This window comes from Amycolatopsis sp. NPDC102389 (assembly GCF_044765885.1).
Classification (GTDB): Bacteria; Actinomycetota; Actinomycetes; order Mycobacteriales; family Pseudonocardiaceae; genus Amycolatopsis.
In genome coordinates, this window is the sequence record NZ_JBIWKX010000002.1 from 73671 (window position 1) to 131341 (window position 57671).

At 69.6% G+C, this 57671-nt stretch carries 40 protein-coding genes and 1 pseudogene (1 of these 41 only partly in view); 28 read left to right on the forward strand and 13 right to left on the reverse strand.

The genetic code is table 11. The features are described 5' to 3' along the window. Positions 1 to 116 precede the first annotated feature (116 nt). The 3 genes from ACIRGA_RS02255 to ACIRGA_RS02265 form a co-directional block, all read right to left on the reverse strand. Positions 117 to 554 carry a PPOX class F420-dependent oxidoreductase gene (locus tag ACIRGA_RS02255; RefSeq protein WP_400935809.1) on the reverse strand — a complete coding sequence of 146 codons (438 nt, stop codon included), beginning with the start codon at positions 552 to 554 and terminating at the stop codon, positions 117 to 119. Further along, positions 554 to 1519, reverse strand: coding sequence for an RNA polymerase subunit sigma-70 (locus ACIRGA_RS02260; protein WP_400935811.1), 966 nt, complete (start codon positions 1517 to 1519; stop codon positions 554 to 556). The genes ACIRGA_RS02255 and ACIRGA_RS02260 overlap by 1 nt, the downstream gene beginning before the upstream one ends. A gap of 100 nt (positions 1520 to 1619) precedes the next feature. Beyond that, positions 1620 to 2567: a methionyl-tRNA formyltransferase gene (locus ACIRGA_RS02265; RefSeq protein ID WP_400935814.1), complete on the reverse strand. Its 948-nt coding sequence runs from the start codon at positions 2565 to 2567 to the stop codon at positions 1620 to 1622. 137 nt (positions 2568 to 2704) lie between these two features. On the opposite strand from ACIRGA_RS02265, the gene ACIRGA_RS02270 reads away from it, so the two are divergent. The 4 genes from ACIRGA_RS02270 to ACIRGA_RS02285 all read left to right on the forward strand — a co-directional run bounded on the left by ACIRGA_RS02270 (position 2705) and on the right by ACIRGA_RS02285 (position 27665). Further along, a complete protein-coding gene (locus ACIRGA_RS02270; RefSeq protein WP_400935816.1) occupies positions 2705 to 4048 on the forward strand; it encodes a lysine N(6)-hydroxylase/L-ornithine N(5)-oxygenase family protein in 1344 nt (447 codons plus the stop codon). A gap of 31 nt (positions 4049 to 4079) precedes the next feature. Next, a complete protein-coding gene (locus ACIRGA_RS02275) occupies positions 4080 to 26315 on the forward strand; it encodes a non-ribosomal peptide synthase/polyketide synthase (protein WP_400935818.1) in 22236 nt (7411 codons plus the stop codon). Further along, complete coding sequence (locus tag ACIRGA_RS02280) at positions 26312 to 26521, forward strand: MbtH family protein (RefSeq protein ID WP_400935820.1); 210 nt, start codon at positions 26312 to 26314, stop codon at positions 26519 to 26521. Before ACIRGA_RS02275 ends, ACIRGA_RS02280 begins: the two co-directional genes overlap by 4 nt. A gap of 118 nt (positions 26522 to 26639) precedes the next feature. Further along, positions 26640 to 27665, forward strand: coding sequence for a metallophosphoesterase family protein (locus ACIRGA_RS02285; RefSeq protein ID WP_400935822.1), 1026 nt, complete (start codon positions 26640 to 26642; stop codon positions 27663 to 27665). Between the two features lie 385 nt (positions 27666 to 28050). Here ACIRGA_RS02285 and ACIRGA_RS02290 read toward each other — a convergent pair whose 3' ends face one another. Then, positions 28051 to 29322, reverse strand: a complete 1272-nt coding sequence (locus tag ACIRGA_RS02290; RefSeq protein WP_400935824.1) for an Nramp family divalent metal transporter — start codon at positions 29320 to 29322, stop codon at positions 28051 to 28053. A 136-nt stretch (positions 29323 to 29458) separates the two neighbouring features. Between ACIRGA_RS02290 and hemB the strand changes: the two genes are divergently transcribed. The 4 genes from hemB to ACIRGA_RS02310 are packed head-to-tail and all read left to right on the forward strand — an operon-like array spanning position 29459 to position 31793. Beyond that, the gene (gene hemB, locus ACIRGA_RS02295; RefSeq protein ID WP_400935826.1) at positions 29459 to 30430 is read left to right on the forward strand and encodes a porphobilinogen synthase; all 972 of its coding nucleotides are present in this window, start codon (positions 29459 to 29461) and stop codon (positions 30428 to 30430) included. A 10-nt stretch (positions 30431 to 30440) separates the two neighbouring features. Further along, positions 30441 to 30992: a hypothetical protein gene (locus ACIRGA_RS02300; protein ID WP_038520117.1), complete on the forward strand. Its 552-nt coding sequence runs from the start codon at positions 30441 to 30443 to the stop codon at positions 30990 to 30992. Continuing rightward, complete coding sequence (locus tag ACIRGA_RS02305; protein WP_400935828.1) at positions 30989 to 31441, forward strand: hypothetical protein; 453 nt, start codon at positions 30989 to 30991, stop codon at positions 31439 to 31441. The genes ACIRGA_RS02300 and ACIRGA_RS02305 overlap by 4 nt, the downstream gene beginning before the upstream one ends. Further along, positions 31419 to 31793, forward strand: a complete 375-nt coding sequence (locus ACIRGA_RS02310) for a hypothetical protein (RefSeq protein ID WP_400935830.1) — start codon at positions 31419 to 31421, stop codon at positions 31791 to 31793. The genes ACIRGA_RS02305 and ACIRGA_RS02310 overlap by 23 nt, the downstream gene beginning before the upstream one ends. On the opposite strand, the gene ACIRGA_RS02315 is transcribed toward ACIRGA_RS02310, so the two are convergent. Beyond that, positions 31790 to 32281, reverse strand: a complete 492-nt coding sequence (locus ACIRGA_RS02315; protein ID WP_400935831.1) for a TspO/MBR family protein — start codon at positions 32279 to 32281, stop codon at positions 31790 to 31792. The genes ACIRGA_RS02310 and ACIRGA_RS02315 overlap by 4 nt on opposite strands. 123 nt (positions 32282 to 32404) lie before the next feature. Here ACIRGA_RS02315 and hemL point away from each other — a divergent pair, with 123 nt between their 5' ends. From hemL to ACIRGA_RS02350, 7 genes are all read left to right on the forward strand, one after another. Continuing rightward, positions 32405 to 33709, forward strand: a complete 1305-nt coding sequence (gene hemL / locus ACIRGA_RS02320; protein WP_400935833.1) for a glutamate-1-semialdehyde 2,1-aminomutase — start codon at positions 32405 to 32407, stop codon at positions 33707 to 33709. After that, the gene (locus ACIRGA_RS02325; protein ID WP_400935835.1) at positions 33706 to 34338 is read left to right on the forward strand and encodes a histidine phosphatase family protein; all 633 of its coding nucleotides are present in this window, start codon (positions 33706 to 33708) and stop codon (positions 34336 to 34338) included. The genes hemL and ACIRGA_RS02325 overlap by 4 nt, the downstream gene beginning before the upstream one ends. Continuing rightward, positions 34335 to 34916, forward strand: a complete 582-nt coding sequence (locus tag ACIRGA_RS02330; protein ID WP_400935837.1) for a TlpA family protein disulfide reductase — start codon at positions 34335 to 34337, stop codon at positions 34914 to 34916. The genes ACIRGA_RS02325 and ACIRGA_RS02330 overlap by 4 nt, the downstream gene beginning before the upstream one ends. 162 nt (positions 34917 to 35078) lie before the next feature. Then, positions 35079 to 35852 (forward strand): cytochrome c biogenesis CcdA family protein, encoded by a 774-nt coding sequence (locus ACIRGA_RS02335; RefSeq protein ID WP_400935839.1) that lies wholly within the window; start codon positions 35079 to 35081, stop codon positions 35850 to 35852. Continuing rightward, entirely contained in the window at positions 35849 to 37429 is a 1581-nt protein-coding gene (locus tag ACIRGA_RS02340) for a cytochrome c biogenesis protein ResB (RefSeq protein ID WP_400935840.1), read from the forward strand. Before ACIRGA_RS02335 ends, ACIRGA_RS02340 begins: the two co-directional genes overlap by 4 nt. Before the next feature lie 5 nt (positions 37430 to 37434). Further along, on the forward strand, positions 37435 to 38415 hold the full coding sequence (gene ccsB, locus ACIRGA_RS02345; RefSeq protein ID WP_400935842.1) for a c-type cytochrome biogenesis protein CcsB: 981 nt from the start codon (positions 37435 to 37437) through the stop codon (positions 38413 to 38415). 79 nt (positions 38416 to 38494) lie between these two features. Beyond that, positions 38495 to 39832 carry a MinD/ParA family protein gene (locus ACIRGA_RS02350; RefSeq protein ID WP_400935844.1) on the forward strand — a complete coding sequence of 446 codons (1338 nt, stop codon included), beginning with the start codon at positions 38495 to 38497 and terminating at the stop codon, positions 39830 to 39832. A 6-nt stretch (positions 39833 to 39838) separates the two neighbouring features. On the opposite strand, the gene ACIRGA_RS02355 is transcribed toward ACIRGA_RS02350, so the two are convergent. Then, a complete protein-coding gene (locus ACIRGA_RS02355) occupies positions 39839 to 40021 on the reverse strand; it encodes a hypothetical protein (protein WP_005151794.1) in 183 nt (60 codons plus the stop codon). 150 nt (positions 40022 to 40171) lie between these two features. Further along, positions 40172 to 40384, reverse strand: coding sequence for a BldC family transcriptional regulator (locus ACIRGA_RS02360; protein ID WP_005151795.1), 213 nt, complete (start codon positions 40382 to 40384; stop codon positions 40172 to 40174). Between the two features lie 248 nt (positions 40385 to 40632). Between ACIRGA_RS02360 and ACIRGA_RS02365 the strand changes: the two genes are divergently transcribed. The 3 genes from ACIRGA_RS02365 to ACIRGA_RS02375 are packed head-to-tail and all read left to right on the forward strand — an operon-like array spanning position 40633 to position 42475. Beyond that, a complete protein-coding gene (locus ACIRGA_RS02365) occupies positions 40633 to 41106 on the forward strand; it encodes an Lrp/AsnC family transcriptional regulator (RefSeq protein ID WP_400935846.1) in 474 nt (157 codons plus the stop codon). An 11-nt stretch (positions 41107 to 41117) separates the two neighbouring features. Further along, positions 41118 to 41396, forward strand: coding sequence for a DUF4229 domain-containing protein (locus ACIRGA_RS02370; protein WP_378371770.1), 279 nt, complete (start codon positions 41118 to 41120; stop codon positions 41394 to 41396). After that, positions 41393 to 42475, forward strand: coding sequence for a PLP-dependent cysteine synthase family protein (locus tag ACIRGA_RS02375; protein WP_400935848.1), 1083 nt, complete (start codon positions 41393 to 41395; stop codon positions 42473 to 42475). The genes ACIRGA_RS02370 and ACIRGA_RS02375 overlap by 4 nt, the downstream gene beginning before the upstream one ends. A 323-nt stretch (positions 42476 to 42798) precedes the next feature. On the opposite strand, the gene ACIRGA_RS02380 is transcribed toward ACIRGA_RS02375, so the two are convergent. The 5 genes from ACIRGA_RS02380 to ACIRGA_RS02400 all read right to left on the reverse strand — a co-directional run bounded on the left by ACIRGA_RS02380 (position 42799) and on the right by ACIRGA_RS02400 (position 46529). After that, positions 42799 to 43668, reverse strand: a complete 870-nt coding sequence (locus ACIRGA_RS02380; protein WP_400935850.1) for a 1,4-dihydroxy-2-naphthoate polyprenyltransferase — start codon at positions 43666 to 43668, stop codon at positions 42799 to 42801. Between the two features lie 85 nt (positions 43669 to 43753). Further along, positions 43754 to 43912, reverse strand: coding sequence for a hypothetical protein (locus ACIRGA_RS02385; protein ID WP_400935852.1), 159 nt, complete (start codon positions 43910 to 43912; stop codon positions 43754 to 43756). 62 nt (positions 43913 to 43974) lie between these two features. Then, a complete protein-coding gene (gene menE, locus ACIRGA_RS02390; RefSeq protein ID WP_400935854.1) occupies positions 43975 to 45099 on the reverse strand; it encodes an o-succinylbenzoate--CoA ligase in 1125 nt (374 codons plus the stop codon). A 32-nt stretch (positions 45100 to 45131) separates the two neighbouring features. Further along, the gene (locus ACIRGA_RS02395) at positions 45132 to 45509 is read right to left on the reverse strand and encodes a hypothetical protein (protein WP_400935856.1); all 378 of its coding nucleotides are present in this window, start codon (positions 45507 to 45509) and stop codon (positions 45132 to 45134) included. A 96-nt stretch (positions 45510 to 45605) separates the two neighbouring features. Further along, a complete protein-coding gene (locus tag ACIRGA_RS02400) occupies positions 45606 to 46529 on the reverse strand; it encodes a 1,4-dihydroxy-2-naphthoyl-CoA synthase (protein WP_400935857.1) in 924 nt (307 codons plus the stop codon). Between the two features lie 57 nt (positions 46530 to 46586). On the opposite strand from ACIRGA_RS02400, the gene menD reads away from it, so the two are divergent. The 3 genes from menD (at position 46587) to ACIRGA_RS02415 (ending at position 50358) form a co-directional block, all read left to right on the forward strand. Then, positions 46587 to 48263 carry a 2-succinyl-5-enolpyruvyl-6-hydroxy-3-cyclohexene-1-carboxylic-acid synthase gene (menD, locus tag ACIRGA_RS02405; RefSeq protein ID WP_400935859.1) on the forward strand — a complete coding sequence of 559 codons (1677 nt, stop codon included), beginning with the start codon at positions 46587 to 46589 and terminating at the stop codon, positions 48261 to 48263. Between the two features lie 108 nt (positions 48264 to 48371). Next, complete coding sequence (locus ACIRGA_RS02410; protein WP_400935861.1) at positions 48372 to 49892, forward strand: M1 family metallopeptidase; 1521 nt, start codon at positions 48372 to 48374, stop codon at positions 49890 to 49892. A 22-nt stretch (positions 49893 to 49914) separates the two neighbouring features. Further along, positions 49915 to 50358 carry a DUF3592 domain-containing protein gene (locus tag ACIRGA_RS02415; RefSeq protein WP_400935862.1) on the forward strand — a complete coding sequence of 148 codons (444 nt, stop codon included), beginning with the start codon at positions 49915 to 49917 and terminating at the stop codon, positions 50356 to 50358. 179 nt (positions 50359 to 50537) lie between these two features. Here ACIRGA_RS02415 and ACIRGA_RS02420 read toward each other — a convergent pair whose 3' ends face one another. Next, positions 50538 to 51368, reverse strand: coding sequence for an inositol monophosphatase (locus ACIRGA_RS02420; RefSeq protein ID WP_043847870.1), 831 nt, complete (start codon positions 51366 to 51368; stop codon positions 50538 to 50540). 111 nt (positions 51369 to 51479) lie between these two features. On the opposite strand from ACIRGA_RS02420, the gene ACIRGA_RS02425 reads away from it, so the two are divergent. The 7 genes and pseudogenes from ACIRGA_RS02425 to ACIRGA_RS02455 all read left to right on the forward strand — a co-directional run. Beyond that, entirely contained in the window at positions 51480 to 52598 is a 1119-nt protein-coding gene (locus ACIRGA_RS02425; protein WP_400935864.1) for a glycosyltransferase family 4 protein, read from the forward strand. Between the two features lie 2 nt (positions 52599 to 52600). Next, a pseudogene (locus ACIRGA_RS02430) lies at positions 52601 to 53703 on the forward strand (glycosyltransferase family 4 protein). Positions 53704 to 53772: 69 nt separating this feature from the next. Further along, entirely contained in the window at positions 53773 to 54543 is a 771-nt protein-coding gene (locus ACIRGA_RS02435; RefSeq protein ID WP_400935866.1) for a BTAD domain-containing putative transcriptional regulator, read from the forward strand. A 68-nt stretch (positions 54544 to 54611) separates the two neighbouring features. After that, complete coding sequence (locus tag ACIRGA_RS02440) at positions 54612 to 55310, forward strand: demethylmenaquinone methyltransferase (protein WP_400935868.1); 699 nt, start codon at positions 54612 to 54614, stop codon at positions 55308 to 55310. Between the two features lie 2 nt (positions 55311 to 55312). Further along, positions 55313 to 56599, forward strand: coding sequence for a geranylgeranyl reductase family protein (locus ACIRGA_RS02445; protein WP_063272805.1), 1287 nt, complete (start codon positions 55313 to 55315; stop codon positions 56597 to 56599). A 505-nt stretch (positions 56600 to 57104) separates the two neighbouring features. Then, a complete protein-coding gene (locus ACIRGA_RS02450; protein WP_400936187.1) occupies positions 57105 to 57512 on the forward strand; it encodes an NADH-quinone oxidoreductase subunit A in 408 nt (135 codons plus the stop codon). A gap of 6 nt (positions 57513 to 57518) precedes the next feature. Further along, on the forward strand, positions 57519 to 57671 hold the beginning of the coding sequence (locus ACIRGA_RS02455; RefSeq protein ID WP_005151847.1) for an NADH-quinone oxidoreductase subunit B family protein. The gene runs 396 nt beyond the window's last position; only the first 153 of its 549 coding nucleotides appear in the window; its start codon is at positions 57519 to 57521; its stop codon lies beyond the right edge, outside the window.

Below are 57671 nucleotides of genomic sequence, written 5' to 3' on the forward strand. Positions count from 1 at the left end.
TGGGTGCTGTGTGGGGCGGGGGGCGTGCGGGGGGGGGGGGGGGGGGGGGGGGCGGGGGGGTTTGGGGGTCCCCCCCCCACCCCCCCCCCCCCCCCCCCACCCCACGACCCCAGCGGTCAGCCGCCGACCTTCGCGATCGCCACGAAATGCTCCGGCCGCACCCGAACGATCACCTTCCCGGGCGAAGTCGCGTACGCCATCCAGCCGTCGATGGTCTCCTGCCCGGCTTCACCGAGGTACCGCTGGGCGATCAGCGACGAACCCGTGCGGACCCCGTCCGGATCCGAAACGATCTCCGCGACGCCCTCGACACTCACGAACGAGTAAGGCGGAACAGGATCGTCGGCGACCACCGAAACGCGCGGATTCTCCTTGAGCGCCCTGGCTTTGACGGTGTCCGCACCGAGGTTGACCAGGATGTCGTCCCCGTCGAGGGCGAACCAGACCGGGACCGCGTGCGGCCTGCCGTCCGGGCGGACCGTCGCGAAGACGGCGGTGCGGGTGCCTTCGGCGAGGAAGGCGCGGCGCTGGTCGTCGGTCATCTTCTCGGGCATTACTTTCCCTCCAGAGTGGCGTCCAGGCCGAAGGCCGGGAACAGGTGACTGTCGAACGTGGTGAACTCCGCGGCCTTGCCCTCGACGACACGGACGAGATCGAGTTTGAAGGCGCGGAAGACGGTGTCGCCGGGGCGCCGCAGGTACGAGGCGAAGGCGGGCATCCGGTTCGCGTCGACCGCGACGGCACGCCATTCGCCCATCTCCTCGGCGATCCGGCCGTGCCTGGCGAGGTGGTCGAGACCGATGTAGCAGTTCGGCTCCGGCGGCATGGTCACGCGGACGTCGTCGCGGACCAGACTGCTCAACGTGCTGAAATCCCCGCTGTCGTGGGCGTCGATGAGCTTCCGGACCAGCGCCCGTTCCTCTTCGGACGGCGCCGAAGCCGACCATTCGCCGCGCTGCTGCGGAAGGCGTTCGCGCAAGGTCGCGCGGCCTCGTTGCAGCGCGCTGTTCGCGGCCGGGACCGAGAGGTCGAGCAGGTCGGCGGTTTCGGCGGCCTGCCAGCCGAGCACGTCGCGCAGGATCAGCACCGCGCGCTGCTGCGGCGGCAGCATCTGCAGGACCGCGAGGAAGGCGAGCTCGATGGTCTCCCTGGCGACGGCGAGCGCGTCCGGTCCGGCTTCGGACGGCGCGATCTCGTCCAGCAGCCGGTCCGGATATGGCTGGATCCAAGGGACTTCGGCGAACGAACGCAGCGCCGGCACCCGCCGTTCGTTCTTGCGGATCGCGTCGAGGCAGGCGTTGGTGGCGATCCGGTACAGCCACGCGCGGAAGTTCCCGCCGTCGAAAGTGTCCAGCCCGCGCCACGCGTTGAGCAGTGCGTCCTGGACGACGTCTTCCGCCTCGTCGAACGAGCCGAGCATCCGGTAGCAGTGGACGTGCAGTTCCCGCCGGTGCTGTCCCGTGAGCGCGGCGAAGGCGGTTTCGTCCCCCGCCTTCGCCGCGGCGATCGTGTCGGTCATGGCGCCTCCCATCGAGTGTTCTTACCCGATGTAACGGCGCCTTTCGGCGGAACTCATCGGTCCCGCGATGACTTTTTTCGGGGAACCCGGAAATCGCAGGTCAGGGCCGGGTGGCGAGGTAGCCGCCCATGGTGCGGAAGTACTCGGTCGCGGCCAGTTCGGTGCCGTCCTCGGTCCGGACGCGCTCGATGACGAGACCGTGCGACCGGCCGCGGCGCGCTTCGGGGCCGGCGACGATCACGACCCCTTCGCCCTCCCGGATGAAGATCCGGCCGGGCGTGCCGCCGTACCGGCCCACCGACACCGAGGAGCGGATCACGCGCAGCTGCTTGCCGCGGTGGTAGGTGAAGGCGTTGGGATACGGGTCGGACTGCGCGCGCACCAGCCGCTCGATCTCGTCGGCGGGCCAGGACCAGTCGATGAGGCTGTCTTCGAGGGCGCGCTTGTGGAAGAAGCTGGCCTTCGACCTGTCCTGCTTGACCGGGGTGAAGTTCCCCTTGGCGATCAGCTCGATGGCGTCGGTGGTGATCGGCGCGATGAGGTCGACCGTCCGGTGGAACAGATCGGTCGTCGTGTCCTTCGGCCCGACCGGCACGGAACGCTGCAGCACGATGTCGCCCGCGTCGAGGTCGGCGTCCATCATGTGCGCGGTGAGGCCCACTTCCTTCTCGCCGTTGATGAGCGCCCAGATCAGCGGCGAGAAGCCGGCGTAGGCGGGCAGCAGCGAGTCGTGCACGTTCAGCGTGCCGTACCGCGGCATCTCGAAGATCTCCGGCGGCAGCCAGGTGCGCCAGTTGTTGGCGACGATCAGGTCTAGGTCCGCTTCCTTCAGCTCCGCCAGGAGTTCCGCGTCGTCAGGACGCTGCCGCAGCAGCGCGCGGATCCCGTTCTCCTCGGCGAGGTCCGCGACGGAGTCGGACCAGATCTTCTCGTAGGCGTGGTCACTCTTCGGGTGGGTGACGACGAGGGCGACCTCGTGCCCCGCGTCGATCAACGCCCGCAGGGTGCGGTGTCCCCAGGTCTGGTATCCGAACATGGCGACCCGCATGGGACCGGCCTCCTCCTGGTCGAGGGATGAACATCACCACTGAAAGTACTAGTTGAGCCTCACCTAACTTAGGTTAGGGTTCCCTGGTCTTTGTTATGAAGTACCGAGATGCGGCTGAGCCGCGCTAGGGGTTCGAGATGGCACGAGCAGTGGTCGGTGAACGGGTTCCGGTCTACGACGTGGTCGGGGTCGGGTTCGGTCCCTCGAACCTCGCGCTCGCCATCGCCGTCACCGAGCACAACGCCGCGCCGGGAGCCGAGACCGTCACGGCCCACTTCCTCGAGCGCCAGGTCCGGTTCGGCTGGCACCGGGGGATGCTGATCGACAACGCGACCATGCAGGTCTCCTTCCTCAAGGACCTGGCGACGATGCGGAACCCGACGAGCTCGTTCAGCTTCCTGTCGTATCTGCACAGCAAGGACCGGCTGGTCGATTTCATCAACCACAAGAACCTGTTCCCGTTGCGGATCGAGTTCCACGACTACTTCGAATGGGCGGCGGAGAAGGTCGACGACCTGGTTTCCTACGGGACCGAAGTCCTTTCGGTGACACCGGTCTTCGACGGCGACGAGATCGTGTTCTTCGACGTCCACGCCCGTACCGACGGGGAACTGGTGAACCTGCGCGCCCGCAATCTGGTGCTGGGCACCGGGCTGCGGCCGAATCTTCCCGACGGTGTGACGCCGGGCACACGCATCTGGCACAACAGTGAACTCCTGCACCGGCTCGAGGGCATGGCCGCCGAGGAGCCGCGCCGGTTCGTCGTCGTCGGAGCGGGCCAGAGCGCGGCGGAGGTCAGCGCGCTGCTGCACGACCGCTTCCCCCGGGCCGAGGTGTGCGCGGTGTTCGCGCGGTACGGCTACAGCCCCGCCGACGACAGCGCGTTCGCCAACCGGATCTTCGACCCCGAGGCGGTCGGGCGGTTCTACGAGGCGCCGGAAGCGGTCAAGGACCGCCTGATGCGCTACCACGGCGCGACCAACTACTCGGCCGTGGACATCGAACTCATCGACGAGCTGTACCGGCGCGTCTACCGCGAGAAGGTGCAGGGGATCGAGCGGCTGAAGCTGATCAACGTCTCCCGTCCCACCGAGGTCACCGACACCGGCTCCGAAGTGCGGGTCACCGTCGAGGCGCTGGAGACCGGCGAGCGGACCAGGCTCGACGCCGATTTCGTCGTGTACGCCACCGGGTACAGCCCGGCGGACCCGACACCGTTGCTGGGCGAGCTCGCCGCCACCTGCACGCGCGACGACGAGGGCAGGCTCCGCGTCGAACGCGACTACCGGATCGTCACCGAGCCGCCGCTCGACGGCGGGATCTACCTGCAGGGCGGCACCGAGCACACACACGGCATCACGTCTTCGCTGCTGTCCAACACCGCCGTCCGGGTCGGCGAGATCCTCCAGTCCATTGTGGACCGGCGCGGCGCCGACGCGTCCCGGCCCGAGTACGCCGTGAGCGGGTCCGGGCCTGCTTGAGGCCAGGACGATCCCCGGCACTTTCTCAACGGTGGAGGCGAACCCGATGAACCGCGGCTTTCCCCTGACCCCGGCACAGCAGGGGATCTGGCTCGCTCAGCAGCTCGACCCGGCGGATCCGGTCTACACGATCGGCTGGGTCGTCGAGCTTCGCGGCGACGTCGACGTCGCCCGGCTGGGCGAGGCCGTGCGGCGGGCGGTCGGGGAAGCGGAATGCCTGCATGTCACGGTCGAGCTGGACGGCGACACACCGGTTCAGCGTCCGGTCGCGCCCGGTGAGGTCGCCGTTCTCGACTTCACCGGTGAGCCGGATCCGGAGCGGGCCGCCGACGAGTGGGCGCGGGCCGAACTCGCTGTCGTGACCGACCCGGCCCGGGGGCCGCTCACCGCGCATACGGTGCTCGTCTTGGCCGAGGATCGGGTCCGCTGGTTCCAGCGGTACCACCATCTGGTGATGGACGCGTACGGGCAGGCCGTCCTGACCCGCCGCGCGGCGGATCTCTATTCGGGTACCGCGGAGGAGGTCTCCTGGCCGCTCTCGGGATTGGCCGAGTCCGGCTACGACGGGGAGGCCGACCGCGGCTACTGGCTCGGAGAGCTCGCGGGCAGGCCGAATCCGGTGCGGCTGCTCGGCCGCGCGTCGGCGGGCCGGGTCCGGCTCCGGCGGCATTCGTGGGAACTGCCCGCGGCGGAGGCGGGCCGGTTGCGGAAGTTCGCGCTGGACGCGGGGACTCGGCTGTCCCGGGTCGTCATCGCGGCCGTGGCGGCGTACGCCCATCGCGTGACGGGTGCCGAAGACCTCGTCCTCGGCCTGCCGGTCACCGCGCGCACCACCCGAGCCCTGCGTGAGCGGCCCGGCATGGTCTCCAACGTCCTGCCGTTGCGGCTGACAGTGCGGCCCGAGATGACGCCGGCGCGGCTCGTCGCCCAGGTCGCGGAGAAGGTGTCCGCGCTGCTGGAACACAGCCGGTACCGCGGGGAGGACCTCGCCCGTGAACTCGGCGCGAGCGGCGGGGTGCACGAACTCGTCGGGCTGAGCGTGAACTACATGGCAGTGGACGGCGAACTCGCGTTCGGCGACGCGAACGCGACGGTGCACAACCTCGAACTCGGGCCGATCAGCGACGTCGCCATCGCCGTGTACGACGCCGGCGAGGGCCGGGGCCTCCGGTTCGACTTCGACGCCGACGAGGCCGTGTCGTCCGACGACGAACTCGCCGACCATCGCCGCCGGTTCGCCGCCGTACTGGACGCCCTGCTGGAAGGTCCGGACCTGCCGCTGGCCGCCATCGACCTCCTCTCCTCCGAAGAACGGGACCGGGTCCTGGCCCTCGGGACCGCGGTCGCGGAGTCGCCGGAGGTGTCCTGGCCCGAGGCGTTCGCCCGGATCGTGGCGCGGAAACCGGACGCCGAGGCCGTCGTCTGCGAAGACGTCCGGATGACCTACGCCGAGGTCGACGCCGCCGCCAACCGGCTCGCGCGCCTGCTGCGGCGACGCGGGGTCGGTGACGAGGACGTCGTCGGCGTGGCGATGCCGCGTTCGGCCGATCTCGTTGTCGCCCTGCTCGGCGTCATGAAGGCCGGGGCCGCGTATCTCCCGCTCGACCTGGATCACCCCGAGGACCGCCTCGCGTACATGCTCGCCCACGCGGACGCGAAGATCGTGGTGTCCACTGTGGAGGAATCCGCGCAGCTGCCGTCCGGTGTGGACGCCGAGCGGATCCTTCTCGACGATCCCGGAATCGTCGCGGAGCTCACGGCGCTCGAAGCGTCCACTGTGGACGTGAGCGGGATCGCGCTGAGCCAGGCCGCGTATGTCATCTACACCTCGGGTTCGACGGGGAAGCCGAAAGGCGTGGTCCTGTCCCATGACGGGATCGGCAGCCTGATCAGCACGGCGACCGAACGGATCGGCATCGGTGAGGACAGCCGGGTGGTGCAGTTCGCCTCCACCGGGTTCGACGTGACGGTCTGGGATCTGGTCATGTCGCTGTGCGTCGGCGGGACGCTGATCGTGGTCCCGTCGCACCGCCGGGTCGCGGGCGTCGAGCTGACCGGCTACATCGCCGACAACGCGGCGACCCATATGATCCTGCCGCCGTCGCTGGTCGCGGCGCTGCCGTCGGACTGCGAACTGCCGAAGGGCGCGGTGCTGATCGTCGGCACCGAGACCGTCCCGCCGGAGCTGATCGCGCGCTGGGCGGAAGACCTGAAGGTCGTCGCCGCGTACGGGCTGACCGAGGCGACGGTGAACTCGACGCTGTGGGCGGCCGAGCCCGGCTGGAGCGGGCCGATCCCGATCGGCGTTCCCGATCCGAACACCCGCTGCTACGTCCTCGACACCGCGCTGCGGCCCGTCCCGGTCGGCGTCGAAGGGGAGTTGTACATCGGCGGACGCGGTCTCGCCCGCGGTTACGCCGGACGTCCGGGGCTGTCGGCGGAACGCTTCGTCGCCGACCCGTTCGCCGGTGGCGGCGCGAGGATGTACCGCACCGGCGACCGGGTCCGCTGGCGCGCGGACGGCAACCTCGACTTCCTCGGCCGTACCGATCATCAGGTCAAGATCCGCGGGTTCCGAATCGAACCAGGGGAGATCGAGTCCGCCCTCGCCGTATACGCCGGGGTCGAGCGGATCGCGGTCGTGCCGCGCGAGGTCAAGCCGGGGGACCGGCGCCTGGTGGCGTACGTCGTCCCTCGGGCGGGATCGCCGACACTGCTCAAGGATCTGCGCGCCCATGCGGAATCGGCGCTGCCGCACTACATGGTGCCGTCGGCGTTCGTGGAACTCGACCGGCTGCCGATCATGCCGAACGGCAAACTCGACCGTACTTCGCTGCCCCTGCCCGATTTCGGCGCCGCCGCCACCGGCCGCGCGCCGGGCACCGAGCGGGAGCGGATCCTGTGCGACGTCGCCGCACGAGTCCTCGGCCTGGCCTCGATCGGCGCCGACGACGATTTCTTCTCCCTCGGCGGCGACAGCATCCTGTCGATCCGGCTGGTGCTGGGCGCCGCGGAACACGGTCTCGCCATCACCCCGCGCCAGGTGTTCCAGCACCGGACTCCCGAAGCACTGGCCGTCTGCGCGGAGGCCGTGACCGCCGAGTCCGCTGTGTCCACTGTGGATGAGCGGCCGCTGCTGGAGCTGACCGACGCCGAACTTGCCCCGCTCGCCGAGTACGCCGACGTCCTGCCAGTGACGCCGTTGCAGGAAGGGTTCTTCTTCCACGCGGAGTTCGAAGGCGGCTCGGCCGCCGACATCTACACGGTCCAGGAGGTGCTGGACCTCGAAGGCGATGTCGACGCCGAGGTGCTGCGCCGGTCGGCGCAGGCGTTGCTGGACCGGTATTCGGCGCTGCGGTCCGGTTTCCGGCAGCTCGACGGCGGCCAGGTCGTCCAGACGGTGACCCGGCACGCCGAGCTGCCTTGGCGCGAGGTGGCCGCCGAAGACGCCGAGGCGGCCTTCGAGGCTGACCGCGCGCGCCGGTTCGACTTCGCCCGGCCACCGCTGCTGCGGGCGACCTTCACCCGGCTCGGCGAGGATCGCGCCAAGCTGGCGCTCACGTTCCATCACATCATCGCCGACGGCTGGTCGGTCGTGGTGCTGCTCCGGGAACTGCTGGCGGGACCCGCGGGCGATCCGCTCCCTGAACCCGGTACGCGCACGGACCATCTGCGGCGGCTCGCGTCGCGCGATCATGAGGTCTCGCGCGAAGCCTGGCGGACAGCGTTGTCCGGAGTGGACGAACCCACCCGGTTGATCGAGGAACGAGCCGGGGTGGCGAGGCGGCCGTCGCGGCTGCACCTGAGCCTCGGCGAGCGGGCGACGACGGCGTTGTCCGCCATGGCACGCGAGCATGGGCTCACCCTCGGCACCGTCCTGCACGGCGCTTGGGGGCTCCTGCTCGGCGGGCTCACCGGCCGAGACGACGTACTGTTCGGCAGCACGGTCTCCGGCCGTGACACCGGCGCCGCCGGCCTCGAATCGGCGGTCGGCCTCTACATCAACACGGTGCCGGTGCGGCTGCGCTGGTCCGCGTCCGAAACCGTAGCCGCCGTACTGCGGCGCCTTCAGGACGAGCAGGCGGCCTTGCTCGACCACCAGCATCTCGGCCTCGGCGAAGTGCAGCGCCTCGCGGGTGCCGGGCAGGAAGAACTGTTCGACACCCTTGTCGTCGTCGAGAACTTCCCGCGTGACGACGAACGCGCGTCCGGGACCGTCCGGCTCGCCGGCGTGGAGGTCACCGACGCGGTGCACTTCCCGGTCGCGGTGATCGCGACCCCGGGTGAAGACCTGGAGTTCAGCCTCAAATTCGACGCCGCCCGGATCGACGCGGCCGCGGCCGGGCAGCTCGCGGAGCGGTTCGCCCGGCTGCTGGAGACGCTGACCGCGCACCCCGCCCTGCCGATCGCCGCTCTCGACCTGCTGTCGCCCGCCGAACGTGGCCGCCTGGCCGAACTCAACGCGACCTCGCACCCCGTGCCGGAGCGCACGCTGGCCGAGGCCTTCGCCGAGCAGGTCGCCCGGACTCCGTCCGCGACGGCGGTGATGTTCAAGGACATCGAACTGTCCTATATGGACCTTGACGCTCGCGCGGAGAACCTGGCTCGCAGGCTGCGTTCCCTGGGCGCGGGTCCCGAAGAGGTCGTCGCCGTCGCCGTGCCGCGGTCGGCCGAGCTGATGGTGGCCCTGCTCGGTGTCCTCAAAGCCGGGGCCGCCTACCTGCCGATCGACCTCGACTATCCGGCCGACCGGCTCGAATACATGCTCGCCGATTCCGGGGCGCGTCTCGTGCTCGCCGAACCCGGGACGGCCGCGCGGATCCCGGTCGTCGCCGGGCTGACTCAGGTTCCTGTGAGCGGCGAGACCGTCGAAGACGTCGAGGGGGCGGCCGTCGGGCCGGACAACACCGCCTACCTGATCTATACCTCCGGATCGACGGGGCGGCCGAAGGGCGTGGCCGTCACGCATCGCGCGATCGTCAACCGGCTCGCGTGGATGCAGCACGAGTACCGGCTCACGGCCTCGGACCGTGTGCTGCAGAAGACACCGTCGAGTTTCGACGTGTCCGTGTGGGAGTTCTTCTGGGCGCTGTGCGAAGGCGCCACGGTGGTGCTGGCCGAACCGGACGGTCACCGCGATCCGGCGTATCTCGCGCGAGTGATCCGGGACAAGGAGATCACGACCGTCCACTTCGTCCCGTCGATGCTCGCCGCATTCCTCGGCAGCGACGAGGTCACCGGCGATCTCGGGGCGTTGCGTCAGGTGTTCTCCAGCGGCGAGGCGCTGCCCGGCGAGACCGCCGCGCGCTGGCGTTCGCTCACCGGGGTCCCGCTGCACAACCTCTACGGCCCCACCGAGGCGGCCGTGGACGTGACCTTCTTCGCCGGCACCGGCGCCGACAGCACCACCGTCCCCATCGGACGTCCGGTGTGGAACACGCGGCTGCACGTCCTCGACGGCTGCCTGCGCCCGGTGCCCGACGGCGTGGCGGGCGAGCTGTACCTCGCCGGTGTCCAGCTGGCCCGCGGCTACCACGGACGACCGGGCCTGACCGCCGAACGTTTCGTCGCCGACCCGTTCGGCGAACCGGGGCAGCGGCTGTATCGGACCGGTGACCTGGTGCGCCGCCGCGCCGACGGCGAGCTCGAGTACCTCGGCCGCACCGACCGGCAGGTGAAGATCCGCGGCAACCGGATCGAACTCGGCGAGATCGAAGCCGTCCTCATCGCGCAGCCGGAGGTCACGGCCGCCACGGTCGTGGCGAAGGACGGCGCGCTCGTCGGCTACGTCGCCGGGAGCGCGGATCCGGAGAGCCTGCGGACCGCCCTCAGCGAAGCCTTGCCCGCACCGATGGTCCCGCGGGCGTTCGTCGTCCTCGACGAATTCCCCTTGACCCCCAGCGGAAAGCTCGATGTCCGGGCCTTGCCCGCGCCCGAGACCGTCCGGACCGAGGCCGCGCCTGAGAACGACCGGGAGCGTGCCCTCGCGCGGATCTTCGCGGACGTCCTGGGCCTGGAGACCGTCGGCGCCCACGGGGACTTCTTCCTGCTGGGCGGCGACAGCATCTCGTCGATCGCCGTGTCGAGCCGCGCCCGGCGGGCCGGTTTCGCACTGAGCCCCAAGGACGTGTTCGAACTCCGGACCCCGGCGGCGCTCGCCGCGTTCGCGACGCCGCCCGAGCCGGAGCCCGAGGCCGACGGCATCGGGGCCGTTCCTCTTCTGCCGGAGGTTCTCCGGCTGCGGGGACTGGGCGACGCGGTCCAGCCGGAGTCCGTACTGCTGACCGCGCCCTCCGGGGCCGACCTCGAGACGCTCGCCGCCACCCTGCAGCTCGTACTCGACCACCACGACGGCCTGCGGCTCCGGCTGTCGCGCGTCGCCTCGGTGCTGTGGTCGCTCGAAATCCGTCCACAAGGGACGGTCCAGGCGACGGACCTGCTGCGTCACGCGACCGGGTCCCTGGAGGACGAATACCGGGACGCCGCCGACCGATTGCCGGACAACCTGCTGCAGGCCGTCTGGTTCGACGAACCGGGCAGGCTGCTCCTGCTCGCGCATCCGGTCCTGCTGGACGCGCGGAGCCGGACGACACTGGCGGCCGACCTCGCGATCGCCTGGCAGGCCGTGACCGAGGGCCGTCCGCCGGTGTTCACTCGAGCGCGGACGTCGTTGCGGGCCATCGCCCGCCGGATCACCGACGCGGCGCAGGATCCCGCGCTGCTCGGCGAGATCGAGCACTGGGCCGAGACGCTGGCGCCCATCTCCTTTGAGGTGCCCGGCGAGGTGGCGGAACGCCGGATCACCCTGTCCGTCGAGGACACCCGGACGCTCGTCGGCGCGCTGCCGTCCGCCGTGCACGGCGACGTGACCGACGTCCTCCTGACCGCGCTGAAGGTCGCTGTCGACGGTGACCTCCTCGTCGATCTCCACGGCCGAGTGGACTCTTCGGACACCGTCGGCGCGCTGACCTCGGTCCGTCCGGTCCGCATCACCGCGACCGGCGAACCGGTCGCGATGCTCAAGGCCGTCAAGGAAACCGTCCGGAAGACGCCCGAGGGCTACGGCCCGCTGCGGTATCTCAACGCCCAGACCGGTCCGTTGCTCGCCGGGCTCGCGAAACCGCGGATCGCCCTCCGGTACGACGGCCGCGTCCCGGCCGGGCCGGGGGAGTGGCAGGTCGCGGGGTACGCCGTCGTGCCGCCGTCCGGCGACCATGACGTGCGGATCGGGGTGGCCTGTGAGGAGACCGAGAACGGGCCGAGGCTGACGGCCACGTTCGCCGGTGCCGTCGGAACACTCGCGGACCGCTGGGCAGCGGCCCTGGCCGAGCTCGCGGCCGTGGACACCGGCGCGCCGGTGGGACTCACGCCGTCCGACCTCGAACTGGTGTCGCTGACCCAGGAGGAGATCGCCCGCGTCGAGCGGTCCAGCCCGGTGCCGGTCGCCGACGTCTGGCCGTTGTCGCCGTTGCAGGAAGGCCTGTTCTTCCACTCCGGCTACAACTCCGGCCGGGTGGACATCTACACGATCCAGGAGGCGATCGACTTCGATCACCGCCTGGACGCCGATCGGCTGCGGTCGGCGGTGGCCGCGCTGCTGCGCCGGATCCCGAGTCTCCGCGCCGGGTTCACCAGCGAAGGACTGCGCGGTCCGGTCCAGTTCGTGGCGGCCGAGGTCGAGCCGCCGGTGTCCGAAGTGGACCTTTCGGCGCTGCCCGGAGACGAGCGGCGGGAGCGGCTCGAAGAACTCATGGCCGAGGACCGCGCGACGCGGTTCGATCTCGGCGCCCCGCCGCTGTTCCGGGTGAAACTGGTGCGGCTAGGGGACGGCCGCGACCGGGTGGTGCTGAACCGGCATCTGCTGCTCTGGGACGGCTGGTCCGCCTGGCTCTTCATCGAGCAGCTGTTCGCGCTGTACGACCTCGGTGGCGACGATCGGACACTGCCCGGGGCCGGGTCCTATGTGGACTTCCTGCGCTGGCTGGCCAGGCAGGACATCGAGGCCGCGACGAACGCGTGGCGCGAGGCGCTGTCCGGTCTCGCGGAGCCGACCGTCGTAGGGCCGGAAGGCCGTGACCTGGCCCCGGCGACCCCGGTCAACCTGGACACCGTGCTGCCTTCCGGCCTGAGCCGCAGGCTGCGTGAGCAGGCGCGCAGGCATGGCCTGACGGTCAACTCCGTGCTCAACGCCGCCTGGGGTCTGGTCCTGTCGACCATGACCGGGCGGACCGACGTCGTGTTCGGCGCCGCGGTCGCGGGCAGGCCCGCCGCCGTGCCCGAGATCGAGAACACCATCGGCCTGTTCCTCAACACCGTGCCGGCCAGGGTGCGGCTCGACGCGACCGAATCCGTGCTGGATCTGGTGCGGCGCCTGCAGTCCGAGCGGATGGACCTGACGCCGTACGAGTTCATGAGCCTCGGGGTCCTGCAGCGCGAAGCCGGGCACCGCGTCCTGTTCGACACGCTTTTCGTGCTGCGCAACGCCGACGGCGACGAGCGGCGCGACGGCCTCCGCCATCGGCACGGCATCACCGAGCTGCTGAACATCGACGCCACGCACTATCCGCTGACGCTGGTGGTCACCCCGGGCGAGGAAATACGGGTCACGCTGTCCTACCGGGACGACGTCATCGGCACCGCCGAGGCCGCGTCGGTGCTCGACCGGTTCACGTCACTGGTCGCGCAGATCGTCGCCGACCCGGCGAAACCGGTCGCCGCGCTGGCCACGGTGTCCACTGAGGACCGTGCCGCGCTGGAAGCGGGCTGGGCCGAGGCCGAGCATCCGGTCATCGAGGACACGATCGCGGATCTGCTCGCCGTCCAGGCGGAGCGGACCCCCGACGTCACGGCCTTGGTGTTCGGTGAGGAACACCTGACCTACGCGGAACTCGACGCGCGCATCAACCGGATGGCCCGGCTCCTGCTGGCGAAGGGCGCCGCGCCGGAACAGGTCATCGCCCTCGGCCTGCCGCGGTCGATCGACATGGTCGTCGCGCTGTTCGCCGTGCTGCGGACCGGTGCGGCGTACCTGCCGCTGGAACTCGACTACCCGGTCGACCGCCTCACGGTGATGCTGGAGGACGCCCGGCCACTGTGCCTGGTGTCCACAAAGGACGTCTCGGCAACGCTGCCCGGCACCATGCCCCGGGTGCTCGTCGATAACCACGAAGACAGGGCGTTCGACGGCGGCCCGATCTCCGACGCCGAACGCCCGCTGTTCGCGCGCGGCCGCGCGGACCGCATGGAACACCCGGCGTACGTCATCTACACGTCGGGCTCGACGGGCAAGCCCAAGGGCGTCGTCACGCCGTACCGCGGCCTGACGAACATGCAGCTCAACCATCAGGGCGCCATTTTCGCCCCGGCCATCGCCTCGGCGGGTGGGCGGCGGCTGCGGATCGCGCACACCGTGTCGTTCGCCTTCGACATGTCCTGGGAAGAACTGCTGTGGCTCGTCGAGGGGCACGAGGTCCACGTCTGCGACGAGGAACTGCGCCGCGACGCGCGGGCGCTCGTGGCGTACTGCGACGAGCACGAGGTCGACGTCGTCAACGTGACACCGACGTACGCCCACCTGCTGATCGAGGAAGGGCTGCTGGAGGGGCACCGGCCCGCGCTGGTCCTGCTCGGCGGCGAGGCGGTGTCGGAGTCGGTGTGGAACCGGCTGCGCGACACCGACGGCACCTACGGCTACAACCTGTACGGCCCCACCGAGTACACGATCAACACGCTCGGCGGCGGGACGACCGACAGCGACACCCCGACCGTGGGCAAGCCGATCTGGAACACCCGCGCCTACATCGTCGACGCCTGGCTTCGGCCGGTGCGCGACGGCGTCGCGGGTGAGCTCTACATCGCGGGCGAGGGGCTGGCCCGCGGCTACCTGGGGCGGCCCGGCCTGACCGCCGAACGGTTCGTCGCCGACCCGTTCGTGCCCGGGGGCGGGCGCATGTACCGCACCGGTGACCTCGTGCGCCGCCGCGCGGACGGGAACCTCGACTTCCTCGGCCGCACCGACGACCAGGTGAAGATCCGCGGCTACCGCGTCGAACTCGGCGAGATCGAGACCGCGCTCAGCCGGTATCCGGAGGTCGCGCAGGCCGCGGTGATCGCGCGACCGGACCCGTCGGCGCCCGGTCTGCAGCGGCTCATCGGGTACGTCGTCCCGGCCGAACTGAGCGGGGACGCCCGCGCCGAAGCGGAAGCCGACCAGGTCGGCGAATGGCAGCAGATCTACTCGGACGAGTACACCGAGATCCCGACGGCGTTGTTCACCGAGGACTTCGCGGGCTGGGACTCCAGCTACGACGGCGCACCGATTCCGCTTGAGCACATGCGGGAATGGCGGCGGGCGACCGTCGACCGGATCGCCGAGCTGAAGCCCGAACGGGTGCTGGAGATCGGTGTCGGCACCGGTCTCCTCATGGGGCAGATCGCGCCGTTGGCCCAGGAGTACTGGGGCACCGACCTTGCCGCGCCGGTGATCGCGAAGCTCAACCGCGAGCTGGAACAGCATCCGGAGCTGGCCGCCAAGGTGACCTTGCGCGCCCAGCCGGCGCACGTGTTCGACGGCCTGCCCGCCGGCCGGTTCGACACGATCGTGATCAACTCCGTCATCCAGTACTTCCCGAGCGTCGGCTACCTGACCGACGTGATCACGAAGGCGATCGGCCTGCTCGCGCCGGGTGGCGCGCTGTTCGTCGGCGACGTCCGGAACCTGCGGCTCGCCCGCGCGTTCCACACCGCGATCCAGCTCACCCGCGCCGACGCGACGTCCGACGTCGCCCAGGTGCGGCGCGCGATCGAACGCGGTGCCGCGCTGGAGAAGGAACTGCTGATCGACCCGGACTACTTCACCGCGCTCGCGCGGCGGCTTCCCGGCGTCGCGGCGCAGGTGCGGATCAAACGGGCCCGGCTGCACAACGAGCTGAGCCGGTACCGCTACGACGCGGTCCTCGTGAAAGAACCGGCTGAAACCGTGTCGGTCGCTCAAGCGCCGCGGCTGTCGTGGGACGAGCTGGGTTCTCTCGCCGCGCTGGAGGAGCGTCTCACCGGCGCGGAAACACTGCGGGTGAGCCGGATCCCGGACGCGCGCCAGGCTCCGGAGGTCGAGGCGACACGTGCGCTGGACGCCGGCGCGCCGCTCGTCGACGTCCTCGCGTTGTTCTGTGCTTCTCCTGGTGTGGAGCCTGAAGACGTGCACGAACTCGGCGAGCGGCTCGGGTTCCGGGTGTACTGCACCTGGTCTGCCGACGGCGCCTTCGAAGCCGTATTCGTCCACAAGGGACAGACGGACGCGCTGGTCACCGGCGTGCATCAGCCGGTTTCGGCAGGCACGAACCTGGCCAAGTACGCCACGAGCCCGACGGCGGCCCGGGGCGGCGGCGAACTGGTGCAGCGCCTGCGGGACCGGCTCAAAACGGAACTGCCGGACTATATGGTCCCGGCCGCGTTCGTCACGCTGGGCGCCCTGCCCTTGACCGACAACGGCAAGCTCAACACCCGCGCTCTCCCGGACGCCGAGCAGACCGTGCGGCTCGCCGAAAGCCATCCGGCCGAGACCGCCGAGGAGGAGACGCTGTGCGCGCTCTTCGGCGAGGTCCTCGGAGTGGACGGGGTCGGCGTCGAGGACAATTTCTTCGACCTCGGCGGCCATTCCCTCCTCGCCACCCGGCTCATCAGCCGGGCCAGGACCGAACTCGGTGCCGAACTGGCCATTCGTGACCTCTTCGAGGCGCCGACGGTCGCCGAGCTGGCCGCTCGCGCCGGTGGCGGTGAGCCTGCCCGGCCGGCGGTGGTCCGCGCCGAACGCCCGGACCGGATCCCGCTTTCCGCGGCCCAGCGCAGCCTCTGGCTCGTCGACCGGATGGAAGCGAACGCGGTCGCCTACAACTTCCCGCTGACCTTCCGCCTTCGTGGCGACTTGGAAATCGAGGCGCTGCGGGCCGCGCTCGGCGACGTGCTCGGGAGGCACGAGGTCCTGCGATCTGTATTCGACGAGCACGACGGGGAGCCGTACCAGCGCGTCCTCGACGCGCCGGAGATCCCGTTCGCCATCGAGGACTGCGACGAAGCCGGGCTGGACTCCCGGATCGCCGAGCTTTCGCGGACGCCGTTCGACCTGGCCCGGGAGATCCCGGTCCGGCTCCGGGTGCTGCGGATCGGTGATGGCGACCAGGTGATTTCGCTGGTGCTGCACCACAGCGCGACCGACGAATGGTCCGATCGCCCGTTCCTGGGCGACCTGACCTCGGCCTACCAAGCCCGGCTCGGCGGCGAGAGTCCCGTGTGGACGGATCTCCCGGTGCAGTACGCCGATTTCGCGTTGTGGCAGAAGGACTTCCTGGACCAGTGCGGCGCGGCGCAGATCGCCTACTGGGCCGAGGCATTGCGCGGGGCTCCGGATGAGCTGACCCTGCCGCTGGATCGGCCGCGTCCGCTCCGGCCGACGGGCAAGGGCGGAAAGGTGAAATCCCCGCTCTCCGTGGAACTGTCGGCCGCCGTGCGCGAGCTGGCGGCGAAAGCGGGGGCGAGCCCCTTCATGGTGCTCCAGGCGGCGGTGGCCGCGCTGCTGCACCGGACCGGTGCCGGGGATGACATCCCGCTGGGTGCCCCGATCGCCGGACGGACCGACGCGGCGCTCGACGATCTCGTCGGGTTCTTCGTGAACACATTGGTGCTGCGGACCGATCTCTCCGGCGAGCCGACGTTCGCCGCCCTGCTCGACAGGGTGCGCGAGGCCGACCTCGCCGCGTTCTCCCACGGTGACCTGCCGTTCGAACGCGTCGTCGAGGAACTGAACCCGCCCCGGGTGCCGGGACGCAATCCGCTGTTCCAGGTGATGGTGGGCTACCACCGGCAGAGCGACGCGCACGACGTGCTCGGCCTGCCCGCCGAGTGGTTCGAGATGGACACCGGCATGGCGAAGTTCGACCTGCACTTCACGATGGTCGACAACGGGACCACCGCCACACTGATGCTGGAGTACGCCGAAGACCTCGCCGGCGAGACAACGGCCGCGCGCCTGCTGGCCCGGCTCATGTCCCTGCTGGAGCAGGTCGCCGCCGAGCCCGAGCGGCCGGTCGCCGAGCTCGACGTCCTCGTCGGTGACGAACTCGCGCGGGTCACCGAGTGGAACCGCACGGCCCAGGAAGTCCCCGCCGCCACGTTGCCGGAGCTGTTCGAGGCGCAGGTGGCGCGGACGCCGGACGCTGTCGCGGTGGTGTTCGAGGGCTCTGAGCTTTCGTATGCCGAGTTCAATGAGCGGGCAAATCGGCTCGCGCGGTGGCTGGTCGAGCAGGGTGTGGGTGCGGAGTCGGTGGTGGCGGTGTCGCTGCCGCGCTCGATCGATCTGGTTGTCGCGCTGTACGCGGTGCACAAGGCCGGTGGCGCTTACCTCCCGGTCGACCGTGACTATCCGGCGGATCGCATCGCGTTCATGCTCGAAGACGCCGCCCCCGCGGTCGTTCTCGACGAGCTGCCCGCTTTGGACGGCTATTCCGCCGAGAACCTGGGACGGATCGTGTATCCGTCGTCTCCGGCGTACGTGATCTACACGTCCGGTTCGACGGGGCGTCCCAAGGGCGTGGTGGTGCCGCATGAGGGCATCGTGAACCGTCTCTTGTGGATGCAGGATGAGTACGGCCTCACCGCTGATGATCGGGTGTTGCAGAAAACGCCGTCGAGTTTCGACGTGTCGGTCTGGGAGTTCTTCTGGCCGCTCATCACCGGCGCCACGCTGGTCGTCGCCAAGCCCGAGGGGCACAAGGACCCGGCCTATCTCGCGGAACTGATCCGCACCACCGGGACCACCACTGTCCACTTCGTACCGTCGATGCTCGCGCTCTTCCTGGAGACCGCGAACTGCATCGGCCTGCGCCGGGTGATCTGCAGTGGCGAGGCACTGCCGTCGGAGCTGGCCGCCCGCGTCGACGTCCCGCTGTACAACCTGTACGGCCCGACCGAAGCGTCCGTCGACGTGACCGCCTGGCGGGCCGGTTGCGAAACGACCCCGTCCGTCCCGATCGGACGTCCGGTGTGGAACACGCGGACGTATGTGCTGGACGCGCGGCTGAACCCGGTCCCGCCGGGTGTTCCCGGTGAGCTCTACCTCGCCGGGGTGCAGCTCGCTCGCGGGTACCTCGCCCGGCCCGGACTGACCGCCGAGCGGTTCGTCGCCGACCCGTTCGGCGACCCGGGGGACCGGATGTACCGCACCGGAGACCTCGCGCGCTGGTCGGCCGACGGCGTGCTGGAGTTCCTGGGCCGCGTGGACGACCAGGTCAAGATCCGCGGCTTCCGGGTCGAACTCGGCGAGGTCGAGGCTGCCTTGACCGTGTCTGAGACTGTCTCGCGAGCCGTGGTGGTCGCTCGCGAAGACCGGCTGGTGGCGTACGTCGTCGGCTCGACCGACGGGCTGCGGGACGAGGTGGCCGCGAAGCTGCCCGAGCACATGGTGCCGTCGGCGTTCGTCGTGCTCGACGAGATCCCCCTGACCCCGAACGGAAAGCTCGATCGCAAGGCCTTGCCCGCGCCGGAGTTCGCGACCACCGAAGGCCGCGAGCCGCGGAACGCGTGGGAAGAGGCCCTGTGCGCGTTGTTCGCCGACGTTCTCGGCGTCGAGCGGGTCGGGATCGACGACGGATTCTTCGCGCTCGGCGGCCATTCGCTCTTGGTGATGCGCCTGGTCAGCCGGATCTCATCGAGCCTGGACGCCGCCGTGACGGTCCGCGACGTCTTCGACGCCCCCACGGTCGCCGCGCTGGCCGAACGGCTCGCGGAACCGTCGGCCCGGCTGGCCCTGACCGTCGGGCACCGTCCGGACCTGCTGCCGCTTTCGCCCGCCCAGCAACGGTTGTGGTTCCTGTACCGGCTTGAAGGTGTCACGCCCACCTACAACATCCCGCTCGCCTGGCGTCTGCACGGCGAGCTGGACGTGGACGCGCTGCGCGCGGCGGTCGGCGATCTCACCGAGCGGCACGAACCACTCCGGACGGTGTTCGTCGAAGAAGGCGGCGTCGCGGCGCAGCGGATCTTGGCCGACGCGTGCCCGGAGGTCCGGTTCGAGGAAGCGGGCGATCTGCCGGCGCGGTTGTCCGCCGAAGCCGGTCGAGGGTTCGCCCTCGACGAGGAGCTCCCGATCCGGGCCACGGTCTTCGCCGTGTCACCGCGGGAACACGTCCTGCTGCTGGTGATCCACCACGTGGCGACGGACGAATGGTCGCAGGGGCCGCTCATGGCCGACCTCGCGACGGCGTACGAGGCGCGGCTCGCCGGATCCGCTCCACAGTGGACAGAGCTGCCAGTCCAGTACGCGGACTACGCCTTGTGGCAACGTGACCTGCTCGACTCCACGGCCTCCGGGCACCTCGAGTTCTGGCAGGAAGCGTTGGCAGGCCTGCCGGACGAGCTGGCCCTGCCTTCGGACCGGCGGCGTCCGGCCGAGTCGAGCCATCGCGGTGGTCTCGTCACCTTCCCGATCGGCGCCGCGCTCACCGAGCGCCTGCGTGCGGTGGCCCAGCGGCACGACGTCAGCATGTTCATGCTGGCGCAAGCCGCGGTCGCGGCGCTGCTGCACCGGCTCGGTGCGGGGGACGACATCCCGCTCGGCGCACCGAGTTCCGGTCGCGTCGACGAACGGCTGGAGCCGTTGATCGGCTTCTTCGTGAACTCGCTCGTGCTGCGCACCGACCTGTCCGGCGAGCCGGCGTTCGGCGACCTGCTCTCGCGGGTGCGCGCGACCGACCTGGCGGCCTTCGAACACCAGGATCTGCCGTTCGAGCGGCTGGTCGACGCGGTCAACCCGGAACGTTCGCTGGCCAGGCACCCGCTGTTCCAGGTGATGGTGGTTTACCTGCCCAAGGCCGAGGACGGACTGAAGCTGCCCGGGCTTCGTGCGGAACAAGAAGACTTCGCGCAGGGCGTCGCCAAATTCGACCTCGAATTCGGCTTCCTGGAGCAGGGCGACGGGATCTCGGGCGCGATCGAGTACAGCGCCGACCTGTTCGACCACGCCACCGCCGAGTCGTTCGCGCGGCGCCTGGTCGCCGTCCTGGAGCAGGTGGCCGCCGATCCCGCGGTCCCGGTCGGCGAGCTCGACGTCCTCGACGACGACGAGCGCACTCGGCTCGGGCACTGGAACGACACCGCACACGACGTCCCGGCGACCACGTTGCCGGAGTTGTTCGAGGCACAGGTGGCGCGGACGCCGGACGCTGTCGCGGTGGTGTTCGAGGGCTTCGAGCTTTCCTATGCGGAGTTCAACGCGCAGGCGAATCGGTTGGCGCGGTGGCTGGTCGAGCGGGGTGTGGGTACGGAGTCGGTGGTGGCCGTGTCGCTGCCGCGCTCGATCGATTTGGTCGTCGCGTTGTACGCGGTGCACAAGGCCGGAGCGGCCTACCTGCCGCTCGACACGGACTACCCGGCTGATCGCATCGCGTTCATGCTCGAAGACGCCGCTCCGACGGTTGTTCTCGACAAGTTGCCGGTGATGGACGGCTATTCCGGTGAGAACCTTGGTCGCGAGATGGACGCGGCATCCCCGGCGTACGTCATCTACACCTCCGGATCGACCGGCCGTCCCAAGGGTGTCGTGGTGCCGCATGAGGGCATCGTGAACCGTCTCTTGTGGATGCAGGACGAGTACGGTCTGACGGCTGATGACCGGGTGTTGCAGAAGACGCCGTCGAGCTTCGATGTGTCGGTGTGGGAGTTCTTCTGGCCGCTCATCACCGGCGCCACGCTGGTCGTCGCCAAACCGGACGGCCACCGGGATCCGGCGTATCTCGCGGAGCTGATCCGCGATCAGCGCATCACGACCCTGCACTTCGTCCCGTCGATGCTGGAAGCGTTCCTCGCCGAAGAACCGCGGTGGCACGGCGTCCGCCGTGTCCTGTGCAGTGGTGAGGCGCTGCCACCGGAACTGGCCGCCCGTGTCGATGTCCCGCTGCACAACCTTTACGGGCCGACTGAGGCCTCTGTGGACGTGACTTCGTGGGAGGTGGTCGACGACACCGTCCTCATTGGACGTCCGGTGTGGAACACCCAGGTCCACGTCCTCGACGCCCGGCTCCGGCCGGTGCCGCCGGGCGTGGCGGGCGAGCTGTATCTGGCGGGCAAGCAACTCGCGCGCGGCTACCTCGGCCGGTCCAGGCTCACCGCGGAGCGGTTCGTGGCGAACCCGTTCGCGGCGGGGGAGCGGATGTACCGCACAGGCGACCTCGCGCGGTGGCGAGCCGACGGCGCCCTCGACTATCTCGGCCGCGCCGACGACCAGGTCAAGCTGCGCGGCTTCCGGATCGAGCTGGGCGAGATCGAGTCCGTGCTCTCCGCGCGGGTGGTGCTGCGGGAGGGCAGGCTCGTCGCCTACCTGACCGGGGAGGCCGACGTCGAGGAGACCCGGCGGCTCGCCGAGGCCACCTTGCCGGAATACATGGTGCCGTCCGCGTTCGTGGTGCTGGACGCGTTCCCGCTGACACCCAACGGAAAGCTCGACCGCAAGGCGCTGCCCGCCCCGGACTTCTCCGGCGAGGTCACCGGCGACGCCCCGCGCACACCGCGCGAGGAACTGCTCGCGTCGCTCGTCGCGGGGGTGCTCGGGCTGGAGAAGGTCGGCGTCCACGACGACTTCTTCCGCCTCGGCGGGGACAGCATCGTCGCGATGCAGCTGGTCGGTCGCGTGCGGAGCGCCGGGCTGCTGCTGAGCCCGCGTGACGTCTTCCGGCACCGGACCGTCGCGGCCCTGGCCGAGGTCAGCGCGGTACGGCTCGACGCGGCCGCGCCGGAGAGCGGGAAGCCGTTGCTGGAGCTCGATGCGGCCGAACGCGCGGAGATCCTCGACGTCGCGGCGGACACGGCCGAAGTATGGCCGCTGACGCCGTTGCAGGCCGGGCTGCTCTTCCACGCGACGATGGACGGCGACGGACCCGACGTCTACACCGTCCAGGTGTCGTTCGATCTCTCCGGGCCGCTCGATCCGGCGCGACTGCGCGAGGCCGCGCAGTCGCTCGTCGACCGGCATGCCGTCCTGCGCACCGGCTACCGCTACCTCGCGTCCGGTCGTCCTGTCGCGCTCGTGGCGCGTTCGGTCACGGTTCCCTGGCGCTTCGTGGCTTCGCCGGACGCCGTCGAAGCGGAGATGGCCCACGACAGGCGCCGCTTCGATCCGGCGGCCGCACCGGTGCTGCGCTTCCTGCTGCTCACCCTGCCGGACGGACGGCACCGGCTGGTGTTCACCCACCAGCACGTGCTGCTCGACGGCTGGTCGTTGCCGCAGTTGTTCGCGGAGCTGTCGCAGCTGTACGCCGGAGCCGAGCAGGCACCGGCCCGCCAGTACCGAGACCATCTCGGCTGGCTCGGGGGCCAGGATCGGGAGGCGGCGGAGGCCGCTTGGCGGCAGGCGCTCGACGGCCTGACCGAGCCGACACATCTCGTCCCGCACGATCCGCAGCGGACCCCGGCCCTGCCGCAGCGGCTGTCGCTCGAGTTGCCGGAGCAGGCGACCGAGGCGCTCGCCGGGCTCGCCCGCTCGCGCGGCCTGACCCTGAACACGCTGGTCCAGACGGCGTGGAGCATCGTGCTCGGCAGGCTCACCGGCCGTTCGGACGTCGTCTTCGGCGCGACGGTCGCCGGGCGCCCGCCCGAGCTGGCCGGAGTCGAGCGGATGATCGGACTGTTCATCAACACCATCCCGGTGCGGATCGTGCTCGACCCGGCCGAAAAGCTGGGCGACCTGCTGGACCGGGTCCAGGACGAGCAGTCCGGACTGCTCGCGCACCAGCATTTCGGGCTCGCCGACATCCAGCGCGGCGCCGGGCTGGGAGAGCTGTTCGACACGCTGATGGTGTTCGAGAGCTACCCGGGCGCGGACGAGGACGAGACGGGCGCCGGGTTGCGCGGGGAGATCGTGCGCCACGACGACTCCACGCATTATCCGCTCACCTGGGCGGTGGAGCCGGGAACACGGCTGAAGCTCACCGCGGAGTACCGTTCCGATCTGTTCGACGCCGGCCTGCCGGAACGGCTTCTCCCCGCGATGGAACGCGTGCTCGCGACGATGGTGTCCGATGTGGACACTCCCGTCGGCAGGGCCGACATCCTGGCCGAGGCCGATCTGGACCTGATCGTGCGCGAGTGGAACGAGACGGCGCTCGCCGTCGAACCGTCCACTGTGGCCGGTCTGTTCGAGGAGCAGGCCCGGCGTTCGCCCGGCGCGACGGCGGTGGTGTCCGGTGGGGTCGCTTTGACCTTCGCCGAACTCAACGAGCGCGCCAACCGGCTCGCCAGGGCGTTGGTCGCCCACGGTGTGGGTCCCGAGGATTTCGTCGCCTTGGCGCTGCCGCGTTCCGCCGACGTGCTGCTGGCGATCCTCGCGGTCCACAAGGCTGGGGCGGCGTACCTGCCGCTCGACCCGGATTACCCGGCCGAACGGCTGGCCGCGATGCTCGCCGACGCGCGGCCGCAGGTGATCTTGACCGAGCCCGAGCTGCTGGAGTCGTTGCCCCGGACCGACATCGAGACACTGGCGCTCTGCGCGCTCGTCACCGAGGACCGGCAGGCGCACGACCTGACCGACCGGGACCGCGTTCGCCCGCTCGTCCCGGAGCATCCGGCGTACGTGATCTACACGTCGGGTTCGACCGGGACGCCCAAGGGGGTCGTCGTCCCGCATCGCGGCGTGGTGAATCTGTTCCACAGCCACCTTGCCACCTTGCACCGGCCCGCGGTCGAGGCCACCGGCAAACCCCATCTGCGGGTCGGGCACGCGTGGTCGTTCTCCTTCGACGCCTCCTGGCAACCCCAGCTGTGGCTGCTCGACGGGCACGCCGTGCACATCGTGGACGAGGAGACCCGGCGCGATCCCGAACTGCTGGCCGCGATGATCGAACGGGAGGACTTCGACTTCATCGAGGTCACGCCGTCGTTCTTCGCGCAGATGGCCGACGCGGGCCTGCTCGACGGCGACCGGTGTCCCCTCGCGGTGATCGGTGTCGGCGGTGAGGCGGTCCCCGAGAGCCTGTGGCGCCGTCTGGCCACTTTGGACGGCACCGAGGCCTTCAACCTGTACGGACCGACCGAGTCCACAGTGGACACCCTCGTCGCACGGATCGGCGACAGCGAGACGCCGCTGGTGGGCCGCCCGGTCGCGAACACCCGGGCCTACGTGCTGGACACGGCGCTGCGGCCGGTCCCGCCCGGGGTCACCGGTGAGTTGTACCTCGCCGGTGCCGGGCTCGCCCGCGGCTACCTCGGGCGGACGGCACTGACGTCGGAGCGGTTCGTGGCGGATCCGTTCGGTCCGGCGGGCGCCCGGATGTACCGCACCGGAGACCTCGCCCGCTGGACCGCGGACGGACGCCTCGACTTCGGCGGACGCGCCGACGACCAGGCGAAGATCCGCGGATTCCGGGTCGAGCCCGGCGAGATCGAGGCGGTGCTCGAACGGCACGACGGCGTCACGCAGGCCGTCGTCCTGGTGCGTGAGGACCGGCCTCGGGGGAAGCAACTCGTGGCGTACGTGGTGTCCACTGTGGATCGGGACGAGCTGCGACGGTTCACGGCCGAGAAGTTGCCGGACTACATGGTCCCGGCGGCTTTCGTCGCGCTCGACGCGCTTCCCGTGCTGTCCAACGGGAAACTGGACCGCCAGGCGCTGCCCGCGCCGGACTACGCGGAGCTGGCCGGTGGCCGCGCGCCCGAAACCGAGCTGGAAGAGACACTGTGCGCGCTCTTCGCGGAAGTGCTCGACGTGCCGGAACTGGGTGCCGAAGACGACTTCTTCGCCCTCGGCGGGGACAGCATCGTCGCGATGCGGCTGGTCGGCCGGGCACGCGCGGCCGGGCTGAAGATCACGCCGCACGAGGTGTTCGCGCGCCGGACGGTCGCGGCGCTGGCCGAGGTGGCGGAACGGATCGAGGACGACGACTCGATCGCGCTCACGCCGATCATGCACGCGCTCCGCGAACTCGGCGGCCCGATCGACGGCTACCACCAGGCCGCGCTGGTGCGGACGCCCGCCGGAATGACCGGCGAGCAGTTGAAGACCGTGCTCGGTGCGCTCGTGGCGAGGCACGACATGCTGCGGGCGCGGCTCGACCGGTCGGTGGACGGCTGGGCACTTCGCGTGGCCTCATCGGCCGATGTCCGCATCGAACGCGTCGAGGTCGAAGGTGATCTGTTCGCGCTGATCGAGCGACACGCGGAGCCGGCCCGCGCCCGGCTGAATCCGGACGACGGCGTGATGCTGAGCGCGACGTGGTTCGACGCGGGCGCGTCCGAACCCGGGCGGTTGCTGCTGATGATCCATCACCTGGCCGTCGATGGCGTCTCGTGGCGGATCCTGCTGCCGGACCTCGCTTCCGCCTGGGAGGCGGTCGCGCTCGGCGAGGTGCCAGAGCTGTCCTCCGTGGACACTTCGTTCCGGCGATGGTCGCAAGTGCTGTCCACACAGGACCGTTCGAGCGAGCTGGACCGGTGGAAGTCGGTGCTGGCCGGCGGGGATCCGCTCCCGCTGGACCGGCCGCTCGACCCCGCGCGGGATGTCCAGGGAACCGTGAGGAAGGTGTCGCTGACGCTGCCCGCCGAGCGGACGGCCCCGCTCCTGTCCCGTGCGACGATCAACGACGTCCTGCTCGCCGGTCTCGCGCTCGCTGTCGCGCGGTGGCGCCGGGACGGGGGACAGGCGGTGCTGGTCGACGTCGAGGGACACGGCCGTGAAGAGGAACTGGCCGCCGGCGCGGACCTTTCGCGGACGGTCGGCTGGTTCACCAGTGTCGTGCCGGTGTGCCTGGACCTGGGAGACCTCGACCTGGACGACGCGTTCGCGGGCGGAGCCGCAGCCGGCGAAGCGCTGAAGCGGGTCCAGGCTCACCTCGACGAGCTGTCGGACGGCGGTATCGGGCACGGCCTGCTCCGCTACCTCGACCGGCGCACCGGGCCTGAACTCGCGAAGTTCGCGAAACCGCAGATCGAGTTCAACTACCTGGGCCGGATCGGGGTCCCCGAAGCGACCGACTGGTCGTACGCGGAGGAGGTCGAGGCGGCCGAACTCGGGGCGGACGACGGAATGCCCGTCTCGCACGCGCTGACGATCAACGTCGTGACCGAGGATCGCCCTGGCGGTCCCGAGTTGAGCGCTCACTGGTCCTGGCCGGACGCCGTGCTCACCGAAGACTCGGTGCGGGAACTGGCGGAAGGCTGGTTCACCGCACTCGACGCACTCACCCGCCGGGCTGATTCACCGGCCGCACAGAAGGAGAACAAGGAATGACGAACCCGTTCGAGAACCCCGACGGCACGTACCTGGTGCTGGTCAACGACGAGGGACAGCACAGCCTGTGGCCCGAGTTCGTCGAGGTCCCGGCGGGCTGGGCCACGAAGTTCGGCCCGGCCTCGCGTCCGGAGTGCCTCGAATACGTCGAGACCAACTGGACGGACCTGCGGCCCGCTTCGCTCGTCAAGGCCATGGAGTCCTGACCCGAGTCCGTGAAGGACTCCTTGAGAGACTCTGGGTCCCTCAAGGAGTCCTTCACGGACTCGCGTTGTTCAGAAGCACGACCGAATCCGGCCATAAAACGTGAGTAGCGTTCGGGTTATGGATCGAAGAGCTTTCATGGTGGCTGCCGGCGGTGCGGCCGCAGGGGTGACGATGCTGCCGGGGCAGGCCGAGGCACAGGCGAAGTGGGGCCCGCATGGGCCGGTGGTCCGCTTCAACATCCTCAGCGATATCCAGGGCGACCTCACCGACTTCGGCAACGCGCTCGACGACCTGCACGCGATCAACCCCGGCAGTGCGGGGCTCGGCATCGCGGGTGACCTCACCCCGCGCGGCTACGACTTCGAGTACGCCCAGTTGCGCTCGACCTTCGACAAGCACCCGCATCCGCGCGAGGTCGCGTGGGCCATCGGCAACCACGAGTTCTACGTCCCGAAATGGCGGGACCCCGACACTCTCGCCCAGGAGACCTGGCCCAACGGGACGACCGAGGACTCGCTGTTCCGCAGCTTCTACCGGTTCTCGGGCCGCAACACCGTCTACAGCGAGACGTCGTTCGGCGGTGTTCCGGTGCTCTGCCTCGGAACCGAACGGTACGCGAAGTACCACGACCCGAAGCTGTGGGACGAGGTCTGGATGAGCGACCGCCAGTTCACCTGGCTCGAGCAGCGACTCCGGTACTGGTCGAACCGGCGCAGCCCAGTGATGGTGCTGACCCATCATCCGCTGCCCAACACGGTTTCCGGTACGCACAACAAGCTCTACCGGTCCGACTACCTCCAACCGGACAGGCTGCTTTCGATCCTCGGCCGCCACCGGGACGTGTTCCTCTTCTCCGGGCACACGCACTGGGACCTCAACCTGTCGGACTGGGTGGTCCGCCGGGTGGTTCCGGGCACCGGCAACCTCGAAGGCTTCACCGTGGTCAACACCGCGGCCGTGCAGACCGGCTGGACGGACGACGGCAAGGGCGGGGAAGTGTCCCTCGGCGGGGCGTTCAATCAGGGACTGCAGGTCGAGGTCTCGCCCGGCTCGGTGGTCATCAAGGCCCGCGACTTCACCACGAAGACCTGGCTGAAGCAGATCACCGTGCCCCTGCACAACTCCTGGGGTTTCCCGCACTGATCGGGCGTCGGTACAGCGGGTCGTGAGTGGCGAGGACGGTTATTTTTATAACCCGAAACGCCACTCACGACCCGCGCTTGACCAGGGCCGAAGGCTCCTTTCACCGCATTAGACGCGGCGAAGGGAGCCTTCATCCCACCATCGGCCCGCCCAAGAACACGCCACGTTTGACCTTCGGCTCAAAAAAAATAGAACCCTCTTTGCCACTCACGACCCCCTCGTGGAACCGTGCAGACTGCCTAAACCGGACATTTGCAGCTCAAAATCTGTCCTTTGTGGACATTCACCGCGCGGTCGGCCCTCGTCGGTCAGCGCGGACCCAGGCTGCAAAGGGTGCGCGGCACGCCATATTCGACTTGCCCCTCAATAGGACCGCCCTTACCACTCACGAGAAGAACTTCACGACCTCCGTGTACGCCAGGTAAGCGAACATCGCCAGGCAGATGCCCAACAGCCCGTTCGACAGCCACCGCGAACGCCCTTCCCGCGGTACCCGTGACGTGTTCAGCAGCACCAGCAACGTCGCCGCCAGGAAAGGCATGAACAACGCGCCCAGCACGCCGTAGATCACGGTGAGCTGGAACGGCTGGTCCAGGAACAGCAACGCCATCGGCGGGAAGGTCAGCCACAGCACGTATCCCCGGTACGCGACACTGCGTTCACCGGCCTTCTTCTCATATGCCTCAACGCTTTCCGTGGTGTTCGCGGGCAGCCGCAGAATGCGCCACCAGTCCGCGAAGAGCAGGCTCACGCCGTGCCAGACGCCGATCACCGACGTGAACGAAACGGCGAAGAAGCCGATGAGGAACGGGATCCGCGCCCACTGCCCGTAGTCCGCGGCGAGGGTGTCGCCGAGGAACAGCAAGCCCTTGTCGCCCGAGATGATCTTCTGGCCCATCAGCAATTCCGCGCCGACGATGAGCATCGCGATCACGAAGATCCCGGTCATGACGTACCCGACGGCGTTGTCGGTGCGCATCATCGGCAGCCACTTCGCCGAGCGCCAGCCCTTCGCGAGCGTCCAGTAGCCGTACGCCGCCATGGTGATCGTGCCGCCGACGCCGCCGACCAGGCCGAGGACGTAGACGAGTGAGCCGTCGGGCAGGGTCGGGACGGCGCCCTCGAACAGTTCGGCGAAGTTCGGCACGACGAGGATCGCGGTGCCGACCACGGTCACGAACATGACGCCGGTGAGCACCGTCATCAGCTTCTCGATGATCGCGTAGCGCCCGAACCACACCAGAGCGAAGCCGAGCAGACCGCAGATCATCGCCCAGTACCGCACCGAAAGGGCGGGGAAGAGCGCGTTCAGCGGCAGCCCCGACGCGGACATGGCGGTCGCGCCGTAGACGAAGCCCCAGATCACCGCGTAGATCCCGAAGTAGATCAGCGCCCAGATCCCGAGCGTCCGCCAGCCGGACAGGATCGTCCGGCCGGAGGTCAGATGCCAGCGGCCGACGGCTTCGGCCAGCGCGAGTTTGAAGATCGTGCCGACGAGCACCGCCCACAGCAGCGTGTACCCGAAGCGCGACCCGGCCACCATCGTCGCGACGAGGTCGCCCGCGCCGACCCCGGTCGCCGCGGCCATGATCCCCGGCCCGACCTGGCGCAGCCGTGCGCGCCAGCCGACGGGTGGTTCTTCCAGTTGGTCGGTCACCGTTGAACTCGACATGACGGCGAAGGTAACCCACGTCACACCGCGTGTGAATCGGACAAAGGTGACTCTTTACCGTTCCTTAGGAAAGGTTCGGCCGTTCACCGCCTCTCAAGCGAGCGGGAGTACCGTCGTGGGGGTGTTTCCCGAACATCGTCCCCGCAGGCTCCGTACCACTCCGGCGATGCGCAGGCTGGTCGGTGAGACGACGCTGCGCCCGCGCCAGCTGATCCTCCCGATGTTCGTGGCCGAGGGCGCCGACGCGCCCCGCCCGATCTCCAGCATGCCCGGGGTCGTCCAGCACACCCGCGACACGCTGCGCAAGGCCGCCGTCGAGGCCGTCAACGCCGGCGTCGGCGGCCTGATGCTGTTCGGCATCCCGAAGACCCGGGACGCGGAGGGCTCCGGCGCCATCGACCCGAACGGGATCCTCAACGTCGCCCTGCGCGACCTGAGGTCCGAGCTCGGCGACGCGACCGTCCTGATGGCGGACACGTGCCTCGACGAGTTCACCGATCACGGCCACTGCGGCGTCCTCGACGCCGACGGCGGTGTCGACAACGACGCGACCCTGCGCTTGTACGCGGAAATGGGTCTGGCGCAGGCGGAAGCGGGCGCGCATCTGCTCGGCCCCAGTGGCATGATGGACGGCCAGGTCGGTGTCATCCGCGCCGCGCTCGACCGTGCCGGGCGCACGGACACCGGCATCCTCGCGTACTCGGCGAAGTTCGCCAGCGCGTTCTACGGCCCCTTCCGCGAGGCCGTCGATTCGCAGCTGAAGGGCGACCGGAAGACGTATCAGCAGGATCCGGGCAACGTCCGCGAGGCGCTGCGCGAGATCGAGCTGGACATCGCCGAGGGCGCCGACATGGTCATGGTCAAGCCCGCCCTGTCCTATCTGGACGTCATCAGGGCCGCCGCCGAGGCGTCGACGGTTCCCGTCGCGGCGTACAACATCTCGGGCGAGTACGCGATGGTCGAGGCCGCCGCGGCGAACGGCTGGCTCGACCGCGAGCGCACGATCCTCGAGGTGCTGACGTCGATCCGCCGGGCGGGCGCGGACATGATCCTGACCTACTGGGCCGCCGAAGCCGCTGCTTGGCTGGACTAGGCTGCCTCGCGTGAGCGACAGCAAAGCCGACGAAACGGACGACGAGCGCCGCAAGCGGGGAATGTCACCGGATCCGATCCTGCCGGGCCAGAAGCCGCCGAAGATCGTGGTGCCGAAGCCGGTCGCGATCTCGTTCTGGCTGTGGATCCTCGCCGGTGTCGTCCTGGTGGCCGGGCAGATCGCCCTGCTGGTGCTGAAGGACGAACTGACCGAGGGGATCCTCAAGCAGATCAGGGAGAACCCGGTCCCCGGCCAGCCCGCCGATCCGGCTCAGGTCGCGTCCGGCGTGAACACCCTGCTGTGGATGCTGTTCGGCGGTGCGCTCACCTTCGCCGTCCTGTTCGCGTTGTTCGCGTACAAGGCCCGTGAGGGAACCCGGTCGGCCAGGACGGTCCTCACCGTGGGGGCGGTGTTCCTGGTGCTGGTGGAACTGCTGATCCTGCGCGGTTCGCTCAACGTGTTCCTGCTGGTGTCCACGCTGCTGGTGGCGATCGCGCTGGTCCTCATGTACCTGCCCAGCGTCTCCGACCATTTCCCGAAGGTCGGGCGCACGCTGCCATGACACCCGAGCCGCCCCGCTACGACGAACCCGGCGTCGGCTGGACGGCTTTGCTGTGGGCGCCGTTGTTCGCTCTCGCCGGGTTGCTCGCTGAGCTGGCGACGGGCGGCCCGGTCCATTGGCTCGCTTGGATCCTGGTCGCGGTGGGGCTGGTGGCGATCACCATTCCCTGGGTCTACGCGCGCCGCCGGTATCTCTCGCTCGAAGTCACCGCGGACGGCTACCGGCAGGGCAGGGAAACGCTGGAGGCGGCCCGGATCGCCGAGGTCCTCGAAGACGAGGCCCCGGTCGGCTCGCGCGTCCTCGGCGGCGGCTGGACGATCCCCAAGAAGCACGGCGAAGTCGGGTTGAAGCTCGAAGACGGCGTGTTCGTGCGCGCTTGGGCGAAGGATCCGGACGCCCTTCGCGAGGCTCTCGGGGATTTGGTGCGTGCTCGCACCACAGAGTCATGAGAAACTGCTCACCGTGATCGACCTTCCCCAGCCGACCGGCGCCGATCTCTGGCCACCGGAGGACTCCCGGCGCGACGCCCGGCTGCACAAACCCCTGCGCGCCGTGGTGGGGGCGGTCGAACTGATCCTCGCCGCGCTCGCGGTGTGGGGTTCCTTCGCGTGCTGGAAGGCCGGTGTCGTCCCGGTCGTGATCACCTACGGCGAAACGACGACCCTCGAATCGCAGCGGTACTTCGGCGGCCCGCTCGCCGGCGCCATCGGGCTGGGCGTGCTGGCCGCGATCCTGGTGGTGGACGCGATCCGCCAGTTCCTGCTCGCCGTGCGGGCCAAGGGCCGCAAGCCCAAGGATTAGTTGAGCCAGACGACGGCGGCGTTGACCGCGGTCGAGTACAGCAGCCACAGCAGATACGGCACCAACAGCCAGGCGGCGAGTCTCGACCGGCGCCCGAATTCCATCATCGTCACGGGCACCATGAAGTCCAGTACGACGACGTCGGCCAGCGCCAGGGCGTGCGCGCCGCCGGCGAAGAACAACGGCGTCCACAGCAGAGTCAGCAGCAGGCAGACGCCGTAGAAGGCGAAGCCGCGCGTCTCGCCGTCGGTCCGCCAGTAGCACCAGCCCGCGACGGCGACCAGGAGGAGCAGGGCCGTCCACGTCGGACCGTAGAACCAGCCCGGTGGCGCCCACGACGGGCGGATCAGCGCGTTGTGCGTTTCGGAACGGGTGGCCACGGCCAGCGCGGCCACCGTCCCGACGATCGCCGACATGGCGATGAATCCGGCCAAGGCCTGCCAGCGCAGGCGACGGTGGTGGGTCGGTGGTGACGGCACCGTGGACACGTGGATTCCTCCGCGAGGGTTTCGACACCGACTGCTTCCCACCCTAGTGGGCCTGGTCACGCCATGCCCGGAACCGCGAGGACTCGGCGGCGGGTGTCATCGGGGATTTGCGAGACTGGGGAGGTGACTACCGGAGTCGATCAGTCCAAGGCATGGTTCGAACGAGCGAAGGCCGCGATCCCGGGCGGGGTGAACTCCCCGGTGCGGGCCTTCAACTCCGTCGGCGGGACCCCGCGGTTCATGGTGCGCGGTGAGGGGCCGTACCTCTGGGACGCGGACGGCAACCGCTACGTCGATCTGGTCTCCTCGTGGGGGCCGATGATCCTCGGGCACGCGCATCCGGACGTCGTCTCCGCGGCGCGCGAAGCCGCTGTCGACGGGCTGTCGTTCGGCACTCCGACGCGCGGAGAGGTCGAACTCGCCGAGGAGATCATCGCCCGCGTCGAGCCGGTGGAGCGGGTGCGCCTGGTCAACTCCGGCACCGAGGCGACGATGAGCGCGATCCGGCTGGCCAGGGGATTCACCGGCCGGTCGAAGATCATCAAGTTCGCGGGCTGCTACCACGGCCATGTCGACGCGCTGCTCGCCGAAGCGGGCTCCGGCGTCGCGACCCTCGGGCTCCCGACGTCGCCCGGTGTCACCGGTGCGCAGGCTGCCGACACGATCGTCTTGCCCTACAACGATCTCGACGCGGTCCGGAAGTCCTTTGTGGACAACCCGGACGCGATCGCCGCGATCATCACCGAAGCCGCCGCGGGGAACATGGGCGCCGTCGCCCCCGCCGAGGGCTTCAACGCGGGGCTCAAGGAGATCGCGCGCGAGCACGGCGCGCTGCTGATCATGGACGAGGTGATGACCGGGTTCCGCGTCTCGAAGGCGGGCTGGTTCGGCCTCGACGGGGTCGCCGGTGACCTCTACACCTTCGGCAAGGTGATGTCCGGCGGGCTGCCCGCCGCGGCCTTCGGCGGCCGCGCCGACGTGATGGCGAAGCTGGCCCCGGGCGGGCCGGTGTACCAGGCGGGGACGCTGTCGGGGAACCCCGTCGCCGTCGCCGCCGGGCTCGCGACGCTGCGCGCGGCCGACGACGCCGTGTACGCGGCCTTGGACGCCAACGCGAAGCGGCTCGGTGACCTGTTCGGCCGGTCGCTGACCGAGGCGGGCGTCACGCACACCGTTCAGTACGCGGGCAACCTGGTCAGCGTGTTCTTCAGCGAGAGCCCAGTGACGAACTACCCGGGCGCGCAGGCTTCGGAGACCTGGCGGTTCCCGGCGTTCTTCCACGCGCTGCTGGACAACGGCGTGTACGCGCCGCCGAGCGCGTACGAGGCCTGGTTCGTCAACGCGGCCATGGGCGACGCCGAGTTCGAGATCATCGAGTCCGCGCTTCGCGTCGCGGCGCGCGCCGCAGCCGAGGCGGTCCAGGCGTGAGCGAGACGACGATCGTGCACCTGCTTCGCCACGGCGAGGTGCACAACCCGGACAAGATCCTTTACGGCCGTCTGCCCGGCTTCAAGCTCTCGGACCGCGGACAGCGCCAGGCGCTGACGGTCGCCGAGGCCGTCGCGAAGCACGACATCACGCACGTCGTCGCTTCGCCGCTTCAGCGCGCGCAGGAGACAGCGGCGCCGATCGCGGCCGCGCACCGGCTCGACGTCGAGACCGACGAACGGCTCATCGAGGCGGACAACCAGTTCGAGGGCGAGCGGGTCGCCGTCGGCGATGGCGCCCTCCGCCAGCCGAAGCACTGGCCCAAGCTGGTCAACCCGTTCCGGCCGTCCTGGGGCGAACCGTACGTCGAGATCGCGCACCGCATGCTCGGCGCGATCCACCGCGCGCGGCGGGCGGCCGAGGGCCACGAGGCGCTGTGCGTCTCGCATCAGCTGCCGATCTGGACCGTGCGGCGCTTCCTGGAGGCGAAGCGGCTCTGGCACGACCCGCGGAACCGGCAGTGTTCGCTCGCTTCGCTGACCAGCCTGGTCTTCGAGGGCGAGGAACTCGTGCGGATCGTCTACAGCGAGCCCGCCGGCACGACCGACCCGAAGGTGACCGGGGCATGAAACGCGCGCTGGCGGCCATGGCGGTGCTGATGCTCGTCGTCACGGGCTGCAGCACCGGCAAGGACGCCGTGGTCACCGGCGGCTCGTTCAACTTCGTGTCGCCGGGCGGGAAGGTCGACATCACCTACGACGTCGCGGATCGCCAGCCGTCGCCGACGCTGTCCGGCGACGACCTGATGAACGAGGGCAAGCAGCTCTCGATCGCGGACTTCCCCGGCAAGGTCATCGTGCTGAACCTGTGGGGCCAGTGGTGCGGGCCGTGCCGCGTCGAGGCGCCGGAGATGCAGAAGGTCTACGACCAGACCAAGGCGTCCGGCGTCCAGGTGGTCGGCATCGACCTGCGCGACAACGACCGGGCGCCGGCGCAGGACTTCATGCGGGACCGGAAGCTGACGTACCCGTCGATCTACGACCCGTCCGGGCGGACGCTGCTGCAGCTCTCGGGCTACCCGCGCAACATCATCCCGTCGACGATCGTGCTGGACAAACAGCACCGTGTCGCGGCGGTGTTCCTGCGGGACCTGCTGGCGTCGGACCTGCTGCCGGTCGTCCAGCGCCTGGCGGCCGAACCCGCCTGACCCCTCCCGCGTTTAGTCCTCTGAATGCGTTCCTTGCGTGCGCAACCACCGCATTCAGAGGACGAAAGGCGGCAGGACCAAGGTCCTGACCGGGTGCGACGTAGGTCCCGTTCGGCCAGCCCCGGCGTTTTCACCTGGACCACACTCCCTACGCTCCTTTCCGTGAACTCCGTTACCGAGCTGGCCCTCTCCGGGCCACTGCTGCTCGCGGCGGGTGTCGCGCTGCTGGCCGGGACGATCTCCTTCGCGTCGCCGTGCGTCGTGCCGCTGGTGCCCGGGTATCTCGCGTACCTGGCGGCGCTGGTCGGCGCGGACGCTCCAGCGGTCAGCGCCGACGAGGAGCGCAAGAAGGGCCGTTACGCCGTCGTCGGCGCGGCGGCGCTGTTCGTGCTCGGGTTCACCGTCGTCTTCGTGGTGACGCTGGGGACGCTGGTGTGGATCGCCGACGTCGTCCAGCTCAACATGGACCTCATCCAGCGCCTCGGCGGCGTGCTCACGATCGCGATGGCGCTGGTCTTCCTCGGCTGGATCCCGGGGCTGCAGCGCGAGTTCCGCTCCCACCACGTGCCGCGCGGCGGGTTGTGGGGAGCGCCGGTGCTCGGCGCGGTGTTCGGGCTCGGCTGGACGCCGTGCATCGGCCCGACGCTGTCCGCGGTCATGTCCATGGCCAGCGCCACCGGCGGCGCGGCGGCGCGCGGCTACGTGCTGATCCTGGTCTACTGCCTCGGCCTCGGCCTGCCGTTCCTCCTCATCGCGTTCGGTGCCCGCTGGGCCGTCCGCGCCACCGATTGGCTGCGCCGCCACGGCCGTCAGGTGCAGGTCTTCGGCGGAGCCCTGCTGCTGGTCGTCGGCGTCCTGCTGGTGACCGGGCTCTGGGGCGACATGACCGGCTGGATCCGGAACACCCTCGTGACCGACATCAGGCTGCCCTTGTGACCACCACCGAATACCGCCAGACCCCGCTGAAGCGCGTCCTCGGTTTCCTGCGCAACACCTGGCGCGGGCTGACGTCGATGCGCACCGCGCTGGTGCTGCTGTTCCTGCTCGCGCTCGCCGCGATGCCCGGCGCCCTGCTGCCGCAGCGGAACCTCAACGTCGCCAAGACCGACGAGTACATCGCCGCGCACGGCTGGTGGGGCGAACTGCTCGACCGCACGCAGTTCTTCGAGGTCTACGGCAGCGTCTGGTTCTCCGCGATCTACATCCTGCTGATGATCTCGCTCATCGGCTGTCTCGCTCCGCGCAGCTTCGAGTACGCGAAGGCGATGCGCGCGAAGCCGGTACTCACGCCGCGCAAGCTCTCGCGGATGCCGCATCACGTGTCCACCACGACCGACCGGACCCCCGAGACGGTCATGAAGGACACGCACGCGCTGCTCAAGGGCTGGCGCCGCGTCGAGCGCGAAGAGGCCGACGGAAGCCGGAGCATCTCCGCCGAACGCGGGTACCTCCGCGAGACCGGCAACCTCGTCTTCCACTTCGGCATGCTCGGCCTGATCATCTTCTTCGCGCTGGGCAAGATGTTCGGCTACGAAGGCCAGGTCATCGTCCAAGCCGACGACAGCCCGTGGTGCAACTCCGGCATCCTCGGCTACGACACCTTCAACGCCGGGCTGCGCGTCGACGGCACCGACCTCAACGCGTTCTGCATCCGCCTGAAGGACTTCGAGGCTCGCTACACCCAGAACGGGCAGGCGAACTACTACCACTCCAACATGGAGTACCAGTCCGGCGAGGATTTGAAGACCGGCGCGTGGAAGCCGTACGGGCTCGAGGTCAACTCGCCGCTGCGCACCGCGGGCGACCGCGTCTACCTGCTGAACTTCGGCTACTCCCCGAAGTTCACGGTGACCTTCCCCGACGGCACCGTGCGCACCAACATCACGCCGTGGCGTCCGGCCGACGAGCCGACGAAGCTTTCCGAAGGCGCGACGAAGATCGACCAGCCGGGTATCACCGACCCGATCGAACGCCGCACCCGTCAGCTCGCGATCACCGGCCTGCTCGCGCCGACCGCGTTCATGCACGGCAACGTGCTGACGTCGTCGCGGCCCGAGGCGAACAAGCCGGCGGTGGCCGTCGACATCTATCGCGGCGACCTCGGTCTCGACGCGGGCCGCGGGCAGTCGATCTTCCAGATCGACCAGTCGCTCGTCGCGGACGGCAGGCTCAAGAAGCTCACCCGGCAGAACCTGGACCAGGGCCAGGAGACCGTGCTGGACGACGGCACGAAGGTCCGCTTCGACGGCGTCCAGGAATGGGTCGCCATCCAGGTCTCGCACGATCCGGTGCAGGGCTGGGTGCTGGTCTGCGCGGTCGCGATGCTGATCGGGCTGGCGGGATCGCTGCTGGTCAAACGGCGCCGGGTGTGGGTCCGGGTGACCCCGGCGCGTGAAGGTGAGACGGGTACCGTGATCGAGGTCGCCGGGCTGGCGCGCACCGATCAGGCGGGCTACGGCGAAGAGTTCCAGCGGATCGGCGACAAGCTGGTCCAGGGGCAGAGAGGCAACTAGAGGTCATGCCGATCAACGAGACGCTGTCCCAGTACAGCGACTACTCCTACACCACCGCGGCGGCGATCTACGTCCTCGCGCTGATGTTCGCCCTCGTCGAGCAGGGCTTCGGCGCGAAGGGCAGGCTCGCGGCGGAACGCAGCAAGCAGAAGGCCCGCGAGCTGGTCGGCGCCGGCGGTCCGTCGGTGACGGCACCGGCGTACGGGACGCCCATCGGGACATCGCGCGAGGTCGGCCGCCCGGAGCGCATCGGCCGCATGGGCGCCGCGCTGCTGGTGCTCGCCGCGCTGCTGCACCTGGCCGCGATCGTGCTGCGCGGGTTCGCCGTGCACCGCGCGCCCTGGGGCAACATGTACGAGTACGGCATGGCCACGACCTTCATCGCGGTCCTGACCTGGATCGTGATCCTGCGGAAGTTCCCGGTCCGCCACCTCACCGGCTTCCTGCTCACGCCGGTCGTGATCCTGATGTTCATCAACGGCACGATGCTGTACACGACGGCCGCGCCGGTGCAGCCCGCGCTGCAGTCGTACTGGCTGATCATCCACGTCTCCGCGGCGATCATCGGCTCGGGCGTCTTCCTGGTGCCCGGCGTCGCGAGCGTCCTTTACCTCTTCCGCGCCGCGCACGACGAGAACCCGGCCAAGTTCGCCAAATTCGGCCCGAAGCTGCCGACCGCCGACGTGCTCGACCGCATCGCCTACCGCACGACCATCTTCGCGTTCCCGGTCTTCACCTTCGGCGTGCTCTGCGGCGCCGTCTGGGCCGAGGCGGCCTGGGGCCGGTTCTGGGGCTGGGACCCGAAGGAGACCGTCGCCTTCGTCGCGTGGGTCGTCTACGCGGCGTACCTGCACTCCCGTGCCACCGCGGGCTGGCGGGGCAAGCGGGCGGCGATCATCAACATCGTCGGTTTCTCGGCGACGGTGTTCAACCTGTTCTTCGTGAATCTGGTGACCTCCGGCCTGCATTCCTACGCCGGGGGCTGACCGTCGCCGCTGCACGCGAGCCGACTACCGTCAATACTGAGGTAATGGGGGAAGACGTGCGCGGAGGAGGAATTCAGCGGTGACCGGACCCAGTGAAGAATCGGCTCCAGGCCACCCCGAACCGACCGAGACCGGCCAGTCCTCGGAGTTGTTCTCCGAGGACAGGACGGACTCCGCGCCGCATCCGGCCGCGAGTGGTTTCGAGGCGGAGCCGACCCAGGTCGTCCAGCCGCAGTACCCGCAGCAGGGCCAGTACCCGCCGCAGCAGCCCGCTCCGCAACAGCAGCCTTCGCTGCCGCAGCCGTCGCAAGGGCAGCAGTATCAGCAGCCCTACGACCAGAACCTGCCTCCGCTGCACCCTCAGCCGCAGCAGGCGCCGCCGCAGCAGGCCGCCCAGTACCCGCCGCCTCAGCAGCAGTACGCGCCGCCGCAGCAGCAGGCGGTGCCGGGGCTCCCGCAGCCGCAGGGCAGGCACGCGCTCCCGGACGAACTCGCCACCGCGAGCCTGGTGAAGCCGCAGAAGCGCAAGCCGCAGTCGGGCTGGCGCAAGGCGCTTTACGTGGGCACCGGGAAGCTCGTCAATCCGGGGGAGAGCCCCAAGGACACGCGCAAACGCGAACTGATCGCGCAGATCAACCAGCCGCTGCGCGGGTGCTACAAGATCGCGATGCTCAGCCTCAAGGGCGGCGTCGGCAAAACCACCACGACGACCACGCTGGGCTCGACGTTCGCGTCGCTGCGCGGTGACCGGGTCGTCGCCGTCGACGCGAACCCGGACCGCGGGACGCTGTCGCAGAAGATCCCGATCGAGACCACCGCGACCGTGCGGCACCTGCTGCGGGACGCGGACAAGATCACCAGGTACAGCGACGTCCGTTCGTACACCTCGCAGGGCGGGAGCAGGCTGGAGATCCTCGCCAGCGAGCAGGATCCGGCGGTCTCGGAAGCGTTCTCCGAGGACGACTACCGGCGCACGGTCAACCTGCTGGAGCACTTCTACAACATCGTGCTCACCGACTGCGGGACCGGTTTGATGCACTCGGCGATGAAGGGCGTCCTGGACGTCGCGGACGCGCTGGTGGTGGTCTCGTCAGGCTCCGTCGACGGGGCGCGCAGTGCGTCGGCCACACTCGACTGGCTGGAGGCGCACGGCTACGGCGACCTGGTCAAACGGTCCGTCGCGGTGATCAACTCGGTGCGGCCGAAGGGTGGCTCGGTCGATCTCGACAAGCTCTCCGCGCACTTCGGCGCGCGTGTCCGTTCGGTCTGCCGGATTCCGTTCGACCCGCACCTGGAAGAGGGCGCCGAGATCGAGCTGGACCGGCTCGACGAGGACACGCGGCTGGCGTTGCTGGAACTGGCGGCCACCGTCGCGGACGGCTTCGGCGGCCAGCAGTACCAGCCGATCCAGCCCTAGTCCTCTTTACTCTTTGTCCTCGTCTTTACCTTTGCGCTGCTGCTCACCGAGCTTGCGCAGGAAGTCGGGGTCGTCGTCCGGGGCCAGTGTCGGTCGCGACGAGGGCACCCCGACGCGCTCGATCCCGAACGCGCGCCACAAGACCACGGCGACGGTGAGCGCTCCGATGGCCGCGAGCAGATAGATCATGCTCGGTCCCTTTCCGCGTGGAGGACGTTGCTCAGTCCCACGAGGCTAGCCTCTTTGCCGTGCGCGGGGGGGACTCATGGATACCCCAATGTGACGAAGGGCGATTACGAGCCCTTCGTCACTGGAGTCCTTTTTAGGGGAAATGCCTGGTCAGACCTTGCGAGCGGGTTCGCTGGCGTCGGTGGTCAGCTCGGCGAGGAGCTCGTTCACCTCGGCCTCGCGGAACCGGCGGTGCCCACCGGGAGTGCGGATCGAGCCGATCCGGCCCGCGGTCGCCCAGCGGGTCACGGTCTTGGGGTCGACCCGGAACAGGGCCGCCACTTCACCGGGGGTGAGCAACCTGCCGCCCATGGTCGCGGTCATTTTCCGCCTCCTTCACGGTTCCAGTGCTAAACCGGAGGCGGGCCCGATGCCCGTCGTGCCGGGTAGCCAACACGGCAATCGTTGCATCTCACCCGTCGGGTACTCGAACGGTTGTCCAGAGGTAAAGAGCCCTTAAAGGTCAAAACCGACAACCACGACATGCGCCCGCCGGGGCCCAGGTCTTGTCACGGATGTATGAAAACGCGCCCTGATCACGCGAATCCGGCCGTGGCACCTAAGGTGTAGCGGTGGACCAGGTGGATCGGAAGATCATCGCGGCATTGCGGGAGAACGGGCGGGCTACCTACGCCGACCTCGGCCGGTCTGTCGGGCTCTCCGCTTCATCAGTACACGAGCGGGTCGGCAAACTCGAGGCCGCCGGCGTGATCACCGGCTACCACGCCATGGTCGACCCCAATACGGTCGGGCTCGGGGTGACGGCGCTGGTCGGCATCCACCCCACCGACACCGCGACCGAGGACGACGTCGCGGCGGCGCTCGGCGCTTTGGACGAGGTCGAAAGCTGTTACGCCGTGGCGGGTGACGAAGCGTTCGTCGTCAAGGTGCGCGTGGCGACCGTCGACGATCTCGAGCGGACGCTCGGCAGGCTGCGGCGGATCCCCGGCGTCGGCCGCACGAACACCACCGTCGTGCTCTCCACCCGCTTCGAAGGGCGGCCCAACAACGCGGGCCTGGACGAGGGCCGCAACGGCGACGCGTAGCCTGCGTTGATGTGAGCGATAATCACCTGCCCCGTGACCTGACGCTGTACGTGCTGGCCAGGTTCGTCCTGGTCGGGGTCATCGCGGGGGGCTTGCTGCTGGTCAACGTCCCGCTGCTGGTCGCGTTGCTGATCGGCCTGGTCGTGGGGCTGCCGCTGGGTCTGCTGCTGTTCCGCCCGCTGAACGCGCGCGTGACCGCCGGGCTCGCCCGCCGCAACGAAAAGCGCGCTCGCGCCCGTGCCGAACTGCGCTCCCAGCTGCGCGGCGACCGAGCGGACGGCACCGCGTGAGCCGTCTGCACAGCCGCAGCTGGGTCCGCGAAGCCGTCCGCATCATCGAGGCCGACGCGAACCGCAGCGCCGACACGCATCTGCACGTCTTCCCGCTGCCCGCCGAGTGGGGCATCGACCTGTACCTGAAGGACGAGTCCGTCCACCCGACCGGCTCGCTCAAACACCGCCTCGCGCGTTCGCTGTTCCTGTACGGCCTGGTGAACGGCCAGATCGGGCAGGACACCGTGCTCGTCGAGGCGTCCAGCGGTTCGACGGCGGTTTCGGAGGCGTACTTCGCGCGGATGCTCGGGCTGCGGTTCATCACCGTGGTGCCGCGCAGCACCTCGCCGGAGAAGATCGCGCTCATCGAGTTCTACGGCGGCGAATGCCACTACGTCGACCGCGCGCCGGACATGTACCCGGAGGCCGAACGGCTCGCTTCGGAGTGCAACGGCCACTACCTCGACCAGTTCACCTACGCCGAGCGCGCGACGGACTGGCGCGGCAACAACAACATCGCCGAGTCCGTGTACGCGCAGATGCAGTCCGAGCGGCACCCCGTGCCGACGTGGATCGTCGTCGGCGCCGGAACCGGCGGCACGAGCGCCACCTTCGGCCGCTACGTGCGCTACAAGCGGCACACCACGAAGATCGCCGTCGTCGACCCGGAGAACTCGTCGTTCTTCGGCGCTTGGCAGACCGGCGCGCTCGACTACAGCACCGGCATGCCGTCGCGGATCGAGGGCATCGGGCGGCCGCGCGTGGAGCCGTCGTTCGTGCCCGGCGTGATCGACGAGATGCTTCAGGTGCCGGACGCCGCCTCGCTCGCGGCCATCCGCGTGCTGCGCGAGCGGACCGGGCACTGGGCGGGCGGCTCGACCGGGACGAACCTTTTCGGCGCGTTCACGCTGATCTCGCGAATGGTCTCGGAGGGGCAGGCGGGCAGTGTCGTCACGCTGCTGTGCGACGGCGGCGAGCGGTACGCGAACACGTACTACGACGACGCTTGGCTGGCGCAGAAGAACATCGACATCGCGCCTTATCTGGATATGTACCGGGAGTTTCTGGTGAGCGGGAAGCTCGCTCCGGAGGCCTGAGGGCTTCGGTCGGCTTTGGGGCTTTCGCAAGGTCGGGTGGGTGGTCTACCTCAGGTTCGCCGGATCACCAAAGGGAGCAAGGGACCTTTGCTACCACGTGGGCCACATCTGGTGACCGGCTAGCTGTCGAAGCACTACGGGTAGTGGCCCGAAGCGAAAAACTCAAGGGATGAACGGCCCGTTCATCCCCTCCAAAGCGCAGCCCCACGGCCGACGCGGGCGAACGCGTGACTGGACCGTTCGCGTCCACTGTGTGGATTTCGGGTCATCCAACGACCCGAAATCCACACAGTCGCGCATGAAAGGTCCGGTGACGCAGAGGCTCACAAGGCGAGAGCGACCGCGGTCAGCACAGCCCACCCCAGCATCGCGAACCCGGTGTCCCGCAGCGCCGGGATCAGCGCCCGTCCCTGCGCACCACCGCCGACGGCCTTGACCGACTTCAGCAGCAGCGGCGCGGTCAGCAGGCCCAGCAGCGCCCACGGCGTCACGAAGGCCAGCAGCACGCTCACGACGTACGGGACGGCGACCAGCACCAGGTAAAGACGACGGGTGCCCTTGTCACCGAGCCGGGTGGCGAGGGTGCGCTTGCCGGACTCGATGTCGGTCGGGATGTCGCGGAGGTTGTTGGCGGTCAGCACACCGGTCGAGAACGAGCCGACGGCGACCGCGCAGCCGAGCGCGGTCCAGCTGAGCTGTCCGGCTTGGACGTACACGGTGCCCAGCACGCCGGCCAGCCCGAAGAAGACGAAGACCGCGATCTCGCCGAAACCGTAGTAGCCGTAAGGCTTTTTGCCGCCCGTGTAGAACCAGGCGCCGAGGATGCAGACCGCGCCCATCGCCAGCAGCCACCACAGTCCGCTGATCGCGACGAGCACGAGCCCGAGGATTCCGGCGAGCCCGAGGGCGACGAGCGCGGCCGCCAGGACGGCCTTCGGCTTCGCGACCCCGGAGCCGACCAGTCGCAGCGGGCCGACCCGGTTTTCGTCGGTGCCGCGGATGCCGTCGGAGTAGTCGTTGGCGTAGTTGACGCCGACGATCAGCGAAAGCGAGACGAGCAACGCGAGGATCGAGCGGGGCCACGAGAAGCCGTCGAGCGCGACCGCCGCGCCGACTCCGGCGACCACCGGCGCCACCGCGTTGGGCAACGTCCGCGGGCGTGCCCCTTCGATCCATTCACCAGCAGTCGCCATGCCGCCATTCTGGCCCTGGCCACTACCGGCCGGTATGCGGGGCTCGTCACCTGCTCGGGCTATCGCGAGCAGGTGACGAGCCGCGTTACTTCAGGTCGTCGATCACGTCGTCCAGGGTCCAGGTGAGCGTGCCGCTGTTCGGAACGGCGATTTCCGGTTCGTCCGCCAGCGCGGGCCCGGCCAAAGCGACCAAGCCCATCGTGACGGCGGTGCAGGCCAATACGGTGCGTGTCCAGCGCGTCATACCTAGACGTAAACCCGCGGGTAATGATCATGTCAACAACGTCCCAGTAAACGGTGGATAATTCACGACCTTCGTAGGAGGTTCCTGACGGCCGTCCTGTCCACCTTCCCCGGGCCTCGCAGCGGGAGTTCTTCGGCGAATTCGACTCGCTTCGGAGCGGCCGCCGCGCCGGCCTCTTCGCGGCACGCGGCACGCAGCGACTCGACGTCGCAACCGGCGCCGACGACGAGCGCGACGACCGCCTCGCCCCACTCGGGGTCGGGTACTCCGACCACGCACGCGTCCCTGATTCCGGGCTGCGCGGTCAAGATCCGCTCGACGGCCGCGGCGGCCACCTTCACGCCACCGGTGTTGATCATGTCGTCGATCCGCCCGAGGATCTCCAGCCGCCCGTCGGCCGACCACCGGCCGCGGTCGGAAGTGCGGAACCGGCCGCCCTCGAAGGCCTCCGCGGTCAGGCCGGGGCGCAGCCGGTAGCCATGCGCGAGGACGTCGCCCGTGATACAGACCCGCTCGTCTTCGAGTTCGACGTGTACTCCGTCCAGCGGTACGCCGTCGTAGACGCAGCCGCTCGCGGTCTCGCTCATGCCGTACGCGGGCACGATCTTCACGCCCGCTTCGGCCGCGCGCTCGCGTAGATCCGCAGTCGTCGCCGCCGCGCCGAGAATGATCGCGTCGAACGCGCGCGCCGCCGCGAGCCCAGGGCCACCCGCGTCGAGCAACCGCCCGAGCTGAGTCGGCACGAGCGCGGTGTAGCGCGGGCCGTCCAGGGACAGCAGCGGCGCGGCGGCTTCGGCGAAATCGTCCGGCCGGAAACCGGTGGCATGCAGCACCGACGGCGTCGTCCCGGCGAGCAGCGAACGCACCAGCACCTGGAGACCGCCGATGTAATGCGCCGGGGTCGCGAGCAACCAACGCCCCGGCCCGCCGAGCCGTTCGTGGGTCGCGTGAGCCGAGGCTGTCAGCGCCGACGCCGACAGCAGCACCCCCTTCGGCTCGCCGGTGGACCCCGAGGTGGCGATGATCACCGCCGTCCCGGGCTCGGCCGGGCGGGCCGGTTCCATCGCGTCCCGCAGGGCCTCCGACGAGTAGGGGAGGACGGGCGGGCCGTCGTCGAGCGCCTCGGCCAGTGCCGCGGTCAGCTCGACGATCGACTCCGGACTCCCGTCCACCCCTACCGCACGCATCCCACGACCCTAACGCCGCCGGGACACCGGCCTCAGCACTGCTTCGTGGCGCCGCCGTCGCTCAGGTAGTAGTCGGAGAACCAGCCCTGTTTCTGCGTGCCCGCGATCCGGCCCCAGGTCCAGGTCCGCTTGCCTTCGACGTTCTCGCCGACCGTCCAGCAGTGGTAGTAGATCAGCGTGCCGCCGTCGACCCAGCCGTACGAGGAGCAGCCGGTGTGCGGGCCGGAGCGGTAGCGCATCCTCTGCTTCGTCCGGCCTTCACCGCTGTCCTTGTTCGAATGCCCGTGGCTGCAGCTCAGGGTCTGCACCGGGTCCGCGGGTGCCGCGTCGGCGACCCCGCCGACGCTGAGCAGCCCAGCCGCGACGATGCCGGGCAGTGTCAGCGCCGCTCTCCGTAGAGAGTTCTTCATGGTCGTTCCCCCTCGAAATGTCGGGTTTCACTTTCGAGGGGAAACGTAAGCGCCGCCGAACCGCCTGCTCCAGGCCTTTTCGCCTGGTCGAAAAGGTCAGTAGTAGTACGGGAACGCCGACCAGTCGGGTGAGCGCTTCTCCAGGAAGGAGTCGCGGCCTTCGACGGCCTCGTCCTGCATGTACGCCAGCCGAGTGGTCTCACCGGCGAAAAGCTGCTGGCCGACCAGGCCGTCGTCGGTGAGGTTGAACGCGTACTTGAGCATCCGCTGCGCCGTCGGCGACTTGCCGTTGATCGCCCACGCCCAGTCCAGCGCCTCGGTCTCGAGGTCCGCGTGCGGGACGGCGGAGTTGACCGCGCCCATCGCCTGCATCTGCTCGGCCGTGTACTCGCGCCCGAGGAAGAAGATCTCCCGCGCGAACTTCTGCCCGACCTGCTTGGCCAGATACGCCGAGCCGTAGCCGCCGTCGAAGGAGCCGACGTCGGCGTCGGTCTGCTTGAACCGCGCGTGCTCGGCCGAGGCGAGCGTGAGGTCGCACACCACGTGCAGCGAATGCCCGCCGCCCGCCGCCCACCCCGGGACCACGGCGATGACCACCTTCGGCATGAACCTGATCAGCCGTTGGACCTCGAGGATGTGCAGCCGTCCGGCCCTGGCCGGATCGATCGTGTCGGAGGTCTCCCCGTCCGCGTACTGATACCCGGAGCGTCCGCGAATACGCTGGTCACCACCGGAGCAGAACGCCCAGCCGCCGTCCTTCGGCGACGGGCCGTTGCCGGTGAGCAGGACGCAGCCGACGTCCGAGCTCATCCGCGCGTGGTCGAGCGCGCGGTACAGCTCGTCGACGGTGTGCGGGCGGAAGGCGTTGCGGACCTCGGGACGGTCGAACGCGACACGTACGACACGTTTGCCTGAGCGGCTCTCAGAGGAGCGGTGATAGGTGATGTCGGTGAAGTCGAAACCGTCGACCTCGGTCCACAAGGCGGGGTCGAACAGCTCGGAAACCTGGGCGTCATCCACGTTTGGGAGAATAGGACGTGTGGCCGTGAGTCGTAGTGTGAAACCCGAGGTCTGCCGGTGAATCCTTCCACCGCGCAGGCCAGGGTCATCGTCGACGAACTCGTCCGCAACACCGTCTCGCACGTCGTCCTCTGCCCGGGCTCACGCAACGCCCCGCTGTCGATCGCGCTGTACGACGCGGCCGCCGCCGGGCGTCTCCAGTTGCACGTCCGCATCGACGAACGCGGCGCCGCCTTCCTCGCCCTCGGCATCGCCGCGCGCACCGGCCGCCCCGTGGCCGTGCTGTGCACCTCGGGCACCGCGGCCGCGAACTTCCACCCCGCCGTGCTGGAGGCCGATCGCGCGGGGGTCCCGTTGATCGTGCTGACCGCCGACCGGCCGCCCGAGATGCGGGCCGCCGGCGCGAGCCAGGTCATCGACCAGCACCAGCTCTACGGCAACGCCGTCCGCTACTTCGACGAGCTCGCCGTCGCCGAACGCCGTGCCGGGCAGAACTCGTACTGGCGCGGCCAGATCTGCCGCGCCTGGAACGCCGCGTACGGCGAGTGGCGCTGCGGGCCGGTGCACCTGAACATCCCGTTCCGCGAGCCGCTCGTGCCCGATATCGGGGATGACGGCGAGTGGTACGAGTCACTCGAAGGACGTCCCGACGGCGCTCGCTGGACCGAGCTCCCCGACTTCGGCGCGCTTCCCTCGTTCGTGGTGCCCTCGGCCCGGTCCGGCCTGGTCATCGCGTGCGACACCGGCGTGCAGGCGGCCAGCGAATGGGCCGAACTGCACGGCTGGCCGGTCGTCTCCGAGACCGGCGGCATCGGGATGGCGGGCGCGACGGCGATCTCGTCCGGCGCGTGGCTGCTCGGCGTCGAGGAGTTCATCTCGCGGCACAAGCCCGAACAGGTCCTGTGCATCGGCCGTCCGACGGTGTTCCGGCAGGTCCAGCGGGTGCTGTCCGATCCCGACGTCGAGGTGCTGCTGGTCCGGCCCGATTCGGACTGGCCCGCGCCCGCGCACAACGTCCGCCAGGTCGGCCAGTGGTTCGACGAGCCGTCCAAACCGGCGGACCCGGAATGGCTGGCGAGCTGGCAGCGCGCGGACAGGGCGGCTTCGGCGGCGGTGACCGAAGCGCTGGCCGCGGAACCGTGGCCGAGCGGGCTGCGCCTGGCCACCGAGCTGGTCGACGCGGTCCCGGAAGGGTCGCTGCTGGTCGTCGGCTCGTCCAATCCGACGCGTGACGTCGCGCTCGCCGGACGGCTGCGGCCCGACGTCCTCGTGCACCGCAACCGCGGTGTCGCCGGGATCGACGGCATGGTCTCGACCGCGATCGGCGCCGCGACCGTCCACAGGGGACATTCGTACGCCCTGCTCGGCGACCTGACGTTCCTGCACGACGCGAGCGGCCTGCTGACCGGGCCCGCCGAACAGCGCCCCGACCTGACGATCGTGGTGCTCAACGACGACGGCGGCGGCATCTTCTCCCTGCTGGAGCAGGGCGCGCCCGAGCACAACGCCAGCTTCGAGCGCGTCTTCGGCACGCCGCACGGCGCCGATCTGGGCGCGCTGTGCGCCGGTTACCGCGTGCCGCACGTCGTCGCCGAGACGCTCACCGAGTTCCGCGCGGCGCTCAAGCCGGCGCCGGGGCTGCGGGTGGTGGAGGTCCGCGTGGACCGTACGCGCCACCGCGACCTGCACGCGCGCCTCCGTACGGCGGTGTCGTCGGCCGTGCGGGCTGTCTAGCCGTTTTTGATCTCAGTCCAGAGGGTAGGAACCCCTCCTTCGGACGTGTCCCCGTGCTGATCGTCTGGCTACGTTCGAGCGCGCTGACAAATCCTGGGAGGATTCGCAATGCGTTTGAAGACTCGCGCCGGCTTCGCCGGATTGACCGCGGGCGTCGTCTCGGTGCTGCTCGCGGGCAGCGCGGCCGCCGCACCCGCGCCCGGCTCGATCGGCGTCGGCGACCCGTACTATCCGCACGCCGGGAACGGCGGCTACGACGTCGGTCACTACGACCTCCGGCTGACCTACCAGCCCGCGACCGACCTGCTGTCCGGGGCCACGACCATCCTTCTCACCGCGACGCAGGACCTCTCGGCGTTCAACCTGGACTTCGGCCTGAAGGTGTCGAGCGTCCGGGTGAACAACCGGCCCGCGAAGTTCGCGACGTCGACCGATGGCACCGGTGAGCTGACCGTCACGCCGTCGGCGCCGCTGAAGAAGGGCCAGACGGCGACCGTCGTCGTCGCCTACGCGGACACGCCGTCGAAGGTGAAGATCGACGGCTTCACCGCCTGGAAGAAGACCCCGGACGGCGCGCTCGCCGTCGACGAGCCGCAGAGCGCGGCCTGGTGGTTCCCGTCCAACGACCACCCGACCGACCTGGCCACCTACGACATCTCGGTCGAGGTCCCGAACGACGTCGCCGCGCTGTCGAACGGCACCCTCGTGCGCAAGACGGTGCAGCGGCCGGGCTGGACGCGCTGGAACTGGCGCAGCACCAAACCGCAGGCGACGTACCTCACGTCGCTGGAGGTCGGCAAGTTCGAGGTGAACGAGCAGACCACGCCGGACGGCAAGCCGTTCGTCACCGCCTACGGTGCCGACCTCGGCGACTCGCTCGGCGCGGCGAAGGCCAGCGTCGAGCGGACGCCGGAGATCACCGAATTCCTCGCTTCGAAGTTCGGGCCTTACCCGTTCGAGGCGCAGGGCGGCGTCGTCACCACCGGCATCACCTTCGCGCTGGAGAACCAAACGCGGCCGGTGTACGGCGCCAGGGCCTTCCGGTCCGGCTCCAACACCTCGGTCGTCGCGCACGAGCAGTCACACCAGTGGTTCGGTGACAGCGTCACGCTCGGCAAGTGGAGCGACATCTGGCTGAACGAGGGCTTCGCCTCCTACGGCGAGTTCCTGTGGTCGGAGGAGACCGGCGAGGGCACGGCCGACGAACTCGCCCAGTACATCTACGACTCGGCGCCCGCCGACGACCCGTTCTGGCAGGTCCTGCCCGCCGACCCGGGTGCCGAGAACCAGTTCGACGCGGCCGTCTACGACCGCGGCGCGCTCGCGGTGCACGCGTTGCGCAAGGCCGTGGGCGACGACACGTTCTTCCGGATTCTGCAGACCTGGCAGCAGGTGAAGAAGAGCAAGTCCGCGGTGATCCCGGAGTTCATCGCGCTGGCGGAGAAGATCTCGGGCAAGCCGCTGTACGACCTGTTCCAGACGTGGCTGTACACCAAGGGCAAGCCCGCGGTGGGCCCGAACGGTGCGCCGGCCGCGGCTCAGCGGGCCGCTGTGGCGCCGGTCGCACCGAAGTCCTACCCGCAGATCAAGGCGACTCATGAATTCCTCGCCGAGCGACACGCCCACTGACGGGTAGCGCTACGCTCGCGGCGTGACGGCCAAAACGGAGCGGGTGAGGCGCATCGGGTGGTATGCCGCCCTCGTTGTCGCCTCACTCGTCACCGTGCTCGGCGTCTCGCTGCTGTTCGCCGCCATCCGCAACGACAGCGCGATCGAAGCGCAGCTCGGGCAGGCCACGGCGCAGGTCGAGTCGGTGACGTTCGACCGCACGATCATCAACTACGCCACCCCCGACGGCATCATGCACAGCCCGGCCAACGGCGTGCTCTACCCGTCCGGGCTGGCCGCCGGGCAGCTGGTGAACATCGAGTACGACGTCGGCGACCCGGAACTCGCGCGGGTGGCCGGGCGTTCGGCGTCGAACACGCTGCTGCCGCTGGGCAGCATGATCTTCTTCACCTGGCTGGTCGCCGGCCCGTTGCTGTGGTGGATCCGGCGGCAGAACACCCGGTCACGCGCCGAGTCGTCCGTCTGATCACGCGAGTTCGCTCCCCGATCACGCGAGTCGCGCCTCTGATCACGTGAGTTACGCCTTCAATCACGCGAGTCCCGTGTTCGAGCACGCCGGCTCGTTGTGCGGAACCGGCGAACTCGCGTGATTGAGCGGCGATCTCGCGTGATCAGAGGCGTAAGTCGCGTGATTGGGGGCGTAACTCAGCCGACCGACTCCCGCCACCAGCCCAGTACCTCGTCGGCCACACCCGGCGCGGCCACCAGCAGCGCGTCGACCGGCAGCGCGGTGTCTTCCCCGTGCCGGTCCAGCACCACGGCACCCGCCTCGATGGCCAGCGCGACCGAGCCGGCGACGTCCCATTCGCGGTAGCTGTGCAGTACCGCCGCGGCCGCGTGCCCCAGCGCGACCTGCGCGATCGCCAGCGCCGCCGAGCCGAGGACCCGGACGCCGGCGTGCGCGGCGGCGGCCCGTTCGATGAACTGGCCCATCCCCGGCCAGACGCCCTTGCGCGTGAGCTCCGTGCAGACGATCGCCCCGGCGGTCCCGCACCGATCGGTCAGCGTGATCGGTTTGCCGTTCGCCCTGGCGCCGCGGCCGCGCGCGGCGGCGTAGATCTGGGCGCGGTACGGGTCCGCGACCACGCCCACCACCGGGCCCGAAGCGTCGATCAAGGCGAGGCTGTACGCGCACCAGGGCACCCCGGCGACGTAGTTCGCGGTGCCGTCGACCGGGTCGACCACCCAGCGGTATTCGGCGACGTCGGCACCGTGGTCGGCGCCGAATTCACCGCCGACAACCGGGATGCCCGGAAACTCAGCGGTCAGCACGCGGCGGGTGTGGCGTTCGAGGATCCGGTCCGTGTCGGTCACCCAGTCGAAGGGCGAGTCCTTCGGATCGGGCTGGGCGCCCCGGCCCGCGGTCGCGGTGATCACGTCGGTCGCGTCGTTGGCCAGCCGCCCGGCCACTTCGAGGGCCCTCGACACCAGCCCGGGCTCGACGGGCTGAGGCGGCCTAGACGACAGGAGGGTCATGCCTGCCTAGTGTGGCCGAGCCTGGTTTACGGAACACGACCTTGAGATGACATGTCGTCTGTTCCGTTTTTGTTGGCGTGGGCGTCACAACCGGATGCGACAGTGATCCGCGTGCGAGTCGCGATAGTCACCGAAAGTTTCCTGCCCCAGGTGAACGGCGTGACCAACTCCGTGCTCCGCGTCGTGGAACACCTCCGCGACCGCGCGCACGACGTGCTGATCATCGCCCCGGGGCCCGGTCCCGTGGAGTATCTCGGCGCCCCGGTCGTGCGCATTCCCGCCCTCGACTTCCCCGGCGTGAACTCCCTCCCGGTCGGCGTGCCGACCAGGACGGTGCTCACCGCGCTGGCTGATTTCGGGCCGGACGTGGTGCATCTGGCGTCGCCGTTCGTGGTCGGCGCCCGCGGGCTCGCCGCGGCCAGACGGCTGCGGGTGCCGTGCGTCGCGGTGTATCAGACCGACATCGCCGGTTTCGCCGCCGCGTACGGCTTCGGTATCGCCGCCCGCGCGGCCTGGCGCTGGGTGCGCCGCCTGCACTCGCGGGCCGACCGCACGCTCGCGCCGTCGTCGGATTCGGTGGAACAGCTGAAACTGCACGGGATCCCGCGGGTGCACCGCTGGGCGCGCGGCGTGGACATCGAGCGGTTCTCGCCGGTCCACGCCGATCCCGCGTTGCGCGCCGAGCTGGCGCCGAACGGGGAACTGCTGGTCGGGTTCGTCGGCAGGCTCGCCCCCGAGAAGGAGGTCGAGCGGCTGACCGCGCTCGCCGGGGTCGACGGGATCCGCGTGGTCGTCGTCGGTGACGGGCCGGAGTTGCCGATGCTGCGCGAACGCATCCCGGGCGCGGCGTTCCTCGGCGCCCGGTACGGCGACGAGCTTTCCCGGGCGTACGCGAGCCTCGACGTGTTCGTCCACACAGGACCGCACGAGACGTTCTGCCAGGCCATCCAGGAGGCGATGGCGTCCGGGCTGCCGGTACTCGCGCCGAACGCGGGCGGCCCGAAGGACCTGGTCCTGCCCGGCCGCACCGGGTATCTGCTGCCCGCCGACCGGGCCGGATTCGCGACGGCGCTGGTGGACAAGGTGAACGACCTGCGCGACGAGGCGCTCCGGGCCAGGCTGGGGGAGAAGGCGCGCAAGGTCGTGCTCGGCCGGACCTGGCCCGCGGTCTGCCACGAACTGGTCGGCCACTACGAGGCCGTCCAGGGCAAGATCGCTCGCGCGGCCTGAAAATGCACATCGTCCAGCTGGCCAATTCTACGGGCCACGCTCGGGCGGCCTGCGGACGGCGTTGCATCACCTCGGCGCGGGCTACGTGGCGAGCGGCCATCAGGTGACCCTCGTGGTGCCCGGGAGGCGCTACGCGGACGAGACGCTGCCTTCGGGAGTCCGCCGGTTTTCCCTTCCCGCACCGCAGATCCCGGGCACGGGCGGCTATCGCGCCGTCGATCCGCACCGGGTGCGCGCGGTGTTGAAACGCCTGGAGCCGGACAGGCTCGAAGTATCCGACAGGCTCACGCTGCGCGGCATGGGCGTCTGGGCGCGGCGCAACGGCGTGCCCAGCATGGTGATCTCGCACGAGCGCCTCGACCGGCTGCTGGAGCAGTTCCTGATGCCGGAACCCGTCGCGCGGCGCGTCGCGGACGTCGCGAACCGGCGGATGGCGCGGCGTTATGACACGGTCGTCTGCACGACGGCGTTCGCTCGCGCCGAATTCGACCGGATCGCCGTGCCGAACGTACGGCGCGTCCCGCTCGGCGTCGACCTCACGACGTTCGCCCCGGCCCGGCGCGACGACGGCTGGCGGCACACCCTGACCGGGAACGCCGACGCGCTGATCGTCCACTGTGGACGATTGTCGCCGGAGAAGCACGTCGAGCGCAGTGTGGACACCGTCGCCGAGCTCACCGAGGCGGGACACCGCGTACGGCTCGTGATCGCGGGCGACGGGCCCCGGCGGCGGGCGCTGGAACGGCGGGCACGCGGGCTTCCGGTGACCTTCCTCGGCTTTCTTTCCGGACGCGGCGACGTCGCGCGCCTGCTGGCCAGCGCCGATGTCTCCCTCGCGCCCGGTCCACACGAGACGTTCGGGCTGGCCGCGCTGGAGGCGCTCGCTTCGGGCACGCCGGTGGTGGTCTCGGCGTCGTCGGCTCTGCGGGAGATCGTGCGGCCCGGCTGCGGCGAGGCCGTCGACGATCGCGCTCCGGCCTTCGCCGGTGCGGTCACTGAGCTTTTGAAAAGTCCGGAGACCACGCGGCGGGCGGCGGCGCGGGCGCGAGCGGAGGAATTCGCCTGGCCACGAGCGGTCAAGGGAATGCTCTCCGCACTCAGTTGATCACTTTGTATCTCTTTTGTACAACCGGCATTCATCGTCCCCTCACGCCATCGAGCGAGAGGACGGCACGTGAGGTTCGAAGTACTGGGCACGTTCAGCATCTCTTCCGGTTCGCGGTCGGTCCCGTTGCACGGCCGGATGCGGAGAACGCTCCTCGGCGTGCTGCTGGTCCGGGCGAACACCTTCGTCCCGGTGAACGTGCTTACCGAGGCGCTGTGGGACAGCAAATGGGAGCCGCGCGCGGTGCCGAAGCTGCACTGGCACGTCCACAAGCTGCGGCAGGCCCTGCCCGAAGGCGACCGGCTCGGCTTCGACAACGGTGGCTACCGGCTGGAGGTCCACCCCGGCGAACTCGACGTCGAGACCTTCGAGACGCTGGCGGGCCAAGCGCTGAAGACCGCAGACCCCGCGCAGCGTGCCTCGCTGATCCGGCAGGCCCTCACGCACTGGCACGGCGCGCCCTACGAAGGACTGGACGTCCCGCTGCTGTCGGACGAGACGATGCGCCTCTCGGAGCACCGCCTGGTCCTGCTCGAAGAGCTCTACCAGGCGGAACTGGACCTCGGGCGGCAGGCGAGCGCGGCCGTCGAGCTGGCCGATCTGGTGCGGCGGCATCCCTTGCGGCAGCGTGCCCAGTACCTCCTGATGGACGCTCTGTGGCGCGCCGGGCGCACCTCCGACGCGCTGGCGGCCTACCGGCGCGCGTTCCGGGTTTCGGTCGATCAGCTCGGCCTCGAACCGGGGCCGGAACTGCGGTTGCTGGAGCGGAGGATCCTCGCCGGCGAGGTCGCGGGGGCCGGTGCGCACCGTGCCCCGGCGTTGCTTCACCGGGCCAGGTGAACCTACGGGGCGTCGCTTTGCTCCCGCTTGGCCGCGATCCCTCAGCGTGAGCGAAGTAGTGTGCGGGTATGTCCCGAGCGAGTCTTGACAAGGATCCGCACGAAGTCGCCGCCATGTTCGACGACGTCGCGGACGGCTACGACCGCGCGAATTCGTTCATGACCTTCGGCTTCGATCGTCGCTGGCGCACCATCACCGGCCGGGTGCTGGACGCCAAACGCGGCGAGAAGGTGCTGGACCTCGCGGCGGGCACCGGCGTGTCCACCGTCGAGTACGCGCGCAACGGAGCCTGGTGCCTCGCGGCGGACTTCTCGGTCGGCATGCTCAAGGCCGGCAAGCATCGCGGCGTCCCCATGGTGGCCGCCGACGCGATGAAGCTGCCGTTCGCCGACGAAAGCTTCGACGCGGTGACCATCTCGCTCGCGCTGCGGAACTTCGTCGACACCAAGGCCGCGCTCACCGAGATCGCGCGGGTGGTCAAACCGGGTGGCCGTCTGGTGATCTGCGAGGTGTCGACGCCCACATTCCCGCCGATCCGGTTCCTGCACCGGAAGTTCATCGCGAAGCTGCTCACCTGGGTCGGCGCCCGGACCTCGTCGAACCCCGAGGCCTACTCCTACCTGGCCGAATCCATGCTGGCGTGGCCGGATCAGCGGACGCTCGGGGAGATCATCGCGAGCGCCGGGTGGACCGAGGTGGAGTGGCTGAACCTCACGTTCGGCGTCGTCGCCATCCACCGTGCCAAAAAGCCCTCTGTAGATTCTTAGGCATGACCCGTCGCAACGCTGACCACGACGCCGAAGTCATCGTCGTCGGTGCCGGACCGGCCGGCTCCACCGCCGCCACGTACCTCGCCCGCGCGGGCGTCGACGTGCTGCTGCTGGAGAAGACCGAGTTCCCGCGCGAGAAGGTGTGCGGCGACGGCCTGACCCCGCGTGGCGTCAAGCAGCTCATCGACCTGGGGATCGACACGAGCGAGGACGCGGGCTGGGTGCACAGCCGCGGCCTGCGGATCCTCACCGGCGAGCTCACGCTGGAGCTGGACTGGCCGGACCTGACGAGCTACCCGCCGTACGGCGTTTCGCGGACCCGTCAGGACTTCGACGATCTGCTCGCGAAGACCGCGGTCAAGGCAGGCGCGCGGCTCTACGAGCGCACCACCGTCACCGGCGCCGTCACCAGCCCGACCGGTCGCGTGATCGGCGTCGAAGCGAAGGTCGGCCCGGAGAAGACGCCGGTGAGCTACCGCGCTCCGCTGGTCCTGGCCTGCGACGGCGTCTCCGCGCGCCTCGCGCTGAGTGTCGGCATCCAGAAGAACGAGAAGCGCCCGATGGGCGTCGCGGTGCGGCAGTACTACAAGAGCCCGCGCCACGACGACCCGTTCATCGAGGGTCACCTCGAGCTCTGGGACCGCTCGGACCCGCGCGATCCGAAGCTGCTGCCCGGCTACGGCTGGGCGTTCCCGCTGGGCGACGGCACGGTGAACGTCGGCCTCGGCATGCTGTCGACGTCGGCCGCGTTCCGCAGCACCGACTACCGCGCGCTGCTGCGCCAGTGGCTCGACGGGACGCCCGAGGAATGGGGCTACCGCGAGGAGAACGCCATCGGCAAGGTCGGCGGCGCCGGTCTCCCGATGGGCTTCAACCGCACCCCGCACTACCGCGACGGCCTGCTGCTGCTCGGCGACGCGGGCGGCATGGTCAGCCCGTTCAACGGCGAAGGCATCTCGGCCGCGATGGAGTCCGCGCAGCTGGCGTCGGAGTTCGTCGTGCAGGCCTTGGCCCGGCGCGAAGGTCCTTCGCGTGAGCGGGCGCTGGAGGGCTACCCGCGTGCCGTCGCTGAGCTGATGGGCGGCTACTACCGGCTCGGCAACGTGTTCGCGAAGCTGATCGGGAAGCCGAAGATCATGCACGCCGCGACGAAGTACGGGCTGCGGATCAACTCGATCCTTCCGTTGGTGTACAAGGGACTTTCGGGCTGCTACGACGCCAAGGGCGGGGACGGCGTCGATCGTCTGATCGCTGCTCTGGCACGGGCGACTCCCTCTCCGCGTTGACGCTTGGGCTGAAGGGGCCCTTCACCGCATCTCACGCGGTGAAGGGCCCTTTCGTCGCGTCTGACGCGGGGAAAGGCCCCTTCAGCCCACACGTCTGGACCAGTCACGGGTACTCCGCGCAGTGGTATCGGTCACAGGACAAATGTGGTCAAACAGCCCCGCGAAGCCGATCTTGGGAACGACGTCGCAGGTCACCGGTATCGCACGCCGGAAGAAACCGTACTGGCCGTGCGGCCAAGTTAGGGCAGCCTTATAGCACGGGGCCTAGGGACAAGAATGTGAGTCACGTCCTACACTCGCCCCATGCTTTGTGAATCGCTTCACATCCTCGACGGGAGGCTTGTGAACTATTTCACAAGCAAGGGGGCCGTCATGCACGGCCCGTAAGGGTTGCCTAACCCTCGGCGGTGTGACCCAGGTGACTTAGGGTGCCGACCGAGGGAAGCGGTGAACCCCGACTCGAAAACCGCAGCGGCGCGGAAAGGATGGCGAAAACCCCGTGCTGATGTTGCCCGTGCTGACCCAGGCGAACACCTCTTCGGTGCCGAACCTGGACATGTACCTCCCCCTGGTCCTTTTGTTCGTCCTCGCTCTCGGATTCGCGGTGCTCTCGGTGCTGCTCGGCCCGCTCGTCGGCCCGAGCCGGGCCAACAAGGCGAAGCTCGCGGCCTACGAATGCGGTATCGAACCGTCGCCGCAGCCGGTCGTCGGCGGCGGCCGGATGCCGGTCGCGTACTACATCACCGCGATGCTGTTCATCCTGTTCGACATCGAGATGGTCTTCCTCTACCCGTTCGCGGTCTCCGCGGACGCGCTGGGCATGTTCGGCCTGGTGGAGATCGTGCTGTTCATCGCGACGGTCGGTTTCGCGTACGCCTACGTATGGCGTCGCGGCGGCCTGGATTGGAACTAGAGAAGCATGGGCCTCGAAGAAAAACTCCCCAACGGCATCCTCCTGGCCAGTCTCGAAGGCCTGGTGAACTGGGCCCGCAAGAACTCCATGTGGCCCGCCACCTTCGGTCTCGCCTGCTGCGCGATCGAGATGATGACCGTCGGCGGTTCCCGTTACGAC

Bases quoted from the DNA above. Each gene is read 5' to 3' on its own strand.
- ACIRGA_RS02255 (WP_400935809.1), bottom strand. From the start codon at position 554: ATGCCCGAGAAGATGACCGACGACCAGCGCCGCGCCTTCCTCGCCGAA.
- ACIRGA_RS02260 (WP_400935811.1), bottom strand. From the start codon at position 1,519: ATGACCGACACGATCGCCGCGGCGAAGGCGGGGGACGAAACCGCCTTC.
- ACIRGA_RS02265 (WP_400935814.1), bottom strand. From the start codon at position 2,567: ATGCGGGTCGCCATGTTCGGATACCAGACCTGGGGACACCGCACCCTG.
- ACIRGA_RS02270 (WP_400935816.1), top strand. From the start codon at position 2,705: ATGGCACGAGCAGTGGTCGGTGAACGGGTTCCGGTCTACGACGTGGTC.
- ACIRGA_RS02280 (WP_400935820.1), top strand. From the start codon at position 26,312: ATGACGAACCCGTTCGAGAACCCCGACGGCACGTACCTGGTGCTGGTC.
- ACIRGA_RS02285 (WP_400935822.1), top strand. From the start codon at position 26,640: ATGGATCGAAGAGCTTTCATGGTGGCTGCCGGCGGTGCGGCCGCAGGG.
- ACIRGA_RS02305 (WP_400935828.1), top strand. From the start codon at position 30,989: ATGACACCCGAGCCGCCCCGCTACGACGAACCCGGCGTCGGCTGGACG.
- ACIRGA_RS02330 (WP_400935837.1), top strand. From the start codon at position 34,335: ATGAAACGCGCGCTGGCGGCCATGGCGGTGCTGATGCTCGTCGTCACG.
- ccsB (WP_400935842.1), top strand. From the start codon at position 37,435: ATGCCGATCAACGAGACGCTGTCCCAGTACAGCGACTACTCCTACACC.
- ACIRGA_RS02355 (WP_005151794.1), bottom strand. From the start codon at position 40,021: ATGATCTATCTGCTCGCGGCCATCGGAGCGCTCACCGTCGCCGTGGTC.
- ACIRGA_RS02360 (WP_005151795.1), bottom strand. From the start codon at position 40,384: ATGACCGCGACCATGGGCGGCAGGTTGCTCACCCCCGGTGAAGTGGCG.
- ACIRGA_RS02380 (WP_400935850.1), bottom strand. From the start codon at position 43,668: ATGGCGACTGCTGGTGAATGGATCGAAGGGGCACGCCCGCGGACGTTG.
- ACIRGA_RS02385 (WP_400935852.1), bottom strand. From the start codon at position 43,912: ATGACGCGCTGGACACGCACCGTATTGGCCTGCACCGCCGTCACGATG.
- menE (WP_400935854.1), bottom strand. From the start codon at position 45,099: ATGCGTGCGGTAGGGGTGGACGGGAGTCCGGAGTCGATCGTCGAGCTG.
- ACIRGA_RS02395 (WP_400935856.1), bottom strand. From the start codon at position 45,509: ATGAAGAACTCTCTACGGAGAGCGGCGCTGACACTGCCCGGCATCGTC.
- ACIRGA_RS02410 (WP_400935861.1), top strand. From the start codon at position 48,372: ATGCGTTTGAAGACTCGCGCCGGCTTCGCCGGATTGACCGCGGGCGTC.
- ACIRGA_RS02420 (WP_043847870.1), bottom strand. From the start codon at position 51,368: ATGACCCTCCTGTCGTCTAGGCCGCCTCAGCCCGTCGAGCCCGGGCTG.
- ACIRGA_RS02440 (WP_400935868.1), top strand. From the start codon at position 54,612: ATGTCCCGAGCGAGTCTTGACAAGGATCCGCACGAAGTCGCCGCCATG.
- ACIRGA_RS02445 (WP_063272805.1), top strand. From the start codon at position 55,313: ATGACCCGTCGCAACGCTGACCACGACGCCGAAGTCATCGTCGTCGGT.
- ACIRGA_RS02450 (WP_400936187.1), top strand. From the start codon at position 57,105: ATGTTGCCCGTGCTGACCCAGGCGAACACCTCTTCGGTGCCGAACCTG.